The following is a 57671-nucleotide window of genomic DNA, read 5'->3' as shown; positions in this document are numbered from 1 at the left end:
ATGCGCACGAGGTCAAGGCGCTGATCGAACAGGAGGGCCGCAAGGCCGTGCTGGTCGCGGGCGACTTGCGCAACCCTGAGCACTGCCGCTCCGTCATCAAGCAGGCAGTCGAGGCATTGGGGGCGTCGATATCCTGGTCAACAACGCAGCCCATCAGGCCACCTTCAAGGACATCGATGACATCAGCGATGAGGAATGGCAGTTGACGTTTGAGGTAAACATCCACGCGATGTTCTACCTCACCAAGGCCGCTGTCCCTCACATGAAGCCAAGCAGCGTGGTCATCAACACGGCGTCGGTCAATTCCGATATGCCAAATCCGATTCTGCTGGCTTACGCGACGACAAAGGGCGCTATCCAGAACTTCACCGGCGGACTGGCTCGCGCCAAACGCTCTGGCGCCAGGCCCGATCTGGACGCCATTAATTCCTTCGACAATGCCCGAGGATGCGGTCAGGAATTTCGGCAAGCAGGTGCTTTGCAGCGTGCCGGTCAGCCGGCTGAATTGGCTACGGCCTATGTGATGTTGGCCGATCCGGCATCGAGCTACACATCCGGCACCACCGTTGCCGTCACCGGCGGCAAGCCATTCATCTAAGCCAAGCACGCGCCTCGGGCAGAACGGTCTCCAAAACCTGTCGCCCCCCTGAAGGGCATTATGTTCAATGCAGTCGCGGGAATGAACTCATCAGTCCCATTCCGGGGCGGCGCGTCCGCCATTAAGGATCTCCATGGTTGTAGGGATAACAGCTTCGCGGATATTAGTCCCCCTTCTCCGTATCTGGGCGGACGCTATGCGGGCGCTTGGCTCGACGCTTTCACCAGCTTCGGGTTGCCGAAAGTGCCGACCGTCGACGAATAGGGAGTTTTGAGTGCCGGTTTCGAGGTAGCACGACTGATTAAGCGTATCGGGGTTGAAGATACCCTTCGCAAATGACCGTTTGGCAAGTTGGTCCAGCAATTGAGGAACTGCATGCACCGCAAGTATTTATCATGCGATCTTGCACTTCTGCCAAGCGCTTAGCTCTTTTGCCGGCCGTCTGGATCAAAAAGGACTCTCTCAATGCAATCCGATGTGCTCATTGTCGGCGGTGGACCCGCCGGCCAAGCCAGGAAGGCCAACGTGGTAAATATGATGGCCGCTCGTCAGGGAGTTTAGAGGTCGGAGTAGTCACGAGACGATCGCAGGCACCCTGATCTTCGACTGACATAACGCTGCGGCTGTTTCTAATTCCTTGCCAGTTGTACTTCAGGGCGTGGCGAGCCGGTACTCAACTTGAACCAGTTCGAATATCGCTGCGCAGTGGCAGGCGGCCGCGAACAGCAACAATGTGAAATCTCGGTGGAAGGGAACACCTGCCGCACGGAGCAGCCAAGTTTGCAGTCCCGGGTCGGAGCGGGTGGTCAGCGGAACGAGCTCCCATCGGCTTCACTCCAGAGTACGAGCGCTGGGAACGAATATCACAGTTCAGAATTGGTCTCCAGAATCCGTGAAGGGAATAGTATGATAGATTTCCCGCAGAGCGAAGAAGGCACCCGCAAGGTCCTGAACCGCGCCGCCGTTGTGGCCGTCATACTGGTGGTTGCTGCTTGGTTCGCCTTTTCTTGGTTCCAGGGCAGCAAAGAGCATTTAGCAACACCTTCCACCGGCTTAGACGCCCCAGCAACTGGCAATGCCGTTCCGGCGCAGAGCCAATCCACGAGCATCGCCGCCAAGCAAAATCTCGGGGGCGGGGAAGCCGCGAAGAAAAATCCCGTTGCCCCGGAAGTGGTGAAGCAAAATGCGGGAGGCGAGGAAGTGGCGAAGCAAAATCCTGCGGGCGGGGAGGCCGCGAAGCAAAATCCCGGAATTGAGGAACATGCATCCGGTGGCCCCAGCGCTATCAAAACCTCTAAGCCGATCAACATAGATGACGCGCAACGTGCGACGCTGCGCGCGATTTTTGCCAGTGGCCATCCGCCAACGGTCGAGCGCCCAAACTTCGAGTTGATGATAGGCGCCTCAGTGGCAGAACAGACTCCGCTGGCGGATCTACCGCCTGAAGTGTTCAAAGCATTGAATGGATTTTCGGGAGATAAGTATGTTATTGCCGGTGACGAACTCGTCATCGTGGATCAGCATTCCCGGCGCGTCGCTGCCATCATCGGCGGCGTCAAATGATAGAGATTCCTTATTTGGGCCGCTCATCATTCCGTTCTACCGGGGAGCGGCGGGGGCTCGATACCCTACGCATTGCCGACAGGTCAGTCGCCTCGTCACGTGAGGGGAGCACTCTCAACGACCTCTCACTCCTGCAACTTTCGTCGCCAGTCCCTGTCGCAAACTCAATCCGGCTGGCGGTTGATCGAGAATCGGGCGATGCTGCTGCTCGATGTTGGATTTGTGCAGACTGATCTTTGGAATGGTGATCGACCTGCTGCGGTCACGAGTTGCGCTTGAGGCAGAAATTCTGATCTTGCGGCAGCAAATCAATGTGTTGCGGCGAACCCGTCCCAAAAGACCTCCCTTCATCTCGATTGACCGACTGAGTTTAGGAGGTGTCTGCCCGACTGTCTCCCAAGATGTATGATGCACTGGCAATCGTCCGACCGGACACCCGTGATGTGGGCCTTCATGCCAAAGTACCACTGGTTGCCCTTCTTCGATGAGCGCATCTCGGGGGCGCGCTTCTGTGCCTTGTTCTTCGTCGATGGCGATGCCGCGATCAGCGTCGCGTCGATGATGGTGCCACCACGCAGCAGAGCACCGCGAGTCTCCAGAAACTCTGCAATCGCGACGAATATCTCCTTCGTCAACTCGTGACGCTCCAGCAGATGCCGGAAGCTCAAGATGGTCGTCTCATCGGGAATTGTGTCGCGTCCGAGCTCCAGACCCGCGAACGTGCGCATCGAGCAAATATCGTAAAGGACTTCTTCCGCGCCGGGATCAGAGAGGTTGTACCACTGCTGCAAGCAATAAATCCGTAGCATCACGGCCAATGGAATGGTCGCCGACCGCCACTTGGACCAGCCTTGGGATAATGCGGCTCGATCAAAGCTTCGAGCGCGACCAAGGCACCACGGCTGCCATCTCAGCTGCCAAAAACACATCTCCTTCGTGCGCTTCTTCTTGGTCGCAGAATCGAGCGACGCGAAACTTAGCTGGTCCATCCTGTCCGTCGTCAGGTAATTTGAGACTGATCAGGCATTTCGAGAAGCGAGGCTCTGGCTCATCAGGGGTTAGAGTTTAAGCTGCCTGCAGTCGGTGCTGCAAGCGACGGTTTGCGATGGTAGCAAGCTTGATGCGGTGTCGTTCGGCGAGGATCGTTTCGGCTCTGCCGAAGTAAACATCAGCCGGCGCGAGGTTTTTGATGCTCTCATGATAGCGAACGTGATTGTAGTGCTCGACGAAGGCGCCGATTTGTCGTTCGAGATCGCCGGGTAGATAATAGTTTTCGAGCAGAATGCGGTTCTTCAGGGCCGCGCACGTGCTGCATGCCCTTGTCTTCGAGCCAATCGACCAGATCGCCTGCTTGCAGGTCAACGACGGATCGGAACACGCCTCGCTTGAGGCGACGGCGCGTGAGCTTAGCGAAGAAGCCTTCAACCGCATTGAGCCAGGATGCGGAGGTCGGGGGTGAAGTGGAATGTCCGGCGGGGGTGCCGGGCCAGCCATTGGTGGACCCTCGGATGCTTGTGGGTCGCATAGTTGTCGACGATGGCGTGGATTACTTTCCCTGCCGGACCTGCTCCTCGATCGTGTTGAGGAAGCGAATGAACTCCTGGTGGCGATGGCGCTGCATGTTGCGGCCGTTCTTATGCGCCCTTAGTTTTCCAAGGGCTTGACCATACCGGACCTTCCTTACATTCGAGGCGAAATCGATCGCATGCGCCGCCGGATCAACCGGCAACGTAATGACATCAAGAATCTCGAGCGGGCGGGCATCCCCACGAAGTCTGCGGAAGGCTACTGGAGCGGATGTTGGACAACAGAACCCTCCACCCTCCAGATTCAATAATTTTTGGGTAATCGTCGGATGCTTACAACAAGGTCATTCATCGGCGCGAGCCGTGGCCAAGCTTTCGAGGCCGTTGACGTCGCGATGTTGACTGGGCTCATTGGTTCAACAATCGCCGCCTGCTGAAGCCCGATTAGCAACATCCCGCCGGCCGGAGCCGAGGAGCGCTATTACGCCGTGATCGAAGAGCTGGCCATGGCTTGTAGGCCGCGGCTGCTCTGGCGTGGGTTCTCTCAGCGCGGCTCCGGTGTCGGCGGCCGTGCGAGCCACAGTGCGAACCGCATCCCGTCACAATGTCGGTGCAGCATTCAAATTCGCTGTTCACATGAAATCGGATAGACCCTTCTAATGCGGACGCACAAAAGGGTAGTATTCATCGACAGCCTTGCTGCGGGCTGGATCCGACCAGCTCCAATTACTTTCGGCCTCAGAGCCCATCCGGAGAGTTCTTGAATCGGATGAATCACATGTGATTCAAGAGAGGCGGTCTGATTCTGGAAGGGATCGCCGATGTGGACGACGGAAAATCGCGGGCGCTACAACCGAAGCAAGCTTCGCTACCCCAGCGATCTGACGGATGAGGAATGGAAGCTCGTCGAGCCCTTGATCCCGCCGGGCAAGCGCGGCGGCGGTAAGCGCACGGTTATCATGCGCGAGGTCGTCAACGGGCTGATGTATATTTTGAGCACGGGTTGCCAATGGAGCGCGATTCCGAAGGACCTTCCGCCGAAAAGCACGGTGTACGATTATTTCGACCTGTGGAGTTGGGATGGCACGCTCAATCGTGTGCATGAGGTTCTCTACGTGGAGTGCCGGGAACGGGCCTCGCGCGAGGCCAGCCCCACCGCCGCGATCATCGACAGCCAGAGCGTTAAAAGCGCTGAAAAAGGGGGTCCTACGATCCGCCTGGCTATGATGCCGGCAAGAGTGCGCCCTCGAAGGCGCGCATCATCTATGGAGGAAGGTTCCATCCGGAGAGTTGTCGATTGATCCGGAAGCTGACGAGCGGCGCGGCCGGGCAACTGGCCTCGTCGAAGCCTCGTGACAAAGGCCGCCTTGGGCGGCCGAGCGATCCAACGGGCCGTAACGTGAGTGAAGTTCGAGCAGGCCTCGAAAGAGTCGATGCAGACGCCGACCCGCCTTTTGCTCGGGGAAGGCCGCGCAGACAGGGAAGCAATCGACAAACGCACCTGTCTGGTCTGCCGGGGTATTGGACACAGCACGTTGGAATGGTGATGCGGGTAATCGAGGGAGACCCATCCGGGTCGGAGGTCGCGGCTTCAACACCGCTTCGGAGCGGTGGACCGGACGGGTGTCGGACAGGGTCGTATGACCGTCGAAGCCGGGTAACGCCGGCAGAGGAAAGGACCCTGACTTCTGGTGCGCTTTCGAAGTTGGCGAAGTGGGGGTGATTGGCGATGAGCCTCGAAACACCCGATAAGATCAGGAGCCTTCAGAGAAAGCTGTACCGCAAGGCGAAGGCTGAGCCTGCTTTCCGCTTTTACATTCTCTACGACAAAATCTGTCGTGAGGACGTCCTTCTGCGTGCCTATACGCTTGCCCGCGCCAATGCGGGTGCGCCAGGCGTGGACGGGATGACCTTCGGACAGATCGAGGGGGCGGGTGTAGACGCGTGGCTGGCGGGCTTGCGCGAGGACCTCGTCTCGAAGACCTACCAGCCTGATCCAGTGCGGCGGGTGATGATCCCAAAGCCTGGCGGCGGCGAACGTCCGCTCGGCATCCCGACGATCCGGGACCGGGTGGTTCAGGCCGCAGCCAAGATCGTGCTGGAGCCAATCTTCGAGGCGGGCTTCGAGGACGGTGCCTACGGCTATCGGCCGCGTCGGAGCGCGATCGATGCCGTCAAGGAAACGCACCGGCTGCTATGCCGGGGCTACACCGACGTAGTCGATGCCGACTTGTCGAAGTATTTCGACACGATCCCGCATGCGGACCTCCTCCGATCGGTGGCCCGCCGCGTCCTCGACCGGAATGTGCTGCGGCTGATCAAGCTGTGGCTGCAAGTGCCGGTCGAGGAACGGGATGGCGACGGGAAACGGCACATGAGCGGCGGCAAGAGCAGCACTCGCGGCACCCCCCAGGGTGGGGTCGTCAGTCCGTTGCTCTCCGTCATCTACATGAACCGATTCCTGAAGCATTGGCGGTTGACAGGGCGCGGCGAGGTGTTCCACGCACATGTCATCTCCTATGCCGACGACTTCGTCATCCTCAGCCGCGGACACGCGGAAGAGGCTCTGACCTGGACGAGGGCGGTGATGACGAAACTCGGGCTGACACTCAACGAGGCGAAAACCTCGGTGAAGAATGCCCGGCGTGAAGGCTTCGACTTCCTTGGCTACACACTGGGACCGCGCCACCTTCCCAATGGAGGTCGCTGGTACTTGGGGGCGAGCCCGTCCAAGAAGAGCATGCAGCGGGTCAAGGTGAAGATTGGCGAACTGCTGGTGCCCGGCAACAAGGGCGCTTGGGACGAAGTGCGAGCACGGTTGAACCGCGTTCTGCGCGGTTGGTCGGCCTACTTCTCCTACGGCGCCCTCGCGTCGGCATACGAGGCCGTCGATCAGCATGTCTATGACCGAACGCGGCACTTCCTCCGTCAACGACACAAAGTGCAGGGGCGTGGAGCGGACCAGTTCTCCCGAGAACATGTCTATGGGGAATTGGCCGTCCGATGCCTTCGACGCGAGCGCAGTCGGTCGTCGCCGTGGGCCTTGCGGTGAAGCCAGTCGGAAAGCCGGATGCGGGAAATCCGCACGTCCGGTTTGATGAGCGGGGACGGGAAACGGGGCAATGCCACCGCGCCCGTCCTCGACTCTACAGATCAAAGGCAAGAAACGTCACATCCTCGTCGATACGCAAGGCTTGCTGATGCACGCCGTCGTGCATGCCGCCGATCTGCAGGATCGCGATGGCGGGGCCCTTGTCATGGCGACCCTGTTCGGTCTGTATCCGTTCCTGTTGAAGCTCTATGCCGATGGCGGTTATCAGGGCCCGATATTCCGGCGCGCCATGAAGAAGATCATGTCGCGAGTGAACATAGAGATCGTCAAGCGCTCCGATACGGCGAAGAAGTTCGTCGTGTTGCCGAAGCGATGGATCGTCGAGCGCACATTCGCGTGGCTGGGACGATGCCGTAGGCTCGCCAGGGATTGGGAGAATTTCAATCAGAAAGCGCTCGCGTTCCTGCGTCTCGGCGACTAGCGTCGCAAACGTTCCAGCACGAGAACGCTACGCACCTCAGATTGTCCAACCGACGTCCAGCGGTATCGTTCCGGAGACTTGGACGGGGCCGAGAAAGACAATTAACCGACCGCGGTTCAGCGAACCGAGGACAGCTGGCGGCTTTTCTGTGCCTTTGCTACAGAGCCGCAGTTGCCTTCAGGATCGTCTTCGGCATGGGCTGAGAGGACGCGGCAGGACGCCGACGAGCTGGAACCTGGGCCCGTAGACCCTTTGCTGAAAAAGTCACGCGGGCGGAAACTTAATTCAACCAAAGATGTTGGCTGCATCGGTGCTCGGTCAACATGGAGGCTTTTGATGTGCGATTACAGCTTCTGCAGCACGTTACGTCCCGTCCCGCCGCCGCCGACCATGGCGGTCCGCTCGAGTGACGCTCACGACAATGCCGGCCGATATTCCACGACGTTTCAACAGGTCTCGCAACTCGGCGACCGTGATATCCGGCTTCGCTGTCACCGCGTCCAAAAACCCTGAGCGTTGATCTTGCCGCGCTCAAGCTTAAGCAACTTTTGCGGGCCTGGCCTAACAGTCCGCGGTCGGAACTCAAGGGTAACGCCGGCGTTTACAAGGTGTTTGGGGCGATGACTTTCGATCCGGAGACACCATGCGCGCAGAAGCGAGCCGTGATCAAGCGCCACCAGCCAATCCACGAATTATGTCTGTTGAGTTAGGACGGACTAGAATTTGGATCAAAGAACTACCCTATAGTCTCGTTCTGCTACTAACGATAATCGGCGTTGCCTATACGAGCATCTTGAAACAACCGATTGTCCTCTATTGGGAGATTCTGGCGGTGGTGATTGGAGCCATCTGTATCCGTACCGGATGGCAGAGCACAGACGACAAAGACACGCGATGGCGGTTGGTTAAGACGCAGGTACTGCATTGGTGCGCATTTTTGCTCGTGATGAACATGATACTGTTGCCAAGCGTGCAGAGGATCCTGAATGCCAATGTGACTGGGCTTGCCATTTTCACGTTGCTGGCACTTGGCACGTTTACCGCTGGCATCCATGTCGGCGCGCGCGCGCTCTTGGAAGGTCTGCCTTCTCGGACTCGTCATGGCCCTGAGCATTCCGGCGATTGCCTGGATTGAGAATTCGGCATTGATTGTGGTTCTAGTTGTGTCCCTGGCGCTTGGAGTTAGCGCCGTGCTTTGGTGGCATTGGCATAGAAAGAAGCCATCCCGGATTGACATAGCGTTTCATCAAGACAAGCAAGCGGCCCCGCTTACACTCGATCATGAAAATGCCGATCCCGCAGCCACTTGTCCATAACATGCCGATAGAAGGCCGATTGAACTGCCCAGGTCTGTGAGGCCCCATCAATTTCCTGAGAAGGCGGAGCCGATTATTACGAACAGATTCTGCGAGCTTTTGGACTATGCTGCCACAACCATGAGCGAGCGAAAGTTCTCACCGCGCAAGGCGATGCGTGCCACCTTGAGGGAGCTGGCAAGTGATCGCAAGCAGCGCTGCGTTCGCTGATCACGCTAATGGCGCTGACCTTTTCACCGACCGGCGGGATCGTAGCGGCACCGACGACCTCGTTGCCAGAAAAGATCGGCGGCAGCCGCAACTGGGCTCGGGATATTTGGAGGAGGCCAGCGCCTATTCTCATGCGTGTGAATGAGGGGATACCTGAGGCGCCTCCTGCCTGTCCGTTGAGGTAGTCCGAGCCGGCTTCAACGACGCTTCTTTGTCCCATCACTCGTTGTAATGATGGCTACGACGTCGGCGGCCATCGTTTCGAGCAATGCGACCTCATTGTCTTCCAGGGTGCGGGGTTTCGAGTCGAGAATGCACAACGCTCCGATTATCAGACCGTCGGTTGCGCGTAGCGGCGAACCGGCGTAGAAGCGGACGTTCCATTGAGCGATCGTCTGGTTATCGGCAAAGCGCGGGTCGCGCTCGATGTCCGAAACGACTAGCGTCCCGTCGTTGGCTATTACGTAGTTGGAGATCGAGCGGTCGCGGTCCATCGGCAGCAGCGTGCCTGCATTATCGGTGATGGCGTCTGGCAATTTGCCACTTTGTCCGACAAAGTATTCGCGACCCTTACCGATAGTGGTGATCACGGCAACGCTGGCATTGAATACGTCGGCCGCACGCTTGGCGAGGGCATCCAGAACTTCACGTTTGTCACCCTCCAAGACCCCGGTCGCTTTTAGCGCGTCGACACGCTCTGCGTCGTTGTCAGGCACGGTGGCGTTTTGGGCTGTCCTGGCTTCTTCGGGGGCGATGATGCGGTGAATACGACGAACCGCCTCCTCAACCGAAGTCACGACAGTATCGGCTTTGAGCGCTGAAAGGGATTCGTCGGTCAGCAGTTCCGGCGGCGCGTTCCATAGCGCTAGGACGATGCGCAGATTTGGCCATCGTCTCCGCAGACGCCGGCAGGCGTGGCGAGCGGGGACAGCTGGATGCGGCGTAAGGTAGCTAAGGCAGACAATGTTCGCGCCCTTCAGGTCGAGCTTGGCCAGATAGTCGGCATTGACGCCAGCAGCCGATTGGGAAGCCGCGGCGACCCCTTCGGAAGCGAGCGCATGGGCGAGCATCTCGCCGGCGAAGGCATCAATCTCCCATTTTCCTCCGATGCATAGGACCCTGGGCCTTGCCTCCGGACTCTGGGAGGAGGGGTATTGATCGTTCAGGTCGTCGAGCAGTGTATCCATCCCGCTTGCCAGATGCAGGCGGTGCTCGGCGCTTGCGTCCTGGAGATAGTCGTCGCTTGCCAGCCGAAGGACTTCAATGCCGATTGCGTCGTAGAATGATATGATCGAAGACTTTTCGATCTCGGTGCTTGCGATCTCAAAAGCCTCGTCGGCATCATTTGCAATCAGCCGCTGATAGATGCGGGTCGGAATATCCAGTGCAGGTGTCGAGCCGAGCATGGTATCGAGGAAGCGCAGCTGCGGCAGATTGCGCCCGAGAACCAGCAAACAGACCGTAAGGGGGGTGGAGAGGATGAGCCCCAGGGGCCCCCAGAGCACTGTCCATAGTGTCGCCGCGGCGATCAGCGATATGGCCGACAGGCCTGTACTGGAACCATAAAGCAACGGCTCGACAATATTGCTGCTTATCAACTCGAGCATGACGATCAGCGCAACGGACCAGAGCAGCATGCTCCATCCGCTGTCGACAGCAAACGCGAGTGTGATTGGAAAAATCGCAGCAATCAGCGGGCCGATGTAGGGGACGAAGCGCATGATCGCGCCCACAGCGCCCCACAGCAGGGCGCCTGGTACAGCGATGATCCAGAGGCCGGTAGCCAGCAGGACGCCATAACTGATGTTTACAAGCAACTGCATCAGAAGGTATCTGCTAATACGCGCGCCAGCCTCCTGAATCGCATCGGTCGAGCGATGGAAGTTCCCTCCCAATAGGCGCAGAAACCGATCGCGAAGGTCGGCGAAATCAAGCAGCGCCAGAAAGACGAAGATCAAGATGATGCCGGAGGTGGCTAGAGGCTCCGCTGATCGCATAAGCCAGGCAAATGCCTGCTCGAACGGCGTTTGCGGTTCGGGGACGATTTCCACTCGCTGTGGGAGGGAGCCTTCCGCAGGTCTGTTGTCTTTTAACTCGACCTCTTTCTGGACGCGTTCAAAGATTTTCAGGACGCGGTCGAACAAGCCCGGCGCTTTGAGGTTTTGGCGCAGATCCGCCAATTTTGTCAGTACCGTCGATTGATACGCTGGCAATTCAACCGCGATCGAACGGACTTGTGTGCCTAGGATGGTCCCTAGTCCAACCAGAGTGCAAACGACCGTCACCATGACGAGGCTCGTCGCGAGCAGTCTCGGCAGGCCGAGCCGGGCGAGCCATGTGACCGGCGGGTTCAGAGCGAACGTGATCAGGAACGCGATCGCGAGCGGTATGAGTATTTGGCGGCCGTAATACAGGCCGCCAAGCAGGACCCCGCCCGACACTAGGGCGGCCGCAACTTTCACGATGTCCAATTCGCGAGGCGGGACCGAAGCCCCAAGGGATCGGCCTGATGATAGACGCCCGGGGCCTGTCGGCGCGTTAGGCATTTTGTTCCGCCTCACACGAAACGCGGAGCTCACGTTTCCTGCGGCGCCCGTTCGCGCGTCGTGTTGCGAAACGGCTTCCACATATCCATCACCGCTAGGCGAATGCCGCGGCTCTTCTTCGGGCCGAGCCAGTTGTAGAACTGCGCCATGCTCGCCTCCGAGCGATCCTTCCCGCCGAACCAGCCGCCGGCGGATCAAATTGCTCCGGACCCGCACCTACAATTAACGCGTCCGCTCTCTGCGCGAAATCGTTCGGATGAAAAACGTGCGGCATAGCGACTCAAATTGTTCTACGCCTGCCGGCGACGAACCCGTACACGAGCAATACAATGACGGCACCGACGATCGCGCCGACCAGACCGGCACCCTCGCCGATGCGGTACCATCCGAGCGACTGCCCGAGATAGGTTGCGACGAAGGCCCCCACAATGCCTAAGATCGTGGTGAGGATGAATCCCGAGGGCTCGTTGTCGCCAGGCATGACGAACTTGGCAATGACCCCCGCTATAAAGCCAATGATGATCGTCCATATCACACTCATCTTGGGCTTCTCCCGTTCCTAGAAGGTTAGGCATTCCGATCCGGCAGACGGCCGCCCGGCGTATACTTGTCCACGGCCGTCGGAAGCTCACGCGAAAGCCGCGCAATCAGTTCGTCCTGCGAAAGGCCGGTCTGCTGCTCCAACGCAGCCAAGATATCCGGCCCAATCGATTGCTTGAGCTGCGGCGGCGAGATGTCCTTATTGGGGCCGTCATTGACCCAGGATTGGGCGGCATCCCCTTGGCCATTCTGCTTGAAGCGTTCGAGCAGCTCTCCGAGACCGTCGTTGAGAAGACCGCCCACGCCGGCGCCGCCGATCATGCCCGATAGGTTGCCGAGAAGGCCACCGGACCCGGCTTGCCGCTGTCCACCCGTAGGGTTGCCGGATCCGGTTCCGCTGAGCATTTCCGCCAGCTTGTCCCTGTTCTGATAGCCCGCAATTGCAAGCAGTCCGAGCAGAGCAGTCAGCGATGGCATTCCTCGGTTCATGGCTTCCTCCGTTATAAGATTGACTTCAGTTCCCTGGTCAACGGTGCGAGGACGCCGCGCTTCGGCATGCTCTCCGGTCGAGGTGGTTCGCAGTTACGCGCTCGCCTTTCCACGGGCTGCATTCACCGCGTTGCGGCCGGTCTCGTGCAGCCGATCCACGGCTTCAGATCCGATGTCACTAAGTTCGGCCTTTAGCGTGTCGGAAGCCTCTCGTGCGCTGTGCGAGACGGCTCCGGCACGCGCCTTCAGGTCCTCTTTGACGCGGTCACTGACTTCACCGACCCATTCATTTTCGAGATCCGACGCCGTGAACGCACTTGCGATGGCAACCCCGACCGCCAAACCTATGACGCCGAGCACCAGCGGCTGTCTCTCGAGCAGATCGGAAAGGGAGGATTGGACTTTCGCCATGGTCTCCTTCGGGGGAAGCGCCTCGGTCGCTTTGCTGAAACTCTCTCGCGCGTAAGTGATCCCTTCTCCCAACCGATCTTTGATCGCGTTTGCGGCGCCGGATGTAGCCTCTGAAGCCGCGCTCGTGGCCTCGCGCAACCTATGGCCGCCAGGCTGCAATTCGTGGTCGATTTCCGGAGCGGTCGGCGGACTGTTCGTGATTTTGGTCTCGCTCGACCGCAGATTGGCACCAATATCGGCGAGCGGTGCGGGTGCCGCGCTCGTCGAAGCTGCCGCGTTCTTCAACCTCTCGTCACCAATCAAGAGCCATAACGCGCCGCCGCCGATCAGCGCGGCAGAAAGCGGATTTTCGCGAACCGCTTCCTTCAGATTGTCCAGAAAATTACTCATCGCACCATGTCCTTCACGGTGACCTTGTCCTTCTCGAGCTGACGCATCGTTTTACGAGGCGCCAAGTTGCGCGCGTCCAGCCGGTTCCAGCCAACGGCAAACAACACGCCGGCAACCGCGGCGGCGACGACCGCGGAGACAAGGTATGAAATCGGCTGCGACCAGCCGGATTCCATCAAGGCGGCCGAGAGCGCAAACAGGGCCATGACGAGCGCTGGGATAACAAGGACAGCGGCCGCTGCTAACCAGCCAACTGCCCAAGCGACTTGCTGGACCTTCTCGCCGAGCTCGGCCCTGGCGAGATCGACCTCGTTCTGGAAAAGCTTGGCGAACTGCGAAAGCGCATCGCCGAGGAGATTTGAGATCGTCCCAAGATCGGATTGGGTGCTCATCGCGCGTCCTCCTCTTGCGAGGATGTGGTGTGTTTCCCCGAAGCTTTAAAAAAACGCAATGCGGCGAAGCCGGCGAGCACCGACAGTCCCAGAAAAGCAGCCGGCTGCCGCTTCGCGAAGTCGGAGGCCCCGTCAACGAGATCGCGGAAGGTCCCGTTGCGAATCTTCTCGGCAGTGTCTTCCACGTAGTCAGCGCCGGAATTGATGCCGCGCGCGGCAAACGGCGCGTCGTTGTCGAAGGCATGGGCGGCTTGCCGAATGTTGCCAGCAAGCCGGGCTATGAAGTCCGCTCCGGAGCGCTGCCGCTCCTCGGCCTTGTCCTGTAAGCGATCCGCGGCTCCCTCCGCCACCTCCGTGGCAGCGTCGGAGGCCTCCTTGAATTTGTCGCGCGCGACATCCGTTGACGCCCGCAGCGCATCGCCCGCGCGTTGCCTGACATCGGCGCCTGCATCAGCGATTTGGTCCCGCAGGCTTTGGGAAGACGGCGAGTCGGGCGGCCGAGAAGCGGCTTGCCGGATATCAAATTCGCTCATGAGGGTTTCTCTTCGGTTTGAGAAGGATTGAACGCCGCGGACACGATGTCGTCGGCTGCTTCCTTCAATCTTTCGGACACATCCCGCGTCATGTGGCTGGCGGATTTGCCGAGATCGGCCTGGGACACGCTCTTTGCGGCGGCATCGGCTGCCGACAGCACCGCATCCTTGGCCGCCTCGAATCCGGATTGGACGGCCTTGCCAGCCGCGCGCTTCACGCCCCCACTCGCCTTGCCGATGGCGGCGGCCTCCGCCGGGGTGGCGGGAAGGGAAGCCGCAATGATCGCGCCGATCGCAACTCCCAGGCCGGCGATCAGGGCGGCATTGTCACCGATCATCTGCCGGGCGGTTTCCGGGGCCGCAGTAGCCTTGTCGCGTATGGTCGAACCAACCTGCTCGATTTTGGCTTTCGCGGTTTCCGAGGCGGCATCCAGGCCCGCCTTCACTCTGTCGGTGGTCCGCGCCGCCCGGTCAGTCAGGTCGTCGGCCATTCCGGCCGCCCAAGATTGAGCCTCGCTTATCCTGTCAGTGGCCCGGCGCCCTGTCTGGGAGGCCGCGTCAACCGCATCCTCGCCGAACGATTGAACGCGTTCGGCGGCCTCACCTGCCATTTCCTTGACCTTTTCCACCGCCGGAGCGGCCGCGTCCGCTACGCGGGCGCGCATCGACTTCGAAGTCAGGGCAAGGCCTGCGCCCATCATCAGGAGAGGAAGCGGAAATCCCCGTGCCAGCCGCAAGGCTGGCACCGCAACCGCGGTCCCGGCCGCGATCGCCTGCATCGGATTTTCCATGATCTGCTGCTTGAGCGCATCAAGCCAACTGTGGGTTTGGCGGCTGACGAACTCGGAGACCTCCGACTTGATCCCTTGCGGGGAGACTTTGTAGCGCAGGTCTTCTGCCGTGTCGGTGATCTGCTCTCTCAGCCGATCGACCGTCGCCGCGAGCTGGGCCCGGTTAAGCTCGGACTCGCGTCTCAGTTCCTCAACGGATCGTGTCATGGCCGTCACCGCCTTTATCGTTTGTTTGAAAGCGAACTCCCGCTCTGGTGAATCGTTCCTCCGCGGGCCTGGCGGTTGGGGAACGCGCTCGCCCGCGATGACCTTGGGGAGCTCGGCGGTATCGCGTATCGAGTCCCGGTGAACAGCAGCGTGAAGATGTGGTCACGCGACGGGGTCGAAAACGGCCAGCAGGATCTTGCCGACGAAAAGTTCCTGGAAAGACGGCCAGCCAGGAACGCATCACTCCGCCACCCTGTCGGTTCCGGTCTGCGACCGCACCGCTCCATCCCCTGATGGTGTTAAACAAACGCCCGAAAAAGGATCCGCCCAGCCAGTGTCTAAGCGGCCGGCATCGAACGGCTTGTTCTGATTTGTTTGGAAACAGTGAACCAAAAAGCGAATACAGAGCGCTGCTTCATGAACCATAGTTTCAGGCCGGCCAGCACGGCGACGATCAGTCCCATGATGACGCCGACGCTGCAAAGGATGCCACCTCGCGCACCATCTGGGCGCCCATGTTCACTCCGCGGCTTCCTCGATGCGATCTGAATCCACCATTTTCTGCTCCTCATTCGATAACCGGAACGGAGGGCGGATGTTCCGAGCTCGGCAAGCAATTCGAGGAAACGGCCATTCGTTCCTCAAAGCCAGCCGCGATTGCGGCCTTCATTTATCAACCCACCAACCACGCGCGACCGCGCATGAACCGGCGCGCGCCCGGATGTACACGCAGCGTTCACTGCATACTAAGAGAAACCCCGAGCGTCTGCGCCTTCGCGGCTGTGGCTGCTGGTGTGCGCTTTAGTTGTTTTGCGATTTTCGTGACGCCGGCTTTTTGCTTAGCCAGTGATTTTAGTTCTCTCACGTCAGAGAGAGGCCATTCACGGCGAACAGCTGTTTTCTTCTTGGCCAACTTACGCTCCTAAAATTGTTCGTGACGTCCCTGCGGCGATCAGTTCACACCCCACTGATATCATCGGGCACTTCGCCGAACGCCTTCAGCACCACAGCGTCGGTGAATTTGTTGGATTGCGGCTGATCACTCCAACGGCTGGTCGTCATCAGTCGAGGCTTCCTGTCTCGGCGAAACGATATTGCCGTCTTCTGACGCGGCTTGATCGTTATGCATGGCAATCGCATCCGCCGCCGACAACATTGTTTCCCGTAGCTTGTCTGAATTTCGTAAAGTTGGCGCGTAGGCTCGGGCTTGCTCAACAGCCGGCGCACGCAATCACCTAGCGAGGCTTGCACAATCGTTTAGGGAGCCGCGCCGTCTTGCGCACTTATGCGTTCGCCTTTGAGCGAAGGCCACTTCATCAGCTTCGCAGCGGCGTCGTAGTCGATAGCGTTCATTGCCGTGCACCTCTACTTGAGTCTCACGCCTGGATCACCATTAATCAAGCACCAGTAATCAATTGGCTATTCGTGACGGGCTACGGGTGGCCTCGGCGGTGCCTCATCAATCACGGCGCATTTCGGCTAACTCGTGTATTCTCAACTTATCGCCTGCGCCTTCGATTTACCTCGACATCGATCGGGAGAAGGCTCAGGCGTTGGGTCTGAGCATCAGCGATGTCTTCACCACGTTGCAGGCTACGTTCGGTAGTTATTTTATCAATAATTTCAATCTCTCCGGGCGAACATGGCAGGTTAATCTACAGGCGATAGCGGAGGACCGCCGCGATATTTCCGATCTCAATGACATCTTTATCCGTAACAAAAACGGCACAGTAGTCCCTTTGCAGTCCATCGCATCGGTGCGAACCATTGTTGGGCCGCAGGTGAACATTCGGGGCTGCAGCAGTTCTGGGATGGCGCCTTCGCCGGTGAACGTGAGTACGCCAGTCTTCTTTGGCATGATCGCTGCCACATGCGTCGGCATTTTTCTCATTCCAATAGGCCTCATGGCGTTCTTCCTGGAATCCACCTTTCTGAGTGTTCTGTTGTTCGATCGACGATTGGTCCCAACCTGGGTGCACTTCTTTGCAGCCCTTATGGTCGCGTTTGGAACGCTGCTCTCGTCGTTCTGGATTCTGTCGACGAATTCCTGGATTTCATGGGCCATCATTGGCGAGAGCACGTCGGCGGTTGCATTGGTTATGCCGGGCGATCTGTGAGCCTGGCGTGTCGGTATCGAGGCTTGCGCTCGAACATGGGGTCAATGCGAACCTTCTTCGGAAGTGAATAAAGAAACGCACGGAGACCCAGTCCCTTCCACCGTCCTCATCACCGGCGTTTACCCCGGTTCAGATTGAAAGCACGTCCGATCGGGCCTTGCTGCGGCAGAGCAGCATGCGATGGATTTGCCGGGAGCTTGCGATGGAGTGCGTGGGTCGGCATCGAAAAGGGCTGCGCCTTTTTCCTCTCCAGCGAAGGTGAGCGCGTCACTGCCGAACGGCGTGAAGTTGACGCTGGAGTGCGGTGATGTGGATGCATTGACGGCGATCATCGGAGCGCTGGGTCATGTTCAGGCGGCGGGAAAGAAGCGCGGCCGCAAGGCCTTGCCGGAAAACCTGTCGCGAGCGCGTCGAGTATGACCTTGCCGACGACGAGAAGGCTTTTCCTTGCTGCCGTCACCAGATGCATCGCACCGGATGAGGCCGTCAGGGCGGTTAAGGAGGTGCTTGAAACCGTGGGAGATACCTGTCCGGGGTGCTGATTCTGCCGCCAAAAGGGAACCCCGGACCGGTTGGCCGATTGAGTCACCGTCTATTGTAGGGGAGTTCGCGAGATGGCGCCGCGGGCAAATTGGAAGGGCTTTCTGAAGCTGTCGTTGGTGACCTGTCCGGTGGCGCTTTTTCCGGCGACGTCGGAGACCGAAAAGGTCACTTTCAACCAAATCAACAAGCAGACCGGCCATCGCATCAAGTACACCAAGGTCGACGCCGAGACCGGTGACGAGGTGGCCTCCGAAGACATCATCAAGGGCTACAAGGTCGACATCGACACCTACGTCACCGTCGACAAGGACGAGCTCGAGAACCTCGCACTCGAAAGCACCCGGACCATCGACATCGACGAATTCGTTCCGCGGTCCGAAATCGATGAGCTTTACCTGGTGCGGCCTTATTACATCGTGCCGGACGGCAAGGTCGGCCACGACGCCTACGCGGTCATCCGCGAAACCATTCGGACGATGGACAAGGTCGCGATCGCACGCGTCGTCCTGACCAACCGCGAGCACATCATCGCGCTCGAGGCGCGGGGGAAGGGCCTCGTCGGCATGCTTTTGCGATACCCCTACGAGATTCGCGACGAGAACGAATACTTCGACGACATCCAGGACGTGAAGGTCACGAAGGAAATGCTCGACCTGGCCAGGCACATCGTGGAGACCAAGTCCGCCGATTTCGAACCCGAAAAGTTCGAGGACCGCTACGAAAACGCGCTCGTCGAACTGCTGAACCAGAAGCGCAAGGGCGAGCCTGTCCGCACGGCGGTCAAATCGCGCGATACCGGCAACGTCATCAATCTGATGGACGCGCTTCGCAAGAGCCTCACGACCGAAGGCAAGACATCCACGCCTTCGGCAACGAAGAAGCAATCCAAGAAACCTCCCTCCGGCCAGCGCGAGATGCTGATGGCCATCCCCGGCAAGGGCGAAGGCAAGAAGGCCGCCGCCAAAGAGCCGAAGAAATCGCGCCCGGCACGCGCCCGCAAGGCCGGATAAACCGACAGGAAGAAGTCCACATGAGCATCGATGACCGCCACCGTGACAAGAAAAACGGCGCGATCAGCCGGAAGCACGGCAACACGCTCGTCGGAACGTTGCGGAAGATCTACGGTCCGAATTTCGCCACGGGCGAGCCGGATTCCGCAAAGCTTGAGGACGTATTGGCGAAGCTGCACGAGACGTCCCTGACCCAGCTTGTCGAGGACCAGGCCGGTAGCAATCTCGAAGGCAAGGTCCGGCAAGCCGCACTGGACTGACCGATGCTGCCTGCTGTCGCCGAATCCGAACCAGAAATGTCGCTGCAAGAACCGAAATGTCGTCGGAGGACCGCGAAGCCCTTCGGAAGGCCGTCAGGTCTCTCGAACATCCAAGTCTCGCCGCCAGGCTCACCAACATCGTCGGCAAAGCCCGTCGAGCTGATCGGCTACGCGCTGCCTTCCTTTGCATCCAATGCGATCACATCGGCGACTTCCAAGGGACTTGAGGGGGCGCTCAGCGTGGCGCTGCGAACGCTGCCGCGATCATCGCGGCCCGGTTCGCAGTTGCTGCATCGGGCGCTCGCCACGGCGTCGGGTGCTGCGGGCGGGACGTTCGGGCTGGCGGCGCTTCCCGTCGAATTGCCGGTGTCCACCGTCATCATGCTGCGGTCGATCGCAGACATCGCACAGAGCGAAGGTGAGAACCTGTCGGATCCGGAGACAGCGCTCTCGTGCGTGGAGGTCTTTGCGCTCGGCGGTCGAGTCGGATCGGCCGACGCATCGGAGAGCGGGTACTTCGCCGTCCGCGGCATGCTCGCCAAGGCGGTCACGGAAGCCGCACGCTTTGTCGCCGAGCGAGGCGTCATCAAGGAGGGCGCGCCCATCCTTCTGAAATTCGTCACCCAGGTCGCTGCGCGATTCGGACTTGTCGTCACACAGAAGGTCGAGCGCAGGCCCTCCCGGTGGTCGGCGCGCTCGGTGGTGGCGCGGTGAACTACGCCTTCATCGATCATTTCCAGGATGTCGCGCGCGGCCACTTCACGGTCCGTCGGCTCGAACGACTATATGGCAAGGAAAAAATCCGTTCCGAATATGACCTGATCGCCAAGGAGCCTTGAAAGAGAGGCATGGATCGGCAGATTTGCAGCCGTCAGCCTCGCCCGATCCGGCGGCATGACATCGGCCGGCCCGCGCTTCAATTCCCCAGCACGTGCCGCCCCGACCGTCTGACTCGGCAACCTTGCAAGTCGCCTGAGACCATCCATATACCATCCACACAGATGGTCTATGGATGGGAAATATGCCAACAAATGTCCACGAACTGAGGCCGAATCTTCCGGAAACCGAGAAGATCACCATCAATCTTGGCTATGTCGACTTGGGCCACGTCGATCTCATGGTGCAGGACGGATTTTATTCGAACCGCACGGATTTCATCCGAACGGCCATCCGCAATCAGCTCGAACGCCACGCAGACGTGGTCAAGCAGTCCACGGCCCGCAAAGGCCTTGACCTCGGTCTGCGGAACTACACCCGCGCGGATCTCGAAGCGGCGCAACAAGCCGGCGAGATGCTGCACATCAACGTCCTCGGCCTTGCCAGCATCGCGCAGGATGTCACGACCGATCTTGCCCGCGCCACCATTGCCTCGGTTTCCGTGCTTGGAGCCCTGCATGCCACTCCCGCGGTCAAGGCCGCTCTTGCCGACAGGACGAGGTGAACGATGCTGAACCAAGACACACTCCGCGAAGCCACGCGGTTGACCCGGGCCGGGCAACTGACCGAAGCAACGGCGCTGCTGCAGAGGATGTTCCGTGGCGAGCGCGCGCCTGCGGCGCAATCGGCCGCTCCATGGCGCATCCGTCTGCCGGACCGCACGCCGCCCACCATCGATCTCGAGGCCAACGACGTCGGCGAGATCGACCGCCGCGCGTCCGAGGCACCGACCGCCACGCCACGCCGGCACCGGCCGTTGTTCGACCGCGCCAAGGACGGCACATGGCTCGGTCTGCGGGGCGTCAAGCACGCGCCTACTATAATGACCGACATCGTGCCGGAAGGAGCCAAGTTCATCGAAGGCACCTACAGCAATCCGGCCGGAAGCCGAAGCTACAAGCTCTTCGTCCCCACCGGCTATCGGGGGCAACCGCTTCCGCTGATCGTCATGCTTCACGGCTGCACCCAGTCGCCTGACGATTTCGCCCTCGGCACCAGAATGAACTTCATCGCGGAGGAACAGACCTGCCTCGTGGTCTATCCGGCGCAACGTAGCGACGCCAACCCGTCGAAATGCTGGAACTGGTTCCGTAGCGCCGACCAGCAGCGCGATGCGGGCGAACCCTCGCTGATCGCCGGCATCACTCGCCAGGTCATGCAGGACTATTCTGTGGATCCCACGCGCGTCTATGTCGCCGGCCTTTCGGCCGGAGGCGCCGCTGCGGCCATCATGGGCACCACTTACGGCGATCTGTACGCCGCGGTCGGAATCCATTCCGGCCTCGCTTACGGAGCCGCCAGCGACATGCCCTCGGCGTTCGCCGCCATGCGTCACGGGAGCGGTGCCGGTCGCCACGGTGTCCCGCGCGGGCCGACGGTCCCATCCATCATCTTCCACGGCGATCGCGACAGCACCGTCCATCCCGACAACGGCACTCAGGCCCTCGAACAAGCTATTGGCGCGACCAGGACGCAGACCAAGGTACACCGCGGGCAAATACCCGGCGGACACGGCTATACGCGCACGACGCACGCCGATGGCGAACGTGACATCCTCGAGCATTGGAATATCCATGGAGCCGGCCACGCCTGGTCGGGAGGCAGCTCCGCGGGCTCCTACACGGATCCGCAGGGGCCGGACGCAACGAAGGAAATGCTCCGCTTCTTTCTCGAGAATCCGCGCCCTCCGCAGCCCCAAGGTCATCGGGATGCCGGCCAGTGAACGCTTACCGTCTAGGCTTTAATGGCCATCGACGCGGGCAGGAGGCGGCGGAGCTGGATGCGGCCGGTGCTGCGCTGGGCGCGCTAGGAATGTTGGCCTTCGCGCTTGTCTTCTTTATCGTCGTCATATGTGGACGCCCCCTATGGCAAGGGCTTTTTGTCGGGATGGGTGTGATCGGTTGCTTTCATATGTCCGGCCTGTTTATGCGGCGCTGTGATTGCCGCTGGCCTTGATGGAAATCCGCCGGTGAGGTCCCTTATCAAGATGCCGCGCTTATGAAGCGCATTGAATCACACGGGTTGGTCTCACCATTGGCTCGATCGTTACACATCATCGACTGCCGTTACCAATTAGGGTTGCCTGGGGCCTGTGCTCAGGCTGTCAGTTCATAGGGCCGATAGGCTTCCTTTCGCGTCAGTACGACCCATGCGATCCGGGCGAGCTTATTGGCCAGCGCAACGGAGACGAGCCTGAACGGCTTCTTCTCCATGAGCTTTCTGATCCAATTAGCCATGGGCGTTGGCTTGTCCTTTGTGTGGGATCACGGCGGTGGCGCCGACGACGAGCAAGCGGCGCAAGTATCGGTCTCCCTGCTTGGAGATACCGCCGAGCCGGGTCTTGCCGCCGGTGGAATGCTGCTGCGGCGTTAGACCGAGCCAGGCGGCGAACTGTCTGCCCGAGCGAAACTGATCGGGATCGGTGACGGTGGCAGCAAGAGCCGTGGCCGTGATCACGCCGAGGCCGGGGATCCCGGCGAGTCGGCGACTGGTCTCGCTCTCGGTGTGCCAGGCCCTGAGTTGCTGATCCAGCACCGCGATCTCATCGTTGAGCACCATGATATGGCGGACAAGAATCCCCAAAGAAGTGCGAGCATAGGCTGGCAAAGTGTTTTCGTCGGACAGTGCCTGTTCAGCCAGCTTCGCCAGATTGGCGATGCCGGGATTTGCGACAAGGCCGAGTTCGGCCAGATGCGCGCGCAAGGCATTGGCGATCATGGTGCGTTGGCGCACCAGCAAGGCTCTGGCGCGATGGGTCATGAGAACGCTCTGCTGCTCGACCGTTTTTACCGGCACAAACCGCATCGTCGGGCGCTGTACGGCTTCGCAGATCGCTTCGGCATCGAGTGCATCGCTCTTGCCGCGCTTGACGTAGGCCTTCACGTAAGACGGTGGAATGAGCCGAACCTCGTGCCCCATGGTGGTGAGGGTGCGCGCCCAGTAATGCGCCGTTCCGCACGCCTCCACTCCTATAAGACAGGGCGGAAGTTTCGAGAAGAACAGCAGCATCTGTTTGCGGTGCAGACGCTTTACCAAAATCGTCGCGCCGTTCTCATCAACGCCGTGCGCTTGAAACACGCTCTTCGCCAAATCCAGCCCAATCGTCGTAATCGTCATCGTAAACGCTCCTCTTCCTGCTTCGGTGTCCGGTCAACACCATAGAGGCTGCCGCGGGTGCGGGGGCGTCCACATCATCAAGATCGGAATGATCCCCGAAGCAAGAGAAGTTCGCCTTTCGAGGAAAGATCGCAATGTGCTTGAGGCGTGTGAGAGCGGCGGTGCAAAATTAGTCCACGGTAGCGGCGGGATGGTCCCGCTTCGGGCGGCGTAAAAGCCGGCCACCTATTTTCCTTCTGCGACGCATGCAGGGGGATGGGGATCTATACCGTGGAATTATATCTGAAGGTTCGTCTGGCCTGTTCTGAAGGAATGAGCCGGCGTCAGGCTGCAAAGCATTTCAACATATCGCGCGATAGCGTGGCCAAGATGATGTCGTATTCGACGCCGCCGGGCTATCAGCGTCAGTCACCGATCCGGCGGCCTAAGCTGGATGCGTTTGTTTCGAGGATCGATCACTGCGGAAGGCGCACTTCTTCGTGTTGGATCTGCCGCATAGCGACGGCTGCTATGTACGGGCCTATCCGGCGGCAGTGTCGGAGGCCTGGGTCGATGGCCACATCCATGCGTTCGCCTTCTTCGGGGCCGTGCCGCAGTCGATCGTCTACGACAACGACCGGTGCCTTGTGGCAAAGATCCTGGCTGACGGCACGCGCAAGCGGGCGACGCTGTTCAGCGGGTTTCTGTCCCACTACCTGATCCGGGACCGCTATGGCCGTCCGGGGAAAGGCAACGACAAGGGGAACGTTGAGGGGCTTGTTGGCTATGCCCGTCGCAACTTCATGGTGCCTATCCCGCAGTTTGCGACATGGGATGCGTTCAACACCTGGCTGGAGGAGCAACGCCGCAATCGTCAGCGCGACAGGCTGCGGGGCGAGAACGAGACGATCGGAGAACGGCTGCAGCGCGATCTGGCGGTCATGCGTTCCTTGCCGCCGTCGCCTTTCGACGCGTGTGACCAGACCTGCGCACGTGTCACGGCGCAGTCGTTGGTGCGCTACAAGACCAACGATTATTCGGTCCCGGTCGCCTGGGGTCATCAGGACGTTTGGGTCAGGGGCTATGTCGACGAAGTGGTTACTGACACCGACGCGCCCGGCGCAAAAGTCGCCGCGACGATCTCCCGCTTCAGCGCCTCCGGCCACGAATGGATACGCCGCCGCCCAGTCGCAGTTATGCCCATAACCGACCTTGTGGACCTCACAACCCCACCAATCACATCAGGCTCGGCGAAATGCAGCGAGAAAGGAAGGCGGTACTCGGCGGAGGGATACGCCGGGGGCTGTGTAGGCGAAGGACAGCGAACGTTCTTGGTTGCATGTTGCGTCACTCTCGCAGTGAACGGAACTGCACGGCACATAAAGGTCACACGATCACTCCCGTGCCATTGATATTGTTAATTAATTTGCTGAATACTTGGAGCCTCATAACCTGAAGGTCATAGGTTCAAATCCTATCCCCGCAACCAGTACCCCCCTAGACTCTAGGGGATCGGCCGCCGCCCTCTCAGAAATCCTGAGCAGGGCGGCGAGTTGGCCGTAAATCTCGATCTCCACGGGCTTGTATGGTCCGCGTGGATGAATAACGACTTTCTCCACAATTTCGCGAATCGCCTCATGGGCCGCCGCACGGCTGTCCTCGTCGGACTCGGCCAGAGCCCTTTTCAGGTGCCGAACCTTGTCACGGTAGGCGTTCGCCGCGTTCGGATGGAATTCGACGGCCGGCGGGGCCAGCGCGGCGATCTCTGCCTCGATCTCATCGCGCTCCGCCTCCAGGGCCGCCAAGCGGTCGCGCAGGGCGCGACTTGGCGCTTCAGCCAACAGAACATCCACCGCCTTTGAAATCGCGCCGTTGACGTTCCCAAGCCGCTTTTCGAGGTCGCGGTGGCGGTGTGCCGTAGAGCTGTGCAATTCGCGGGACATTCGATGATATTCACGGACGTATTCTGCGATCAGTTCCGGCGCAGCCAGGTTTTCCTCTATCCCTTTCAACACCAGCGCTTCGATCTTCTCGCGCGGCACGGTTCGCCGGTTTTCACAAAGGCCGGTTTCCTTCATACGCGTACAGACTAGGAGGGAGCCGCGCTTGTCGTTACCGCCGACGATGTAGCCTGACCCGCAGCACCCACACTTAACCAGTCCGGAAAGCAGATGTTTCGGCCGGGTAGCATAGGCCCCTTTCGGGCCTCCGCGATCCTCTCGCCGTTTGCGGACCCTGACCCAGGTATCGGCATCGATGATACGCAGGTGTTCCGCGTCGGCGCTCATCCACTGCTCCCGCGGATTTTCGCGGCTGATGCGCTTGCCGGTCTCCGGGTCTTTGATGAATGTCTGTCGGTTCCAAACGATCCGGCCAACGTACAGTTCGTTCTGCAGAATGCCATTCAAGCGCTTGCGGCTGCCAGCGATGGTCGAAGCATTCCACACGCCACCGCGCGGCCCCGGTACACCTTTCTTGTTCAGGGCGGCGGCGATGTCTCGTGGTGATCTTGCGTCCAGGTAGTCGGCGAAGATCTGGCGGACGGTCGCCGCCTCTGCTTCATCAATTTCAAGCTCTCCGCGCTTTCCCGGTATCGGGCGATAACCGTAACTGCGCCCTCCGTTGTGGCGCCCATCGCGAATAACGCCGGCCTGTCCTCGTCGCGTTTTCTGGGCGAGGTCCTTGAGATAAAGCGAGCCGAGCAGGCCCTTCACACCGATATGAATGTCACCCGCGATGCCGTCCTGGGCGGTACGGATTTCAATGCCGGCGAAGCGGAGCCGCTTATGAATGCCAGCCAAGTCTTCCTGATCGCGGGAAATGCGATCCAGTGCTTCAGCAACAAGAACGTCAAACTTGCCGGCTTTGGCGTCACGCATGAGGCGCTGCCAGCCCAGCCGGTTCAACGTACTTGCGCCGGAAATGGCGCGGTCATCGTAGACGGCGACGACGATCAATCCTTCCCGTTCGCAAATGGCGCGGCAGAGTGCGACCTGATCCTCAATGGACCGGTCGGTTTGTTTGTCTGAGCTAAACCTTGCGTAGATCGCAGCTTTCATTGTCGCTCATCGCGTCTGATAGGCGGTGGTGTTGATTATAATCCGCGATAGCCGCTGCGCGCGCAAGGACGCGAACCAGCCTTAGCATCGCCTCGCTGGGGCTGCTTTCGGCTGCCACCGCCGCGACACGCGTCATCGCTTCGTCGTCCCCACACTGGATTGGTGAGGGCCGAAGCTCGATGCGGCAAAGCTTATCCCGTCCGCGACCAGCCAAGCTGATCACTCCCATCAAAGCACAGTCGCACGCGTTCCCGACCATGGCCCTTGTCAGCGCCATGGCATGCACCCTGCTTTCACGGGCGCATCCGCTCGGAAACACGCCGCGGAATGTTCAGCGGCTATGGCTTGGGAAAATGCTGCTCTGGCGGGCTGGGTCGGCTTTTAGAAGCTTTTACTGGCCTGGGATGAGGTGATTTACACCGAGTGGCCGAGAATGATTTTAATGCGCTTCTGGATGCCCAAGCAATCGAACTCTATCGCAAGAGGCCTCTACTTTCAAGATCACCCATTAAAAAGCAGATGTCCGTAGCCGACCCGCAGGCTAAAAACGCGAGCATTCAGAGTCTCAGCACTGGCTCAGGCTGTGGTGAACCTCCGTTCCTTCGATCGATCCACTTGCACACCGTTGGCTGGGGGTCTCAGCGCGGGGGCAACCGGCCCCTTCCCTTAGGGCCGGTTTGCACCACGCGCAGCGCAAGGCGCGGATAAAGGATATCTAAGGATATAAGGATAGAACTGCATGAATTTTTGTACTTCAATTGGTTAGCCGACTTTCTGGTGATGTCTGGCGCAGCGCTGGGTGATGTCTGGCGCAGTACAGGGTGATGTCTGGCGCAGCGTTGGGTGATGTCTGGCGCAGTTCAGGGTGATGTCTGGCGCAGTGGTCGCCGTTTTGATTTCATCCAGTTAGCCGCGTGCGCGGTGATGTCTGGCGCAGTGTATACGATAGGCAGGGACGCTTGGACCGTGAATGAATCACTCGACTTGCAAGGGGCGCCACGCGCGCAGTGCTCGGTCGTCGCCTTTGCCTATCAACTCAAGCCGAAACTCTAGCAGCCGGCCATCTGGGCAGCCCGCCACGGCTTTCTTTAAGTCGCGATTGAAATACTTTTGCTGCTGCTTGGCTTGAAACCGCTCTGCCAATTCGACCAGCGACAGGCTGTAGGGTGTGCCGTCCTTCGGCACCTTCAACGACAAAAAGCGATACAGCGCACGATGCAGCGGCTGCGAGAGGATCATGTAATCGCGGTTGAAGGTTTTCAGCATGGGCACGGCGCGCTCGACAATGCCCGCGTAAATCCAGTCTGGCACCGCAACGCGGATTCGCGTGGCTGCGCCGGTGTTGGTTTCCGCCAATTTCTCGTAGGCACTGCCTACCAGCCGGAATTTGCCACCGCGATACTTCGTTCCCTTCATCGGGTCGACCACCACCTCTGCATTCCAAAGCCGGTCGAGGCTTCCCAAGATATCCTCGCTGATCGCGCCGCCCCACTTGCGTCGTTTGAACTTCACCACCTCGCTGATACTGATGTCGAACATGCGCGGCGGCGCGGTTGGCGTTGCTGGAGAACGCCCGGCCTTCTTCTCCGCCTCGTAACGTTCAAGCTGGCTGCGGTATTGGTTGGCCAAATCGGCCAGCCAGGTCTGCATCATCAGCACCAGGTCGTAGTCATCGATTGTCGGCAGGGAGTGATCGCCGATCGCCTTGACGCGAATGGTCACGCCCTGCCGCGTGGTATAGACCAGCTCAGTCCTCACTTCCTTACGCCGGTCGAGTGTGAACGGCGTCATCTCCATAAGGTGCACATCGTCCTTGAGCGCCAATTCCGATAATTCCGGAATGAAAAAATCGCGCTGCGCGTCATCGGGCGCGACCGCGCGCAGGATTTTCTCAATCGGCGCGACATCGATGGGAGCTTTCTGCCCATGTGCGACAACAGCGACCGATACCGGTGCGCCAGCGATATGCGACGCGGCCGCCTTCACATCATCCGCATAGTTTCTGGTGATGATGTTGGCGGCGAGCTGGGTGCTGACCGTCACGGTTACCCTAGCATCGGTGAGTTCGATGTTAGCGGTTTGGAACCAAGCTGAAAAAGCGTCGGCACCAAGCTGAGCCTTGAGGCGTTCAGCAATCAGTTGGCCACGCTCTGTCATCGCAATTGCAAGTTATCGTATTTACGATTCTACGACGTGGCCGGAAACTCGGCTTCCAACAAGCGCCGGATTTCATCGGCCATGAACTTACCCCGTTGGGCGCAGATCATCTTGGCGCGCGCGTGCAACTCGACCGGCACGTCGATTGTGAACCGCTTCATGGCTATCGGCGCGGGTGCAGCCACTGCCTGTTCAATCTCAGTCAGTTTCAAATGCGGCTCGACGCCCTCACCAACCCAAGCGTCGGCCGCTTGCGATTTCGCTGCGGGCATTCTGAAGGGTACGGTTTTGCTCATGCTGCTGCTTTCTCCGTGGTCATATTCGACAGGCTGCGTGCTAGGCCAGTGATCTCCCTTGTCGCTGCACTGTTGGGTTCGGCCTCGATCACGGCGAGACCGCGCGCCGCGCTTTCGGCATAGATCACGCGCTGGCTCAGCGCACGATCGCAAACAGGCAGATCGAAATTCGCGAGCGCCTTGGTGACGTCGCGGCCAATTGCCGTATTTACGATTTTGCGATTAATCACAAATACGGCCTGCAAATTCGCTTTGAATTGCTGGGCTTCCTTGATCAGCTTCACGGTATCTGCCGAGGCCCACACATCATAAGGCGACGGCTGCACCGGGATCACCACCATGTCGCTTGCCATGATCGCGGCACGGCCCAGCTCGCTCACCCGCGGCGATCCGTCGATGATCACCACGTCATAATCACTGGCGATGCTTGGCATATCCTTATGAAGCGTCGGCTTGGGCATGCCGACGACTGTAAACAGCGGCTTGCCCTCCCGCGCTGACGACCAGGAGAGCGAACTGCCCTGGGGGTCGGCATCCACCAGCAGCACGCGCTGGCCAGCCTTGGCGTACACCGCAGCCAGGTTGACGGCGATTGTGGTTTTGCCCACGCCGCCCTTTTGATTCAGCACGCCAATAATCATGTCTCGCAATCGTTTTTACGATTGCACGATGACACGATGACACGATTTTGCACTCAGTATGCCGAAGAAGTAGGCAGCGACTGTGGCTAGTCGTCGTAAAATCGTATTTACGGGCTGGCTGACGCTACGATGCCCCAATCTGTCGTGAACCGTATTCACGACGTTACGACGATACGATTTCACGACGCTCGCGAAGGATCAGGGCTTTTCCAGGAAATCTCAACGTCAAAGCCGGAGGCTTGCCGTCCGTCCTCAACGGTGGCCACGCGGCTATACCATTCGACAACGAGTCCATTCTCCTTGGCCCATTGCATGAAAATCTCAGCGCCGTCGGTGCTCCTCAAGTCAATTCCGTTCGGCAAGGATATGCGCAATGCCTGGTGGCCATTCTTCGCCGCACCGTGCAGTGCCATCTTGATTTTATCACTATGTAGATGCTTCGCAGCCAAATCCTCCAGGGCATGTCGATAGGATCTATGAAGTTCAGGCAGCAGCTTCGAGAGAGGGGACTTCATGCAAATGATTCTGCGCCTTTGCGAAGCGACTGCCAAGATAGGTGTCCGTCACCGCAAGACGTCCATGTCCCAGCTCGTTTGAAATCTGCATGCGTGCCCGAAAATCAGTGGCCTTCTCAACGCGGTTCATGCGTTCATAGGTGGGGCCACCGGCGGCGGGGCAGGGGTGGCCGGTCAAGGTCTGGTATCGCCACTGTGCGTACCAATGCCGGTGGCCGTGCAGGTTGCGAATGCCGGCGCCCCACGTCACATGTTCGACCTCTTTCCGAAACCCGATGTAACGTTGGCCCTCAGGAATGAGCGAGCCGTCGCCGCAGGCCTCGCGAAGTTCGTCGAGCAGCGCACGCTGGCGCGGATGGATTACGGGAATCTCACGGGCGCGCCCGCCTTTGCACCAACTGGATTGCATCGCTAGTCGGTCACCCTTGTCGGCCTGGCGGACCCGGAACTTAAGGCTTTCCTCCAGCCGCATGCCAAATGCCATCTGCAGGCGCAGCGCCAGCTGCACGCGATAGGGCAGGGCGGCGAGCTTATTGACGTGGGTGATGTGGGCGCGGTTGCCGTTGAAGCCGGAGCGCTTCTCAATCCCGGCGCTGTCATTATCTTGCGGGACGACGTTCGGCTTGCGAACTCTCCCGGCCCACCAGCGCAGCCAGCCCATGCGGTTTTTCATGGTGCCAGCAGAGAGGCCAGAACTTCGCCAATAGCCAATCAACGCTTCGACATGGCGCGGTTTCAGCGACGATGCGGCCGGGAGCTTGAAGCCAAGCGCGCGCAGATCGCGTGCCATCTGCTGCAAGCCCCGGTGCCGTTGGTGGCGCGTGAGAAACGACCCTACGCCATCGCTCAGGGCGATGTTTTTCAGGTCATATGCGAGCGCGTCCATCGTGGTTGCCTTCGTTAGTGTTTATGACCGCCGCGAAAGCCTTGGCATAACGCGGCCCGCCGAGATTGGCGGAGTGGTCCATTCAACGCGGCGAGCGACGCCGCATTGTCTTGCTCTGGTCTGTAATTGGTTCGCTACCAGGAATGTGGCCAGCTCCTTCCATGCTGTGCCTCGGCATTGCCGAATCTATAGCGTTTCCTTGTCATTACTCTCCTCATATCGGATTCGCTGCCGGCATTGCCCGTGGGGTTGCACTGGCGGCGGGATCGCTGGATAGCGCCCAGCTCGCTTACGTTTGGTCGACATGTTGATCTCCATTGAAAAGGTCGTGGCCTGACGGCCGGGCATGTTTCAGTGGGTCGTACGGCCTGGCAGAATGCTTCTGGCACTCGCCGGCACTCATTCCGTGCAGAGACCGTGCCTATCCGGCACGGTGTGCATAATGCGCAGGCATCTCTGCTGGAAATCTGTCCGACAATCTCTCGGGGTGCCCCTGCGGCACGCGTCCTCACTACCTGCGCTCCGCTCGTAGTGAGGGCGCTTTCTGCGCTGTTGCTGGCGTGCGCCAGCAGCGGGCAGGGGGCCTTCCGCACCCTTCCCATGGCTGCTTAGGGCTCACGCCTTCCAGCAGCCAGCGGAGGCCGTTGCGCACGCCTCCACGCCACCCGGCGGCCGGGGACGCCCCGGCACCCCGCTGTCAGCGCGTGCTATCGTCGCCCCGCATCTGTCAGCATGCCGTCACGACCACGCCAGCCGATTGCGCCCGCCGTGCGGCGCGGCAAGGTGCTGACGTTGTGCATGCCCATCGAGCGCGCGTTGCCGGTGTCTATGGATGAGCCGTTCTATTCGGCCTTCGTTCGCGCTGTCGCTTTGAATTGATGGCGTGCCTTCACAGGACGGGCTTTAAACTGCGTTCGGAGCTGCTGCGCTATCTCCGCCCATGCGGGTGACAATCCCTCACGCAGCCCGCTCACGCGCTGGCGTTCAAGCCCTGCCTGCGGCTCCAGGTGTTCGCCTCGGCACCACAAGGGCAGGGGGCTTGAGCGCGCGCCTGGCGCGGGCAAGCGGCCGGCCATGGCCCTAAGTCGGAATCCGGCCTCGGCGCGGAATTTTCAACTTGACCTTGTCTGGAACTGGCGGACAATGGTAGGTGACCTATTCTTAAATTTCTCGTCTGATTGTTTTTCCGGTTCCTAAAAATAAAGTGGCGATCATGAATTTGCATCATAGGTACGTCATTAGCCTATCGTTGATTTTAGGCCTCGTCATCCTGTCCGGGTGCAAGAAAGACTCCCCACCACCACCACGGAACTGCGGCACGGCCGAAGAATGTTTCTCGATATTGCGGGACACATTGGGAGCGTGTGCGTTTGCCGGTGCCGGCGATCTACCAAACCGGACCGCATTCTGGAACGCATACAACTTTCACAAAGTCCGCAATATTCTGGCTGTCGTTCAAGTACGCGTTGTACATCTCAATACAGGGCTCCCGGATTCGATCTCACAAAAGCCTGTCCGGGTTATCCCTCTTCCGAAGGGCACCATTCGAGGGGGCCCCGATGGCATCGACTACAACGGACCGCCGGAAGGCCTTGGCTGCCAGTACGTAAAGGTCAATAATCTCGTCGATCAATATTCTTATAGTTTGATCAGCGCGTGCTTTGAGGGTGATTCTGCCTGTGTCAGCTCACCTGTAGCGCAACCAACTGGGGATGAGATCGCACGCTGTGACGTAGAATGCTCGAAAATTGGAGGCAATTGTACGCGTGCGGATATCGGTTATTCGCCAGGCTTGTCTAGTCTCGCTACTGCGCTGATCTCCGCACCGCTGCCAACTCGGCACGATCTGCAATCACTACTGCAGCTCAGCGGAGCGCCTTCGCCACATTGCAAGTATCCGGGCTTGATCGAGCTTGCTTCAGATGGATCGTTTAAAACTGTAAGTGATGGATGTATCGCTCCGATCCCTCTAGAGGATGATGCGCCGTGGTCTGCCGCGTTCCTAAACTCACCCGCGTTTACAAGTGGGAAAATAACTAGGGCGACCCCTTCCGAAGCGTTACTGACCTGGGATACGCAGCCATCAATGACAATCCGTAGCTACGCGACAGCGAGCGCCGCTCCTGTAAATCAGTCGCTATGGTTTCTCCGAGTGCGATCGAACGAACTGTTATTCGCTTCCGAGAAACGCCCGGCAGGTGAGCAATTCTGCGCCAAAATCGCGTACAAACAGGGCTAGATCCATCGAAAGCTGTCAGGCCAAGCGGCTTGCTGGCCGATATTTCTTTCGCCGCTGCGCCTGGCGCGGGCAAGTGGCTGGCCATGGCCCTAAGCCGGAATCCGGCCGGGCCGTTTCTTTACAACATCACGGGGTGACTGCGTTTTAAGCAGCACGGTTGCCGCTGCGGAATCACCGGCGGATAGTGAGCGTGGGGTTTCGTAACCCCGCAGAAGATGGCAGGCACCGCCAGTAAGGTGCTGTTTGTGTATGGACACACAGACGCTCGGCATAGGGCCGGGTGGCGGTGTCCTGTCCAGGGCGTAAGCCTAAAGGCACTGCGCCGTTTCTTCTGACGGTTACGAACACCCGGCCACCTCAACAGGGGTGGCCAACGGCGATGGAAGAACTGGGTGTGCGACGTATCTTTTTAGGAATTGCGCTGCTGCTGCCGCTGGCGGCATGGGCCGGAGAGCCCGCGCAGCGAGTGGCGATTATCCCCGACCAGCAAAAGGGTGAAGTCCGGGTTGTTATTGACGGTCGGTCTGTGCTGCGCGTGACCAGCCAGAGCGTCATTGTGTCGGGTGACCTGATTTATCGCGGCGTGCTGCAAGACATAGGCAACGACCGTTGATGCGTTTGAGGCGCCTGCTTGGGCTTGCAGCTCTGGCGACCCTCGCGCCCGCTGCCGCCTTCGCGCAATTCAATCAAACGTCCATCATCAGCACCAGCATGGGCGGGATCGTCAGTGGCACTTACGGGTATTTCAAATATGTGTCCGCCACCTACGGCCTTGGCACCGGCGCAAGCAAGCTGGCCAGTCTTACCGATGTCGATGTCAGCGGCAAAGTCAGCGGCAGCGTGCTGGTCTACACCGGCGCCACCACCAGCTGGACGGCCCTGCCCATCCAGAACGTCATGAGCACCACCACCATCCTCACCAACTGGCCTGACGCGATTGGCTGCCTCCTTTCCACGGGAACGTATTATATTTACTTGGCTACAGCGCTGCCTGCCAATGGCAGTAGTCTCTACCTCTATCGCCCCATCCGTAACGCCGGAGGCGATACGTATGCGGAATTCAATTCTGATGGGACGTATAACAGCGCCTCCAGCACCAGCGACACCAATGCCTCGGATTGCAATGGCCAAAGCGTCTCGCAACTTTACGCCAGCGGCCGGGCTTTCAACTTCATCGGCAACTCTGGCAGCGGCAGCGGCGACCGCATCACCAGTGGCACCACCAGCATGGTGGCCAACAGCGCCACCAGCATCATCAGCATTACCAATGCAGGGGTAACGGCGGGCTATTTCAACAGCAACGGCGTGCTGACCGTGCCGGGTATCAGCGCCACGTCCAACCTCACCAGCGTCACTTCGCTTTATGCCAGCGGCAACGTGGGGATTGGGACGACGAGCCCAACTACAAAGCTTGATATTGCCGGCACCGGATTGCACCTGGGTAGCACGACCAATGCCTTTTTGTATCCCGACTCGGGTGCTGCTTATAACTCTGGGATTGATATATACAAAACCGGTGCCCGCAAATGGGTGCTGTATAACCAAGGCAACAACGATAATTTTTACATACTGGGCAGCGACGGTTCGTCTGGCGTCTACCTGAGCCAGGGGGCCACCAGTTGGAGTGCTTCATCGGATATCCGTCTGAAAAAGAATATTGAAACCCTGCGCGTACTTGACCGGCTAGATGGCTACCGGGCCGTACAATTTAACTGGAAGCAGAGTGGCAAGCATGACCTGGGGGTCATTGCCCAGGAGCTTTACAAAATATTCCCCGAAGTGGTGAACAAGGGCAGCGATAGCGGCACCGTTGAAAAAATGAACGATAAGGGTGTGTGGAGCGTTCAATACGACAAGCTTGGTGCGCTGGCATTAGAGGCCGTCAAGGAACTCAAAGCCGACAACGATAACCTGCGCAGCGCGAATGGTTCACTACAGCGTCAGGTGAACGACCTCCGCGCTGCCGTCGAGTCGTTGCAGCGTCAGACACATCGCTAAACCGCCTTTGCCGCAGAACGGATCAAAAATTTACGATCGAAAAGCCCGCGTATGCCGCTTGGTGTTCAAGGGTGACACGCGGACAAAGACGGCGCACAAATGAGAGATGGCGCTGCCTTTCTACACGATCGGTCATTCCACCCGGACAATAGAGGCGTTCGTTGATTTGCTGCGGGCAGGCCGGGTGACCATTGTCGCTGACATTCGCTCAGTGCCGAGGTCGCGGACAAATCCGCAGTTCAATACCGACACGTTACCCAGGGCTTTGGCTGAGTTCCAGATCGGCTACGAACATATCGCTGAATTGGGCGGCTTGCGCGGTAAAGCGAAGGCGATCGAGCCAGACATCAATGGTTTCTGGGAGAACCGCAGTTTTCACAATTATGCCGACTATGCTCTTACCAGCGCATTCAGTAACGGCCTTGATCGTCTCATCGCGCTGGGGCGCGAACAGCGATGCGCGATGATGTGCTCCGAGACGGTGTGGTGGCGGTGCCACCGTCGGCTCGTTACGGACAACCTCATAGCACGCGGCGAGAACGTCTTTCATCTGATGGGCAAAGATAAAGTGGAGACGGCAAAAATGACCGCAGGCGCGCGTGTTCAGAAAAACGGAACGGTGACCTACCCGTTGGAATCATGACCGCTAAATGAGAACAGATCAGCTGGCTGTAGGCTGCCAGCATCCTAGAAGGGGGCAGCACTCGGCCGTTTGTAGGCGTAGATCGCACGCAACGCGGCTTGGTAAGCGGGAAAGGTTCGACCCTATTGTGAAGTCCTAAGTTTACCGCGAGGTTCGAGCTGTCGTCAGCGCGGTGCGAACCCTGCCAGTCCAGAAGCGTCTTTACCACCTGCACACTTTGTCGCATTCAGTTGAATTCGGCGGTCCTGTCCTTAGATAGAAGACATGCTCTAGCAATAAGATTTTCAAGTTTGACGTGACCGCTCCTTCGCTTGCGAAGGCATAGAGCAGACCCTCCCGTTTCCAGAAACGTAACCCGCTACGCTAGCACCGGTCAGTGCCAGCGCGGCGCAAGATTGCGCGAGGTGTGCAGATGATGCTGATAAGTATTGGTGGTGTGCTTCTGGCTTGGGCGGCCTTCATTTGGCTCTACGATCCAGATGGCCTTCGAGAACCTTTACGTCCGACGCTGCGCGTATGCCGCAATGAGATATTAGCAGGAGATTGATCGTGATTACGGGTTCACAGTGCCGTGCTGCTCGCGCACTCGTTGAGATTTCGAGGCCGATGCTGGCGCGACGCTCGGAAGTCAGCGTGGACGCCATCGAGCGGTTCGAGAATGTCTCCGGATCGCTGAAGCGCACCGAAATCCAGGCAATACAAGACACCTTGGAAGAACTCGGAGCGGTTTTCATCCCAGAAAACGGGTCGGGTTATGGAGTGCGCTTGAAATTCAATAACCTGGAGGCCGCAGAAATCGCGCGCTTCGAGTGCGAAGGTGGATTGGTCGCGGATGACCGAGTTCCATAATGCGTATATCGCCTTTCACCAACCGATGCGGCAGATCACGGATGTACTGACTGTCGCCCAGCCCCGCTAGAGATAGCGGGGCTCATCGGCGGCGGGGTCATGCCAGCGTCGCTCAAATCTGTCCCGAAGCCCTGACTCGCGTCGCGAACCGCAATTCGGCGGGACGCGTTCCGTGCGCGGGTCGTTTAACCAGGAAAGGAGAAGCTAATGGCTGTGAAGAGAAAAACTTCGCACCTGCGCCCTAGTAGGAAACTGTCTGGAAAGGCTGTCTATGGGGCCAAGGGGAAGAAGATTGGTTCAATCAAGCACGTGTTGGTTGACGAGAAGAAGGGAGAGATTGCCCACGCCGTACTGGGTATCGGCGGATTCTTTGGCAGCGACGCTCACTACATGGTGCCTTGGAACGTGCTGAGATACGATGCCGATCTTGGCGCGTACAGCTCCGACATCAGTGAGAGCCGGTTGAAAGGCCGCCCGAAGCACGGCATGGAGACCATCTTTGACTTGAACGCTCGATATGCCACGCTCCACCCCCGCAATAACGAGTTCGTGGTACATCCAGGCTAAGCACTGATTATTGGTACCCGCCGGGAGATCCCGGCGGGTTTTTGCTGACCCACTGTCATTCTGACCTTCTATAATATCGCGGTATCCTCGTATGTCGAACGGTGGACATCAGGGCGCTCAACATCGATATGCCGCATCATCGCGCGGCAGCCGCGCAGGCTACTGGCGTTCAAGCTCTGCCTACGGCTTCAAGTGTTCGCCTCGGCGGGGGCTTGAGCGCGCGCCTTGCGCGGGCAAGAGGCTGGCCATGGCCCTAAGCCGGAATCCGGCCGGGCCGAGTCTTACAAATTGGCACCAAAGTCCGCCTACCGCGTTGCTGTGCATCAGTTCATCGTGGCGTGATGGTAGAGCGTACAAAATCGCGGGCGAAGCAGCGCACCGGTGGCACCAGGCCCACGGCGATGCCGGGATTCATCAAGCCGCAGCTGGCGACGTTGCGCACAAATGCGCCGCGACAAAGTGGCTATCTCCATGAAATCAAATACGACGGCTACCGCGTGCAGCTGCACCTCGACCAGGGCAGGGGCAAGGCCTACACTCGCAATGGGCTCGACTGGACGAAGCGCTTTTCAGAGATTGTCGCCGCGTTCGACATCCCCGGTCAGGCCATCGTGGATGGGGAGGTCGTGGTTGTCCATGAAGGCCGCACGAATTTCTCCGAGCTGCAGGCAGACCTCGCCAGAGGCGACCAGAGCCGTTTGCTGTATTACGCCTTTGACCTGCTGTGGCTGGATGGCCGAGACCTACGCAACACGCCGCAGGTTGAGCGCAAGGCGCTGCTCAAGGAGCTGTTCGACACTTACGCGCTCAAGGCCCCCGCGCTCTACAGCGAGCATCTGGAAGGGGACGGCCAGGCATTATTCGAGCACGCCGCAAAGCTCAACTACGAGGGCATAGTCTCGAAGAAGGCCGCCGCGCCATATCGCTCCGGCCGCAACGACAACTGGCTCAAGGTCAAAACCGTTCAGCGCGGCAAATTTCCCGTGGTGGGATTCATCAAAGACCCCAGCGGCATTGCCGCGTTGTATCTCGGCAGGCGCGAGGGCAAACAACTCGTTTACATGGGCAAGGTCGGCACGGGCTGGAGCCGCACGACATCAAGCAGCATCAGGAAGGCCCTCGACCAGGTCGTGAGCCCGAAAAGCAAGCTGAGCAAACCGCTCAGGAAACCCAAGGCGACGTGGGTTGAACCTGTTTTCACGGCAGAGGTTGAGTACCGTGACATCACCTCCGAGGGCCTGCTGCGCGCCAGCTCGTTCAAGGGGCTGACGAGGCAGAGCAAGAGCTGAAGCGGTTAGGATCAGGCGCGGAATCCGACCGGACCGTTTCTTTACGACACCACGGGTGGTTGGCTCAGATATGCGGCGCGTTGTCGGCCGATCGAGTTTTGAGCCTTTAACAGCAACGCCACACCGTCCCAACCGCCTCAAGGCCGAGCCCTTCGGGCGCTACGCGGCCTTGACCCGGCCGTGCCGGCGTGGCGAGGGGCCTGCATCGCTTTAAGCCGAAATGCGGCTTAAGCCGAGACACAAGACGGTCACACACCTGACGCTGCATTAGGCGCCCACCAAGACATTCCAATTACCTGGCGCTAGGGTTTGCCCATGCGCTCGCTTGTGCTCGCAGGAATGCTTGGCCTTATGGCCAGCATTGCCGTGGATGCCTGGGCGGCGTGCAGCAGCCCCGCCGCGAATGCCGGGGATCAATCCTTCGACAGCACACAGAGCGTGATGGTGTACTGCGACGGCAGCAACTGGATTTCGATGGCCGGTGGCGTCAGCGTGACGATCGGCGGCACCACCAACGTGCCCGGCGGTTCGGGGGGCCAGGTACAGTACAACAACGGCAGCGGCGGCTTTGCAGGCGACAGCGGCCTGACCTATTCAAGCGGCTTGCTGACCGTCACCAACGTTTCGGCCACCAACATGAGTGCCGGCGGCAATGTGACCGCTGGAGCATTCTACGGCGACGGCAGCCACCTGACCGGCGTCGGCGCTGGCGACCGGATTGTAAGCGGCAGCGTCAGCGCGATTGCACAGCAATCGACGGGCATGGTGAGTGTCAGCGGCACGCTGGCGCTCAACAACACCGGCAGCGAAACCTGCGACGCGGCCCACGCCTATAGCCTGCGCATCAATCCGACCACCAAGATGGTGCAGATGTGCAGGCCGTAATGCGCCCTCTGGCCCTTGTATTCGTATTAGCCTTCAGTGTTATTGCCAGCGCAGCTCATGCGCAGGACTGGGGCAAGGTGGCGACGGTATCGGCCACCATGGGTGTGAGCGGCAGCCGGTTGTGCCTGGGCGAGGCGTCCCGCGGCGACATCGGTTGCCCGGCCTACGCGCCGAGCGTGACCACGGCGGGCGACCTGGGCGTCAGCGGCACGGTGACGGCCAACAAGTTTATCGGCGACGGCAGCGGGCTGCTGAACCTGTCGGCCAGCGGCGACCGGATTGTGAGCGGCACGCTGAGCATGCTGGCGATTTCCAATACCGGCTACATCAGCCTGACCACGGGCGCGACCAACTGGGGCTATTTGAGCAGCGGCGTGAACTACCTGCCGAATCTTAAGACGACGACGCTCTCCGCCACCACGGCTATCCAGGTGGGGAGCAACAGCCTCACCTGCGGCACCACCATTTCCGGCACCATGCGCTACAGCGCCATCTCTTCCACCATGGAATACTGCAACGGCAGCGCCTGGACCAGCATGGGGCCGAGTGCCACCTCACCAGTAAGTTTCATGGTGAAGCGGAGCGCCAATCAAACGGTTGCTTCCTACGTGGAGACAAAGATTCAGTTCGACCAGGAAGTGTTCGATACAAATAACAACTTCAATACATCTACCAACCGTTTCACACCGACCGTGCCCGGAAAATACCTCATCACTCTCTCCACCTACTGCGCCGATGCGACGACGCAATGTAATGCCTTGATTTATAAAAATAGCAGTTCAGCATATGCATCGTTTGCCTACACTGGCACCACAGCTCCCCAGGCCACGGCCATCATTGATATGAATGGAACGACCGATTACCTGGAAGGGTATGTCTATAACGGGGGCGGAACCACTCTAGCTGGCGGAGCGACTGGTAATCACTACACGTATTTTGACGGAGTTCTACTCGCGCCCCAAGGTGGCGGCAGCGGCGGCACGGCCACACCGGCGGGCAGCACCGATGATGTCCAATATGCCAGCGGTGGCGCCTTGGCGGCCGATACGGGCAAGTTCACCTACGCTGGCGGGCTTCTGTCGGCGCCGAACATTTCCACCACCAACATTTCGCTCAGCACCATCAACGGCGTTCTCTTTACCGGCGGGGCCAGCGGCGACCGCATCGTGAGCGGCACGCTCAGCATGCTGGCGATTTCCAGTACCGGCTACATCAGCCTGACCACGGGCGCGACCAACTGGGGTTACCTGAGCAGCCTTGCGAGCTTCATTCCGGTGCTAGGCGCGAACACGATCAGCAGCACCAACATCAGTGTTACGCTTAGCCACTATACGCCACGTGCGATTACGTCGTTTGCGGGCGCCGGCGGCAACTACATCGTCAGTAGCACGTCGAGCGTGTCGGCCAGCAGCGCGGGCAGCGTGAAAATCGCCGCCGGTGGCAAGCTGGCCATGACTATTGTGTCGAGCGGCAACGTGGGGATTGGGACAACTGCGCCGAGCACTCCGCTAACGTTAGGAAACGCAAAGGCGCTGGGTTTTAACAGTACAACGGGCTACAACAGCGGCTCGCTTGGTGCGGCCATATATAAGTGGACTGATAACAGTCTTTTTATCGACAACTTTGACGGAAGTGTTGTCTTCCGGCGCGCTTCATTTCTGCCCTCGATGGTTATTGACCCTTCTGGCAACGTGGGGATTGGGACGACGGCACCAGCAAAAACTTTGGATGTTAACGGCGGGGCTAGCATTGGCACTACTGCAGGTTCCCGGGTTCAGCTTGGCACTAACGGCAGCGTCAATTTCATTCAATCCATCACAACTGGGAATGCGGCGTTTCCATTGAGTTTTTACCAAGGGCCGGGTGAGGCCATGCGCATTGATACAAACGGCAACGTGGGGATTGGGACAACAGCCCCCTCGTATATGCTGCACGTCAATGGTTCGGTTGCCGGGGTAGGCGCCTACAATGCGCTTTCCGACCGCCGATTTAAGAAGAATATCCATCCCGCCGATTACGGGTTGGCAGCGATTGAGAAGCTGCGCCCGGTCACGTTTGACTGGATAAGCCCGACCAGCCCGCAATTGCATAACCGTCAGTTGGGCCTGATTGCGCAAGAGGTGCAGCCCCTGGTGCCCGAGGCGGTGAGTGTCGCTAACGACCCCTCGCATACCATGAGTATTGCCTACAGCACGCTGGTGCCGGTGCTCATCAAGGCCGTGCAGGAGCTCAAAGCCGACAACGACAATTTGCGAGCAGAGCTGCGCACGGTGAGGGACACCGACCACGCCGCGATTGAATCTCTCCAGCGTCAGCTCAACGAGTTGAGGGCCGCGAAACGCTAGGCGGCTTCCACGTAGGACGACGTTGGCGTGGCCTTCGACCGGGCTTTAGGCTGCGCCCGGAGCCGTGCAGGGTTCTCGCACGCGAGACTCGGAGCGGTAACTGGCGGCCCCTTCGGTAATAGCGATATCTACACCGCGAGGTGTCCGTGATGATAAACGCTGGCAGGACATGCACAAGCGGGATGGCGCTAACAGCGTGCGGCGTGGTGCCGATGCATCGGCGGTTAGGCAATTTGGCGGATGGTGTCAGCAGCAACCGGTGCCCGTGCCTATAATCAGTCATGCGCAAGATATTTTCGATGACACTGGCGCTGGCATTGGCCAGCGGCTCGGCCTTGGCTCTGGAAGCCGCCACCACCGGCAGCCAGGCCACGCAGGCAACCGTGGGCGTCATCAACAGCAAGGTTGATACCAGCATCGCTGCGTTACAATCCAGGCTCGACAAGATGGAGGCATGCGAGGCGCAGCGTAAGTTCTACGCCCCGGCTGACCCCAAGAAGGATTCTAACGGCTGCGTGGGCGTGGGCGATTACGATTTGAACATGGCGAGCACCAGCAACGTCAACCTGGCCAACGGCCGGGTGTACAGCACCAACTCAGCTTCCAACAACTGGGGCGGGCTGTTCTACGGGCCTTCCAACTACGGTGGGGTTTACGGCCAAGCCGGGATTTACGGGGTATACGGCAATGCCACCGGCAACGGTTATGGCGTGATAGGTAACGCCACCGCCGACAGCGGCGGCATCGGTGGTTCATTTTACGGCGGCAACAGCGGCGTGCGCGCTTACGGGGCCGCTTACGGGGTACTCGGCAACGCAACAAATGGCTGGGCTGGTTATTTTACTGGCACTTATGGCGTGGTCGGTATCAGTAACGGCGCCGGTACTTGGGGTGTCGAATCTTATGGCTACGGCAGTGGCGCGGGTAGCGTTTATATCGGCAACGACAAGGGCGATGCCCGGCTGTGCCTGAACGGGAGTTGCACCACCAGTTTGCCTTCGGCCGGTTACTATACGCTTATATCTTCGGGTTACAGAGGCTCTATGAGCAGAACCAACTCCAGCGGCCGTGGCATGATGGTGATGGCGTCGGGGGGACTCAACTCATCCTGCGGCGGCAACTACGCCAACCCTTCCAATCTGAATGGATATGTGAATGGAAACTGGGTGACGTATTCGAATGACAATAACATTGAGATGGGAAAGGGGTCGCAACTCACGTTTTTTGTGCCGCCGGGGTCATACTACAGCGTAACGTCCTCTCCCTATGGCTGCGGCAACGGGTACTTTTACGTTTCGGAGGCTGTTATTTAGGGGCGGCCGGACTTCCAGCTCCGTATCCGCGCGCCCGGGAGAACAGCTACACCGCGCGCACATTCGCGTCGCCATCACGATGCTTACTGTCTGTCGTGCTCGTCTGCACTATGAAGGTCTCGCAATCCTCTCGCTAACTGGCGAAGGTCGTTCCTCGCTGCGCCAACGGGAAGCGCACGTGCCCGCCGAAGCGCATCGGCCGCATGCAGTATTATCGGGGCCTTGGATTTGTGATCGGTCATTTCGGCGGCTGCAATCCGGAGGACGATAGCCACAGGTCCACATTCACAGCGGTTTCTGCCTGGAAGGCTTGCTGCAAAAGGAGATTGCGAGCCATGCCATCAGGGATTTTCGTGGCCTCCTCTCTAAGGCGGCGCGCCTCCTCGATCAGCCGATCTTGAAAGGTTTTCCCATAAATGGAATGACGCTGCTGCATGGCAATGCCCCGCTGTTTGAGTAGGGCGAGAGCGCAAAAGGCGGTCTCATCACCGATGAAAGCCAAGAGCCACTCGGTGATTTGGAAAGTCTGCGCCCTATGTCGGGGAATAGCGAATCATTTATTTATTTATGACCACGGCCTCTACACACACGCTCTCATGAACGGATGGCCCTTGCGAACATCGGCCCAGAGTCTCACCGGGACGCTTGTGGCCGGTCGCGAAGTCGATGATGTGCGGCGGCGGCTGACCCGCTTGCTCTGCCTTGGTGGAACGTGAGCGAAAGGTGAGCCAAGCGGATTGAAAAGCATAACGATGGCTCGGAGCGCGTTGCGAGCCGCAACGTGAGGCCGCACGTTGGGGGGATGATCAAGAGGCTGATCCGACAGCAACGCTGCCCCATCTTTTTTGGTGGAACCGCTTGCGTAGCGTCCGGTAAAGGCGGCTACTAGTGCTGCACCAACGCGCAGACCTTTATAGGAGGTCAAGATGCAATCTTACGTGCACGACGAAAACATCAAGCTGTACGGCAAACTCATTGCGGAGAGCGAAGGTAATCCGTCACGTGATGAGGATCGGCACTCCATGCTACGGACTTTGCTTGCCGAAGAAAAGGCGAAGGCGGAGGCGAAAAACCCGACCCAAAGCTAGTCCTTATTCGACTTCCGGTCTGGCTTCTCTGCGAGCCGTGCGTCACTAAACCCGCCGCTGCCACTGAACAGGTCTTAGGTTCACGGCCGAAATCCCCATACACCGGCGCCAATAGCGGCGAGTATAATGACGAGGAAAAACCGCGATTGCCAGCGGTCCTTCGGCTTCGCCTTCGATAAGGCGAAAGATTCTCACGGTTAAACGGTGCTCGTCATTCGGCATTGGTAGCGTCCCCTGATACCGTCGTCACCTTGCGCCCAGGATGGTTGCCGCCACCACTGGCCTGCAAAGCGCTGGGCCCCGGCGGAGCCAGGTTAAGCGCGTGCGCGGGTCGTCGACCGAATGACAGGCGTGCATAATTCAAGAATTCTGAGCAGTTGGCCGGGCCATTACCCAACAATAACTTGGCCTGCTCGTAAATCAGGAGCAAATCTCGGCGCCGTTGCATAAGTCAAAATATATGCAACAGGGGTAGACATGAGAACGGGCTTGGGCCTTTGACCGTTGCGTGAGTCTGTTGCAAGTTCCAGGCAGTGAAATACGGCTATGCCCGCGTGTCGACCTCCGAGCAGGATCATGCCGGGCAAGTCGACGCCCTAAAGTCCGCGGGTGCCGTCAAGGTCTTCAGTGAAAAAATAAGTGGGGTGCTGGCAGTCCGACCACAGCTCGCCCGTGCGATCGCCGCGCTCGACCCGGGAGACGTGCTGATCGTCACCCGCATCGACCGCCTGGCGCGATCGTCGCGTGACCTCCTCAACATCGTGCACCAGATCGAGAAGAAGAAGGCAACCTTTCGGTCCCTCGCCGAGCCCTGGGCCAACACCGACACGCCACAGGCTTCGGCGATGCTCACCATCCTTGCAGCCGTTGCCCAGCTTGAACGCGCCTTCATCCTGGCGCGGACCAAGGATGGCAGAGACCGCGCCAAGACGTTGGGCCGCAAATTTGGGCCCAAATACAAGCTCAACCAGGAGCAAATCACGCACGCGATAGATTTGCAGCGCGAAGGTAGAGGTCTGCGCGAAATCGCAACGCTGCTGGGGTGCCACGCGTCGACTGTGTCGCGCACCCTGCAGCGCCATAAGCCAGAAGAGGAGGAAATCGCATGACCGCAATCATGCTCACCCGCGTCAATGACCACCGCAATATGGCGCGGTTCTATAAGCTGGACGTTCAGCCGACGCTGTTTGGCGAATGGTCATTTGTGCGGGAATGGGGCCGCATTGGGCGCGCAGGAACCGTCCGGATTGAAATTCACCGCACGCGCGGCTTGGCCGATGTGGCGATGGCATCGAATTGGGCTCGGAAGCTGAAGCGAGGCTACCGGTAGCACGAACAGATAGGGCCGGAAAATCGTGTTTACGATTTCACGTTTTTACAGGAGCATTATTGGCCCAACTCGTCGGCGAGATCGTCAGCTTATCAGTAGTGACGAGGTTCTTTAGCTTCGAGGCCGAAGGCGGGATTCCAGGGCCGACGACTTGTTTTCCGTCGGCCTCCGCAGCTACTACGGTCTCGTTCAGTTCCAGTAATGTTTCTAATACATCCGCCTTCTTAGACATGCCGTAAGCTCCGCGCACGGCCTCGTCCAGAAGCTTGTGGGCTTTCTTGAGAGCGTGTTCTCCAGGACCTTCGATTGCTCGATACAACTCCCTTAGCGACAGGTGATGTTTGACCTTCAGCTTAGACCGAAGTTGCCTAACCTCGACAGCTCGCTTCGCGACCAGGCGCACCGCATCGGCACTGGGTTCCTGGGGCCACGGAAAACTATCAAAGACAGTATCCGAAGTGTAGCGAAAGTCAGCCTTGAGGGTCGAGCATCGATTGATAAACCACTCCCAATGGATGCCCGATTGAAGGATTCCAAAGGAGTAATCATCCTCCAAGGCGAAAACGCTCAGTGCGTCATTCGGATGAATGGCTGTCGAGACGAATTCAAAGATTGGCCTGTGCGTAACGCGTGCGCAAACGATGTAGCGGCTCAAAGGAGCCAACGTCTGCATCAGGTCCTCGCGCGCGTAAGACATCAGCCACCAGCGCTTTAGAAAGTTTTCGTGGTGCTTGTTGACCTTGGCTTCCGGGTCGGCGTCCAAAGCTTCCTTGTTTCGATCCTTTTCCTTCTTTGCAGCTTCCTTTCGGGTAGGAAGGACCGTCTTTTCAAGATGCTCAAACGGTCTTTTGAACGCCTTGGCCTGGAGGAGGTCGCGGGTTTGGAAATCGATGACGTATCTGCATTCGAGTTTGTCTACCGCACCCAAGAAATCGTCGGCGATCAAAAATGGGAAGAGGACCTTAGCGTTTGCCTTGCTGGCCTTGATCATCGCCTTCGCTTCGGCCGGTTCCGGGAGAAAACCCTTATGCCCGTGTGTCTGGCCCTGATAGCAACCGCCCTTTTCAGCGTTCGCATTGATGCGTTGCGCCTGGCTCACATCCGTTGAAAACGAAAGCGAGGTGTTGATTTCGTCGAGGTCCTTGTAATCCCAGCCGCCGGCCGGATCATTGCCTGACTGAATGTACAGGCGTTTCTTGCCGTCATCCTCGCCTTTCACCCAGTTGACGATGGAAACGTGCACGACCGCGTCGCCCGACCACGGCATGGTAGAGACCGCTTCCGTAATCGTACCGTTGTGCTTGGCTATGTAATCCAGCCCGCTGATTCGGGAATAGTTTTGCCGGATCGTATTGGTGCCGACGAGACCAGCTCTTTGGCCTTGCTTCAGCTGGTCGTGCGCTTTTCTAAACCAGTAGACGCAATAATCGGCCCTTCCGTCAATCTCCGGGAAAACCGATCGAATCTTGTTCAGATAGGCACGCCCGAACTCTTGCTGTGCCTTGTTTTTGCTTTGGTACGGGGGATTTCCGATAATGGTGTCTACTTCGGGCCAGTCCGATAGGAGCGCATCGCGGCAAAGAATGTTGCCATCGAGGTTGTCCAGTGGGAGCGCCTCATCCTCCGCCAATGGCAACTCAATCTGGTCGCGCTCCAAAACATCGGCGGCCTCGTCTAGGGCCAGCTTTTTTGCCAGCATTAGGGTGACCTTGGTCAACTCGACGCCGAACGAATCCCGCTCGACACCAAAAAACTGGCGAGGGCTGATGAGCGATGTGGCCTGAGCCTGCTTTTGTACGGTCTTCCAGCTAAACTCCTTGTCCAGTCTGGCCATGAGCTTGATTTCGAGACGCACCATCTCTCTGTAGGCCACGTACAGAAAATTGCCGCTTCCGCAGGCGGGATCGAGGACGCGGAAATTGAGAAGCGCTTTGCGAATCTCCAGCAGCTCCGCCATGGTCTTCGCTGCATCGATGCGTTCGCGCCAGGGACGCACAATCGTGGGCCCGACAATCCGCTGAATGTCGGCCTCATGGGTGAAGTGCGCGCCGAACGCATGCCGCTCCCCCTTGTCCATGCTCTGTTGGAAAATGGTGCCGAAGATGGCAGGGTTGATCTTGGCCCAGTTTTGCCAAGCAGCACCTTCATCCTTCTTGCCGAGCAACTCTAGCTCGTCCGTAGTCAATTCGATCGGCTGGACCGTCGCAAATAGCCCGCCGTTAAAATAAGGAACTCCCTTGTAGCGGCCGCCCTGCGCCGCCGCCTTATTGTTCATTTGGAGAAACAGGCCACCGAACACGTCGTACGAATTTTGGCCGTGCTCCAGGCAGTCCTGCACTAGCCGCAGGGTCGTCCCGGCCGGCATCATGTCGATATCTTCAGCAAACATCGCCACCACGGCCTGCAGTACAAATCGTTGTGCCTGCTCTCGCGGAATGCCGCGAGCGACCATCGACCGAAATAACTGCGCGACCTTTGAGGCCGCTACACGCGAGACCTCTTCGCGATCGTTGCCAAACAGCGGGTCTGGATTGTCTGGAAAAAGAAAGTTTAGCGCCGTGTACCGGGCGGGCAGGTCTTGAAGCCGGACGACGTCTACTGGCTCGTTTAATTGCTTATCAAAGTCGTAAATCCAGAACTCTTTGAAATTGCAGAGCACCACATATCGCGGGCGGTTAGGGACCGCGTTCAGCCAGTAATCGAAGGCTTGCTGGTAATGAAGATGCAGCTTTTCGCTGCTTTTCTTCATTTCGATCAGAACCCGGGGTTTCCAGATCAAGTCTGCGAAGTTGACGCCCTTTCCGGACGCCTTCTTCACCCGACTCTCCAGTTCCGCGCCGGCTTCCTTATAACCTTCGTGGCCAAAAGCTTGGAAAAGGCGATCACAGAACACCTGTGCTTCGCCCTTCTCGTCACCCTTTAACGTTTTCGCATAGGCAACAAATGCCTCGATCTGCTCGACCCGTTCGCTCACGAAAGTTTGCCCCGCCCGTTTACGGGGTAAGATACCGGAGAGTCGCTGATAGACTCAAGGTTGAGTCACAGCTCCCTGCTTAACATTCAGCCAATGGCGCGCGGGGATGCTTACGCCGGCGTACTCATGGCCGTCAGGCGGCGCCGGGAGGGGTTCGCAAATGGTGTCCGTTGGACGCCGGCTCGGCGTGGTCGCGGTGCTCATCCGGCCTTTCGCTCAGGTTCAACGCCGTTCTCCAGCAACGGCACGTCCAAACTTGCAATCTCCGGCATAGCCTTGCCGGCGATGGCCTGAAGGTCTCCAACCATACCAACCGTCGAGTCGATAACGGCCAATATCTGTGTTTCTCGCTTGGCCCACTGCCGGCCCATAAACTTACGCTCTTTGTCGAGATCGTCACGCATGTCGTTGAATTTCTCGACGACGGCTTCCACGCGCTGCCTGAATTTCGTTCCCGTCAGGTAGTCGTAGACCTGCTCCATCTTGGTTCGCTGGCCTTGCTGCACTAGGCGCGACCCGGTGACATCGATAAGCGCCTGACGAAGAGCCACCGCGACGGGCAGGGCGCACCGGGGGTGTGTGACCCACACGCCGTCAATCAAGTCGAAATGCTCGACGTATTTCGGAAGCGTCTGCGATACGATGAGGGCAACGTCGGCTCCACAGCGGCGCTGATCGTCCCGGAGCTTGCCAAGCCAACCCTCGCTCCAGGCCTTCGTGCGCTTGGATTCCCAAAGGATAATTCCTGCCGGCTGGCCGATGGAGCCATTGACCTGCTGCATTACATCGGCGCCAAGCTCGCCCTTGCCGACGGGCTCTATCGAATCGGTTGGAAAACGTCCCCGCAGCAACTCCTCAAGCTCCACTTCGAGGACCTCGCCCTGCGATTGCTGAGAGCCTTGTTCGGCCTTACGCTTCAGTTCCTCGATAGTGCGGGCCATCGATTCGATCGTCTGATCTTTTTCCGCGACGCGCAATCGCGCGGCTTCGTCAGCTTCCTGCTTCGCCTTGGTTTGAATCTGTTCAACCGAAGCCTGGACGCGTTTTTCGACAGTCAGATCAAGCTCGCGCTTCTCTTCGTCGAGTGCCCGTTGCTTGCGGATAAGTTCGGCCTGAACCTGTTGCGCCTCGGCCAGCTTGGCATTGTTGGCTTCAAGAAGCTGCCGAAGCTCCGCGGCTTCTGCTGTCCGCGCCTGCAATTCAGTTGCGGCAGCGTCGCGCGCTTTCTTAGCCTCCACCGCGACAAGCTGGCTGCGCTCGGCCGCCAAGCGTCTCGCAACCTGGTCTTCGATCAGCTCGCGATCCTTTTGAAGCTGTTCGCGCTCCTGTTGCAGCGCTTCGGTCTTGCGTGCGACCTCGGCGTCTTTATTGGCCAGTTGCTCCTGGAAGCGTTGGCGTGTCTCGGCAAGGATGGGCGCCGCGAGAGATTCCGTCAGCCGAATCTGATGATTGCAATTGGGGCAGTGAAGGGTTGGTTCATGAGCGCTACTAACTGCGGTCGCATTGAATGTCATGAACCCTCCTTTCGAGCTACGGCTAGGCCGGGATAAGCGTGATTCGGCCAGCCTCGCCCCGCTTCCGATGTGGCTTTACCGTTATTTCAACATCTTGGTCGAACGCCGTAAGCATGCGGAGCAGCTTTTCCACCGAAACCAGCTTGAAATGCCCCCGGAGCAGTTTGGATAGGTCGGGTTGCTTCATGTCGACCAGTTTGGCGGCTTCGGTTTGGGTGATCTCCCGTTCGGCCATCAGCCGTTTGAGCTGAAGCACCAAGGCGGCTTTCAGATGATGCTCCTCGGCGTTTGGCAGGCCGAGATCAGCGAAAATATTGCCCGAGCCCTTGGTATGGGCGGGCAGCTTCTTCTTCGTGCTCATTATCGGTCTCCCTTCGTTGCCTTGTGGATGGTCTCGGCGTCGCTTAAGCGCTGCCGGACCAAGTCAATGTGTCGCTGCGGCGTAGCGATCCCGCTCGTCGATTTCTTTTGAAAAGCGTGCAGGACGTATAGGACGCCTTCAAAACGCGTTGTATAGACCGCGCGGTAGGTGTCGCCATCAAAGTTGTCGCGAATCTCCAGAACCCCACCAAAGCCCTTCAGAGGCTTCGCGTTACGCGGATGCTCGCCGAGCTGCGCTTCAAAAAGGGACTGGCCGATCTCGCTTCGGACGGCCGCAGGAAAAGCCCGTAGGTCCTTCTTGCTTGAGCCCACGAAAACTGTGGCTTTGATCGCGCGCAGTAGATCATTCACAGCGTTATAGTAATATACCTATAGAGGCGTTGTCAACGGCTCCCTACGAACCGCGGCTTGACAACCGAAGCGGTGCGCCTTCCATTGCTGCAATCAATGATTTTACATTGCTCGACGTGCAATTGGCCTTGGAACGCCTATGGCGAACGACAGTGATTTGTTTGATTGGTGCGCTGGGCGCCCACCCTGGCAACGGGAAGCCATACGACTCCTGATCGCCAAGCCGAGCTTAGAGCCTGAAGAACTCGACCAACTCGAAGAAGTCGTTAAGGCCGAAGCAGGGATAATCGCCGCGAAGCCACCGGACTGGCCACCGCTTACCAAAACCCATTTGAAGACCGGCAACCGATTTGCGCCGGTCACCGTTCTCGGGGCCATCGGCCCGCTGCAGAATATCGATCGGTTGGCTGCGGAACAGCCGCCCCTCAGGTTTGCAATCAACGGCGTGACGCTCATCTATGGCCCGAACGGTTCCGGCAAGAGCGGTTACTGCCGCATCGCCAAGAAAGTTTGTCATTGTCTGCATGACATAACCCTACGGGGCAATGTGTTCGAGGCAGCGTCATCGGATCCGCGGGAAGTCATCCTGACCTTCCGCGTCGATGGCGACGAAAAGCGCACCGTCGTTTGGGATGATCGAAGCGCTCCGCCACCTGAATTGGGCAGAATCTCCGTCTTCGATAGCGACGCGGCCGGGCTCTATGTAGACGCCGAGCGTAATATTGAGTTTCTCCCGTTCGAGCTTGCCCTGCTGACCAATCTCGCGGAGGTCTTGCGCATCCTGGATGGCCGCTTCAAGGCCGAAGAAGCACGGCTGAACAAAGCACACCAAGCGCCTCTGCCGCTCGGGTACGAGAAGCGCAGCAAAATTTCGGCGCTGCTCGCCAATTTAAAAGCGGACCAGCATCTCCCGACCGAACAAGCCATGCGGGCATTAGCAACCTGGACCGAATCGGACGAGGCCGATTTGCAGGCGCTCAAGTTGGAGCTGAGCAGAGACCCGGTCCTTCTAATGAAGGTGAAGGAGGCGACCAAATCGACAGTCGAGGCATTGGTTGCCGATGCAAACGCGATTTTCGGCCTGATCGGCAATGCCGGTCTCGCGAAGCTAAAGGAGGCCCAAGAGAAGGCCGCGGCAACTCGCGAAGCGGCCAAGGCAGCCGCTTCCGCTTTGGCTGCGGATGCCGCGGTTCCGCAACTCGGCAGTGAGACCTGGCGCCAGATGTTGATGTACGCGCGGGACTTTGCGGCCGAAGCATACCCGGCTCTTGAACCGCCGCAGCTGGCGACGGCCGACACATGTGTGCTCTGTCATCAGCCGCTCGACGCCCAGGCGCGCACGCGGTTGACTGCTTTTGACGAGTACATCGAAGGCCGTGCCAATGCGGATGCTGAGACCGCGAAGAACCATTTTACAGAAGTCGCGCGAGCGATTCTCGACCTGAAGGTCTCCACCAGCCAGGAAATCAAGGCCAAGCTGGTCAATTTCGTGGAGGGGTCGGCCTCGCGCCAGGCACTGGCAGACAGGATTGAGCAGTTTTACGCGGCAAGCCAGGAACGTCACGCTCTGATTATCGCAGCCATCAAGGCGCTCGATTACGCAAGTCTCGACAATCTCGTCGATCTCGACCGGTCAATGGTCGACGAGCTGCTGGCCGAAGTGACGGTCCTTGCGACGGAGATCAAGGGGCTGAAACCAACGGTGGACCAGACCGCCAAGCGGCTGAAGCGCCAGCAAGAGTTCGACGAACTGGAGGCGCGGAAGAAATTCTCGGCCGATATCGAGACGTTCGTGGCGCGGCGGCATTCGCTTGATCTGCTTTTAAAGACTAAGGGATGCATCACGGCCTGTTCCGTCGCCGGCATCACGTCCCATATCACGCGGATAAGAAGGAAGGTTCTGACGGCTTCCCTCCAAACCAGCCTGGAAGACGAGATTACCGCCCTCGACCTTCAGCATCTCCCGCTGAAGCTTGCCGATCGAGGGGAGGTCGGTAAAAGCAAGGTCCATATCGGCCTGGAGGCCCAACAAAAGGTCGGCAAAAACAGCGACATCCTGAGCGAAGGAGAGAAGCGGGCGCTCGCCTTGGCAGGCTTCCTCGCCGAACTGAAGGAGGTGGGCGCCAGGCACGGCATTGTGGTCGACGATCCGGTCTCATCGCTGGATCATGCCCGGATGGAGGCGGTTGCGAAGCGCCTGGTGAAGGAGGCTGCCGCCGGGCGGCAAGTCATTATCTTCACGCACAATCTATTCTTTCACTACGCCGTACTTGAGGCCGCCCAAGATTTGAAGGTCCCTCTGCGGCAGGAATGGATTGCCAAGCACGGTGATGGGCGATTCGGCATCATCGACAACAACCAGCAACCGTGGATTTCCATGGGGGTCACCAAACGGCTGGCCATTATTGGCGAGCTGCTTCAAAAGAAGAAAATAACGTATTCGGAAGTCAACGAAGCCGAGCGCTCGTTTGTGACGGATGCGTACACCAAAATGCGCGAAACCTGGGAGCATGCGGTCGAAGAGATTCTCTTCGCTGGGGTTGTTTGTCGTTTCCGGCCAAATGTCGCCACCCTGAAACTGAGGGCCGCCCACGTCGACAAAGCGGACTACGAGGCAGTGTACGCCGGAATGACGCGATGCTCCAAGTTCTCTGGCCACGACCAATCAGCGGGCGTGCCGGCCGATCTTCCTAAATTCACGGAGATCGAGGCCGATCTTGGGAAGCTAAACTCCTTCGTTACAGCCGCAAACGTCCGACGGAAGGCACTTGAAAAAGAAGGGCAGCTCTATGAACAGGGTCCTATGGCCGCCGACATCCTTGGCTAGTTGGACCGCCACGCGCTTTTGCTGAAATTGCGCTTACACGTCTCGCAACGGTGTGGGTATGGCGCATAAGGCGCTTGGTCTTGGTCTTGGCGGCTCTGATCGAGGCGATCATGGTCTCAATGCCATCGGCGATGAGCGGCGATAGCTCATCCTTTGCGGCCTCGCTGGTGGCCGCCACGTTTTCGAGAAACTCGATGATCAGGCCTTGGCTCAATATCCCCTTCTGATCGAGAAACTTGATCGGTCCCACCAGGGTAATTTTCTCCACGAGCAGCAGCGCGAACATTTCGCTGTCCATATCCCTTTCTAAGGACATACATTGTTTTGACTCCATAGCCTTCCGTCACGCCGGAAGGCATGCGGAACGAATGAAACGGTATGCGTGATGGAAGCATTGTGGAGCAGGAGGAGGGGATTTCAATCTCCTGCGCAAAACAAAGAGGCCCTACATCAATGTGGAGGCTGACGTCAGTGCTTTCGCCTCTAGCAATCTCGTTGCAGCCCCACGCGAGCCTCGGCGGAAAAGAAAAACCCCGCTTGTAGGCGGGGCTGCTGGTTCTGTCACAACTCAAAACCAGATCACAGCATAGGCCGTTTTGCCGAGCTGGCAAGACCGCTGCCCGCGCCGACATCGAGTGAAATGCCGCGAGCGTGCGTGCGCTTACGCGCCCGCCCACCCGCCGGCTTGACCTCGCAAAGATAAAACCAACGAAAGCAGACGCGCCATGACTCACAACACATGGACGACCCGCCTGACCCTGACCGCCGATGAACAAACCTTCGCGGACGTCCGGGACTGGCTTAAAGAACACGATACCGGGAATATTCCGCCACGCCGCAACGATGATGCACTGGCGAAGTATCTGCGGCTTGTTCTCATCAGCAACAGCGAATGGGACAAGGTCGGGGTCGGCATCAGGCTGGACCGTCCCCATCCTTTGCGCTTGCCCTGGCAGCAGGGCTACGAAGGGGACGCGCCTCCAACGCCCGCGGCTGTCCGCGAAGACCGTGCCGCTGCACGCCGCCGACAATTCGCGGCAGATTGCTTCGCGCTCGTAATGTTGCTCATTGTCGGGGCTTCCGCCGTTGTTGCCCGCTCTGTGCACAACCGCCACCACCCGCTGTCGCTTTCGGGCTACACTGCCAGCCACGATGTCACGGCATCGCCTCAGGCGGCGCTTGCAGGAGTCGCGAAGTGACCCGCTGCTTCTATACATCAAGGAGAATGGCTCGCCGCTGCGCGCGGCCGCTGCGCGGCCGTGCTCACGGCTTCGCCGATTACTCATGATCATCATCCTCGGCCAGTTCGAGCCCCGGCTTGATCTGCCCCTGGAGGTGCTCGATCTCACCCCGGCTGGAGTCGTAGTAGTAGAAGCGGCCAGGCGGCATGTCGGAAGGGCGCACTCCGGTCTCAATGCTGTCCAGCACCGACGATGCCATGGCATTCGTCATGCGGAAGCACAGCCGCAAATTGAGGTTGGCGCGTACAGCTGACGACATGGCGTCCAGAGTCGGTTTTTGGAGGGAGCACACCAAAACCACGCCCAATGCCCTGGCGCGTCGTGCAATGGCTTCCAAATTGGCCGAGAGCCGCTCGGCGACGGGTTTGTCCTCTTTGCTCCTGGCAGTGTCGATCTTGCTCTGCAACTCGGCATATTCATCGATGACCACGAAAATCCTGCCGAGCCGCCAGTTCTTCCAGCGTTTTTCCAGCATCACGCGCTGACGCTCTTCAAGGACGACCATGACGCGGTCAATAAGTGCCACGACCGCGCTGTACTCGCTGATGATCTCCGCCTTCGGGCAATCGATGTAGTCGATGAACTCGACGCCACCTTTCAGGTCGACCAGGAACAGCTTTTCAACACCTGGCAGCCGCTCCAATTGCCAGAGCAGGGAATGAAGCATGACGCTCTTGCCGCTTCCGTTGACGCCGGCCACAAGCGTGTGCTGCAGGTTCCGCAGCGGAATGACGAAATCGAAGCCGTCCCGCACGCGTGTACCCATCACCAGCATGTTCTCCCCGGCGGGAGGTGCTAGAGGAATTCGCCCTTCCAGCCTGCTCATTCGCGCTTTTTCCTGCGCCTCCTGTTTCGCCCACTCCGCTTTCTGTTTCGCACGCTCGAGCGCGCGCCTCGCATCTTCTTCGGCCTCGAGCGTTTTCTTTCGTGCGTGTTCAGCTTCTTGCGCCGCGCGTTGCGCCGCTCTTTCAGCGACCTTCCGCGCTTGGGTCTCGGCCTGGAGAACTTTCTCCCCGGCAGCCCGCAAGCCGATCTGGGCGTGTTGGGCGACGCGCTCGGCTAGTTGGGGCGGGAGCTGGTTGGGCCATCCCGTCGCGCCTAGCGCCGCAAGGATCCGCGGAGCAGGCTTCATCTCGTTCAGCCAATCACGCAGCTGCGCATGCCGCCCGGCCTTGAATTCGGCGATGACCTTGTTGGTATCGGCCTCCACCGCGGCCCGGAATGCGGCGGAAAACTTCTCCAACTCGCGGGCGGCCCAATACCGCGTGATGGCTGCCGCGATCTGGTGAGCGAACCTTTGGGCCGGGATCTTGCTTGCCGCGGCGAAGATCGCGTGGCGTTCAGCCTCGCTCTCGTGGCCCGTGGCACCATGGTTGACGGTCAGAATGACAGTGGCCGAGCCCAGTGGCAGGTAGCACCGGAACTGGAGCGGCTTGCGCGATCCGTCCTCCGGCCAGTCAAAATAGGCTTGAAAGGACACGGCCGCCGGCTCTGGCGCAAAGTCGGGAGACCAGTACTGGTCCATGGAAAGAGCGCTCCCCGGCAGAGGCGGCGCCGGCACGGGTCCGTCGATTGCGTCCAGGGTCTGGCCGGCGTCATGCACCTTTTGCTGCCAGGACAGGATCGCCGCGACCGTCTGCTTTTCATATCGCGCCCGCGCGAAGCGTTGCGCTTCCCGTGCGAGGGCCTGGATAGCCACCGTACCTGTGAATTGGCCGCCGCCACCGACGCGGACAACCGATGGACGATGTTTCAAGAAGGGCAGGCAGTAAAGGAAATCGATCTTGCTGTAACCGGACCCTATTGAAAAGTAGTCCTTGAACTCGTGATTTTCCCATTCGTTGGGCGCATTGCCACCTTGATCCCAATAGGCATGAGGCAGGAGAGGGTGATACCCTGCCTCTTTGCAAATGGTGCCGGCAATCCAATCGCGGAAAGCCTTCAGCATGTCGGCCCTCAGCGCCGGATGTTGTTGAATATCTCAAGCAAGCGGGGCGTCAGTTTGAGATCGCTGTCGTAGTGGGGGGCTGTGCCGAGCGGCTGCGGCTTCAGCTTGCTGATCTCGGCGTCAGACAGGCGCACTTTGACGCCGGGCTCGTACTCGACGTACTGCTCGGTAGTCTCCAGCATGCCGCGATGGAGGTGCTTGTAAAGCCAGGGTTCACGATTGGCGAAGTTGGTCGCCTTGGGCTCGTGGATCTCGCCGACCTCCTCCAATTGAAAAATAGTCTTGCGGACGAGGCGGCCGACTTTCATTTTCGGGATCGGTGCTGGCTCGCCAAGCGCGCGGTAGTAGTCAACAACGCACTCATGGTCGAACAGCCCTTGGTCCTTTAGCCTATAGCCGATCGGGTGCTCGGTGTGGGCATTGGCGCGGTGAACGTCACGCATGTACTCTTTCCGCGAGATCTCGCCGCTGCTGACTTTTTTCATGTATTCGCTGAAGTCACCCATGGGGTTCTCCATTCGGTGGAAGGGCGGGCCGGGCTTCATTGCCCGGCCGTAACAGCTGGGGCGCGAGAACGGCTCAAGCCTTGCTGGCGGACCGCAGCGCCTCGTCAGCCTGGGAACGCTGCTGGGCGGCGGTAGGGCCGGTTGCTGCCACCGGAACGGCCTCGCGGTAGTAAATCCGCTTGCCGTCCTTGGAGGCCCCGACCCGGACCGGCATCTTCACTTTCGTCCCGATGGCATAGCGCTTGATGTCAAAGCCGGTCGCGAGGCTGACTTCGTACATCTTTGCCGAGGTGCCATCGCGGCCGGTGAGTTGGATGAAGCCATACGGCTCCTCCTTGCCAGTATCAGCGGCCTTGAAAACACCAGAGCGAACCCCGGCGATGGTGCCGTCCAAATAGAGTTCAGCATCGTACATATCGATCTCCATAAAGGCTGTTGGGATGAGGTTGGGAAAAAGTGAAGCAAAATCCCCGCGTTTGCGCGGCCATTAGTCGGGTAACGTGCTGGTCATGACCGCCTCCATGGTTGCCGATGGTTGGCTCCAGGGCCGAAACTCGACGAGCACGTAGCGGCTCTGCGCCGGCGTCGCTCCCTGTCGCCAATGATAGATTTCGCGGCCTTCCAGCACGGCGCCCTCGGGCAGCCGGCCGTTAACTGGAATGAAGTCATCGGGAGCCTCCTGGGGCAGGCTCTGCTCATCCATGATCCGTTGCAGGTTGGCGGACATGCCAATGAGGCGGCGGCCATGCAGGGCTTCATGGAGTTCGAGGAGGGGAAAGCCCTCAAGGTCCTCGCCCTCGAAAAACATCCCGGGCTCGCAAA

The 57671-nt window shown here is 59.1% G+C and carries 48 protein-coding genes and 13 pseudogenes (2 of these 61 running past the window's edge); 30 read left to right on the top strand and 31 right to left on the bottom strand.

Features of this window, described 5'->3' with window-relative positions; genetic code table 11:
• Both NHAM_RS29405 and NHAM_RS24195 read left to right on the top strand, forming a co-directional pair.
• Positions 1–598 (top strand): annotated as a pseudogene (locus NHAM_RS29405) (SDR family oxidoreductase); it begins 235 nt to the left of the window's first position.
• A gap of 906 nt (positions 599–1504) precedes the next feature.
• On the top strand, positions 1505–2161 hold the full coding sequence (locus NHAM_RS24195) for a DUF1236 domain-containing protein (RefSeq protein WP_049769389.1): 657 nt from the start codon (positions 1505–1507) through the stop codon (positions 2159–2161).
• A gap of 440 nt (positions 2162–2601) precedes the next feature.
• On the opposite strand, the pseudogene NHAM_RS19935 reads toward NHAM_RS24195, so the two are convergent.
• The 3 genes and pseudogenes from NHAM_RS19935 to NHAM_RS29395 form a co-directional block, all read right to left on the bottom strand.
• Positions 2602–3073 (bottom strand): annotated as a pseudogene (locus tag NHAM_RS19935) (IS5 family transposase); the annotation flags it as partial.
• A 153-nt stretch (positions 3074–3226) separates the two neighbouring features.
• A pseudogene (locus NHAM_RS29400) lies at positions 3227–3512 on the bottom strand (IS3 family transposase); the annotation flags it as partial.
• Between the two features lie 195 nt (positions 3513–3707).
• Positions 3708–3890 carry a hypothetical protein gene (locus tag NHAM_RS29395; RefSeq protein WP_049769388.1) on the bottom strand — a complete coding sequence of 61 codons (183 nt, stop codon included), beginning with the start codon at positions 3888–3890 and terminating at the stop codon, positions 3708–3710.
• 137 nt (positions 3891–4027) lie between these two features.
• On the opposite strand from NHAM_RS29395, the pseudogene NHAM_RS28465 reads away from it, so the two are divergent.
• The 5 genes and pseudogenes from NHAM_RS28465 to NHAM_RS19905 all read left to right on the top strand — a co-directional run.
• Positions 4028–4199: pseudogene (locus NHAM_RS28465) on the top strand (IS3 family transposase); the annotation flags it as partial.
• 309 nt (positions 4200–4508) lie between these two features.
• Positions 4509–4951: pseudogene (locus NHAM_RS19920) on the top strand (IS5 family transposase); the annotation flags it as partial.
• 465 nt (positions 4952–5416) lie between these two features.
• Positions 5417–6739 (top strand): group II intron reverse transcriptase/maturase, encoded by a 1323-nt coding sequence (ltrA, locus tag NHAM_RS19915; RefSeq protein WP_011512213.1) that lies wholly within the window; start codon positions 5417–5419, stop codon positions 6737–6739.
• Positions 6740–6836: 97 nt separating this feature from the next.
• Positions 6837–7220: pseudogene (locus NHAM_RS19910) on the top strand (transposase); the annotation flags it as partial.
• 643 nt (positions 7221–7863) lie between these two features.
• Positions 7864–8355 carry a hypothetical protein gene (locus NHAM_RS19905; RefSeq protein WP_245269954.1) on the top strand — a complete coding sequence of 164 codons (492 nt, stop codon included), beginning with the start codon at positions 7864–7866 and terminating at the stop codon, positions 8353–8355.
• A 588-nt stretch (positions 8356–8943) separates the two neighbouring features.
• Here NHAM_RS19905 and NHAM_RS19900 read toward each other — a convergent pair.
• The 10 genes and pseudogenes from NHAM_RS19900 to NHAM_RS27690 all read right to left on the bottom strand — a co-directional run bounded on the left by NHAM_RS19900 (position 8944) and on the right by NHAM_RS27690 (position 15958).
• Positions 8944–11208, bottom strand: a complete 2265-nt coding sequence (locus NHAM_RS19900) for an AI-2E family transporter (RefSeq protein WP_198136967.1) — start codon at positions 11206–11208, stop codon at positions 8944–8946.
• Between the two features lie 113 nt (positions 11209–11321).
• Positions 11322–11453 (bottom strand): annotated as a pseudogene (locus tag NHAM_RS26975) (transposase); the annotation flags it as partial.
• A gap of 119 nt (positions 11454–11572) precedes the next feature.
• Entirely contained in the window at positions 11573–11833 is a 261-nt protein-coding gene (locus tag NHAM_RS19895; protein WP_011512211.1) for a GlsB/YeaQ/YmgE family stress response membrane protein, read from the bottom strand.
• A 26-nt stretch (positions 11834–11859) separates the two neighbouring features.
• Positions 11860–12321, bottom strand: a complete 462-nt coding sequence (locus tag NHAM_RS19890) for a YidB family protein (RefSeq protein ID WP_011512210.1) — start codon at positions 12319–12321, stop codon at positions 11860–11862.
• A gap of 93 nt (positions 12322–12414) precedes the next feature.
• A complete protein-coding gene (locus tag NHAM_RS19885) occupies positions 12415–13122 on the bottom strand; it encodes a hypothetical protein (RefSeq protein ID WP_011512209.1) in 708 nt (235 codons plus the stop codon).
• Positions 13119–13514: a phage holin family protein gene (locus tag NHAM_RS19880; protein ID WP_011512208.1), complete on the bottom strand. Its 396-nt coding sequence runs from the start codon at positions 13512–13514 to the stop codon at positions 13119–13121. Before NHAM_RS19880 ends, NHAM_RS19885 begins: the two co-directional genes overlap by 4 nt.
• Entirely contained in the window at positions 13511–14047 is a 537-nt protein-coding gene (locus NHAM_RS19875) for a hypothetical protein (RefSeq protein ID WP_011512207.1), read from the bottom strand. Before NHAM_RS19875 ends, NHAM_RS19880 begins: the two co-directional genes overlap by 4 nt.
• Positions 14044–15045, bottom strand: coding sequence for a hypothetical protein (locus NHAM_RS19870; protein ID WP_011512206.1), 1002 nt, complete (start codon positions 15043–15045; stop codon positions 14044–14046). The genes NHAM_RS19875 and NHAM_RS19870 overlap by 4 nt, the downstream gene beginning before the upstream one ends.
• Positions 15046–15383: 338 nt before the next feature.
• Positions 15384–15509 carry a hypothetical protein gene (locus NHAM_RS28945; RefSeq protein ID WP_283805355.1) on the bottom strand — a complete coding sequence of 42 codons (126 nt, stop codon included), beginning with the start codon at positions 15507–15509 and terminating at the stop codon, positions 15384–15386.
• A 272-nt stretch (positions 15510–15781) separates the two neighbouring features.
• Positions 15782–15958 (bottom strand): hypothetical protein, encoded by a 177-nt coding sequence (locus NHAM_RS27690; RefSeq protein ID WP_011512204.1) that lies wholly within the window; start codon positions 15956–15958, stop codon positions 15782–15784.
• Between the two features lie 563 nt (positions 15959–16521).
• Here NHAM_RS27690 and NHAM_RS29390 point away from each other — a divergent pair.
• The 8 genes and pseudogenes from NHAM_RS29390 to NHAM_RS19835 form a co-directional block, all read left to right on the top strand.
• Positions 16522–16871: pseudogene (locus tag NHAM_RS29390) on the top strand (efflux RND transporter permease subunit); the annotation flags it as partial.
• The gene (locus NHAM_RS29385; RefSeq protein WP_430707710.1) at positions 16857–17162 is read left to right on the top strand and encodes a cytochrome ubiquinol oxidase subunit I; all 306 of its coding nucleotides are present in this window, start codon (positions 16857–16859) and stop codon (positions 17160–17162) included. The pseudogene NHAM_RS29390 and the gene NHAM_RS29385, both read left to right, overlap by 15 nt.
• Positions 17089–17516: pseudogene (locus tag NHAM_RS29380) on the top strand (transposase); the annotation flags it as partial. The gene NHAM_RS29385 and the pseudogene NHAM_RS29380, both read left to right, overlap by 74 nt.
• Positions 17517–17776: 260 nt before the next feature.
• Positions 17777–18715 carry a Ku protein gene (locus tag NHAM_RS19855; protein WP_011512203.1) on the top strand — a complete coding sequence of 313 codons (939 nt, stop codon included), beginning with the start codon at positions 17777–17779 and terminating at the stop codon, positions 18713–18715.
• Between the two features lie 20 nt (positions 18716–18735).
• The gene (locus NHAM_RS19850) at positions 18736–18975 is read left to right on the top strand and encodes a hypothetical protein (protein WP_011512202.1); all 240 of its coding nucleotides are present in this window, start codon (positions 18736–18738) and stop codon (positions 18973–18975) included.
• Between the two features lie 56 nt (positions 18976–19031).
• Positions 19032–19814: pseudogene (locus tag NHAM_RS29375) on the top strand (EcsC family protein).
• 182 nt (positions 19815–19996) lie between these two features.
• The gene (locus tag NHAM_RS19840) at positions 19997–20416 is read left to right on the top strand and encodes a CopG family transcriptional regulator (RefSeq protein ID WP_041359286.1); all 420 of its coding nucleotides are present in this window, start codon (positions 19997–19999) and stop codon (positions 20414–20416) included.
• Between the two features lie 3 nt (positions 20417–20419).
• Complete coding sequence (locus NHAM_RS19835; protein WP_011512200.1) at positions 20420–21634, top strand: extracellular catalytic domain type 1 short-chain-length polyhydroxyalkanoate depolymerase; 1215 nt, start codon at positions 20420–20422, stop codon at positions 21632–21634.
• A gap of 373 nt (positions 21635–22007) precedes the next feature.
• On the opposite strand, the pseudogene NHAM_RS19825 reads toward NHAM_RS19835, so the two are convergent.
• Positions 22008–23028: pseudogene (locus tag NHAM_RS19825) on the bottom strand (IS110 family transposase).
• Between the two features lie 270 nt (positions 23029–23298).
• On the opposite strand from NHAM_RS19825, the pseudogene NHAM_RS19820 reads away from it, so the two are divergent.
• Positions 23299–24107 (top strand): annotated as a pseudogene (locus tag NHAM_RS19820) (Mu transposase domain-containing protein); the annotation flags it as partial.
• 345 nt (positions 24108–24452) lie between these two features.
• On the opposite strand, the gene NHAM_RS19815 reads toward NHAM_RS19820, so the two are convergent.
• The 7 genes and pseudogenes from NHAM_RS19815 to NHAM_RS19785 all read right to left on the bottom strand — a co-directional run bounded on the left by NHAM_RS19815 (position 24453) and on the right by NHAM_RS19785 (position 30561).
• Positions 24453–26066 (bottom strand): recombinase family protein, encoded by a 1614-nt coding sequence (locus tag NHAM_RS19815; protein WP_011512199.1) that lies wholly within the window; start codon positions 26064–26066, stop codon positions 24453–24455.
• 975 nt (positions 26067–27041) lie between these two features.
• Positions 27042–27890 (bottom strand): replication initiator protein A, encoded by an 849-nt coding sequence (locus tag NHAM_RS19805; protein ID WP_245269953.1) that lies wholly within the window; start codon positions 27888–27890, stop codon positions 27042–27044.
• 156 nt (positions 27891–28046) lie between these two features.
• A pseudogene (locus NHAM_RS29370) lies at positions 28047–28223 on the bottom strand (DnaA N-terminal domain-containing protein); the annotation flags it as partial.
• A gap of 29 nt (positions 28224–28252) precedes the next feature.
• Complete coding sequence (locus tag NHAM_RS19800) at positions 28253–28519, bottom strand: hypothetical protein (RefSeq protein WP_011512197.1); 267 nt, start codon at positions 28517–28519, stop codon at positions 28253–28255.
• Positions 28516–29160: a ParA family partition ATPase gene (parA, locus tag NHAM_RS19795; protein ID WP_011512196.1), complete on the bottom strand. Its 645-nt coding sequence runs from the start codon at positions 29158–29160 to the stop codon at positions 28516–28518. The genes NHAM_RS19800 and parA overlap by 4 nt, the downstream gene beginning before the upstream one ends.
• A gap of 179 nt (positions 29161–29339) precedes the next feature.
• Complete coding sequence (locus tag NHAM_RS19790) at positions 29340–29609, bottom strand: hypothetical protein (RefSeq protein ID WP_245269952.1); 270 nt, start codon at positions 29607–29609, stop codon at positions 29340–29342.
• A 34-nt stretch (positions 29610–29643) separates the two neighbouring features.
• Positions 29644–30561: a phage integrase N-terminal domain-containing protein gene (locus tag NHAM_RS19785; protein ID WP_011512194.1), complete on the bottom strand. Its 918-nt coding sequence runs from the start codon at positions 30559–30561 to the stop codon at positions 29644–29646.
• Positions 30562–33179: 2618 nt separating this feature from the next.
• On the opposite strand from NHAM_RS19785, the gene NHAM_RS19780 reads away from it, so the two are divergent.
• From NHAM_RS19780 to NHAM_RS24185, 9 genes are all read left to right on the top strand, one after another.
• Complete coding sequence (locus tag NHAM_RS19780) at positions 33180–33413, top strand: hypothetical protein (RefSeq protein ID WP_041358436.1); 234 nt, start codon at positions 33180–33182, stop codon at positions 33411–33413.
• On the top strand, positions 33413–34798 hold the full coding sequence (locus tag NHAM_RS19775; protein ID WP_011512191.1) for a tail fiber domain-containing protein: 1386 nt from the start codon (positions 33413–33415) through the stop codon (positions 34796–34798). The genes NHAM_RS19780 and NHAM_RS19775 overlap by 1 nt, the downstream gene beginning before the upstream one ends.
• A 106-nt stretch (positions 34799–34904) precedes the next feature.
• A complete protein-coding gene (locus tag NHAM_RS19770) occupies positions 34905–35441 on the top strand; it encodes a DUF488 domain-containing protein (protein ID WP_011512190.1) in 537 nt (178 codons plus the stop codon).
• Between the two features lie 633 nt (positions 35442–36074).
• On the top strand, positions 36075–36290 hold the full coding sequence (locus NHAM_RS19765) for an XRE family transcriptional regulator (protein WP_245269951.1): 216 nt from the start codon (positions 36075–36077) through the stop codon (positions 36288–36290).
• A 207-nt stretch (positions 36291–36497) separates the two neighbouring features.
• Entirely contained in the window at positions 36498–36857 is a 360-nt protein-coding gene (locus tag NHAM_RS19760; RefSeq protein WP_011512188.1) for a PRC-barrel domain-containing protein, read from the top strand.
• Between the two features lie 341 nt (positions 36858–37198).
• The gene (ligD, locus tag NHAM_RS19755; RefSeq protein WP_011512187.1) at positions 37199–38146 is read left to right on the top strand and encodes a non-homologous end-joining DNA ligase; all 948 of its coding nucleotides are present in this window, start codon (positions 37199–37201) and stop codon (positions 38144–38146) included.
• Between the two features lie 315 nt (positions 38147–38461).
• Positions 38462–39031, top strand: coding sequence for a hypothetical protein (locus tag NHAM_RS19750; RefSeq protein ID WP_011512186.1), 570 nt, complete (start codon positions 38462–38464; stop codon positions 39029–39031).
• Positions 39031–41376, top strand: a complete 2346-nt coding sequence (locus NHAM_RS19745) for a tail fiber domain-containing protein (RefSeq protein ID WP_011512185.1) — start codon at positions 39031–39033, stop codon at positions 41374–41376. The genes NHAM_RS19750 and NHAM_RS19745 overlap by 1 nt, the downstream gene beginning before the upstream one ends.
• A gap of 299 nt (positions 41377–41675) precedes the next feature.
• A complete protein-coding gene (locus NHAM_RS24185; RefSeq protein ID WP_157043699.1) occupies positions 41676–42689 on the top strand; it encodes a hypothetical protein in 1014 nt (337 codons plus the stop codon).
• A gap of 238 nt (positions 42690–42927) precedes the next feature.
• Here the strand turns inward: NHAM_RS24185 and NHAM_RS19735 are convergent, their stop codons facing one another.
• Positions 42928–43191: a hypothetical protein gene (locus NHAM_RS19735; RefSeq protein WP_011512183.1), complete on the bottom strand. Its 264-nt coding sequence runs from the start codon at positions 43189–43191 to the stop codon at positions 42928–42930.
• A gap of 424 nt (positions 43192–43615) precedes the next feature.
• Between NHAM_RS19735 and NHAM_RS27685 the strand changes: the two genes are divergently transcribed.
• The 3 genes from NHAM_RS27685 (at position 43616) to NHAM_RS19725 (ending at position 45107) form a co-directional block, all read left to right on the top strand.
• A complete protein-coding gene (locus tag NHAM_RS27685; protein ID WP_198136963.1) occupies positions 43616–43777 on the top strand; it encodes a hypothetical protein in 162 nt (53 codons plus the stop codon).
• A 533-nt stretch (positions 43778–44310) separates the two neighbouring features.
• Positions 44311–44886, top strand: a complete 576-nt coding sequence (locus tag NHAM_RS19730; protein WP_011512182.1) for a recombinase family protein — start codon at positions 44311–44313, stop codon at positions 44884–44886.
• Entirely contained in the window at positions 44883–45107 is a 225-nt protein-coding gene (locus tag NHAM_RS19725) for a WGR domain-containing protein (protein ID WP_011512181.1), read from the top strand. Before NHAM_RS19730 ends, NHAM_RS19725 begins: the two co-directional genes overlap by 4 nt.
• Positions 45108–45144: 37 nt before the next feature.
• Here NHAM_RS19725 and NHAM_RS19720 read toward each other — a convergent pair whose 3' ends face one another.
• The 4 genes from NHAM_RS19720 to NHAM_RS19705 form a co-directional block, all read right to left on the bottom strand.
• The gene (locus tag NHAM_RS19720) at positions 45145–48081 is read right to left on the bottom strand and encodes a DNA methyltransferase (protein ID WP_011512180.1); all 2937 of its coding nucleotides are present in this window, start codon (positions 48079–48081) and stop codon (positions 45145–45147) included.
• Between the two features lie 200 nt (positions 48082–48281).
• On the bottom strand, positions 48282–49595 hold the full coding sequence (locus NHAM_RS19715; protein ID WP_011512179.1) for a DUF2130 domain-containing protein: 1314 nt from the start codon (positions 49593–49595) through the stop codon (positions 48282–48284).
• Between the two features lie 22 nt (positions 49596–49617).
• Positions 49618–49956: a helix-turn-helix domain-containing protein gene (locus tag NHAM_RS19710; RefSeq protein WP_011512178.1), complete on the bottom strand. Its 339-nt coding sequence runs from the start codon at positions 49954–49956 to the stop codon at positions 49618–49620.
• Positions 49956–50327 (bottom strand): type II toxin-antitoxin system RelE/ParE family toxin, encoded by a 372-nt coding sequence (locus NHAM_RS19705; RefSeq protein ID WP_011512177.1) that lies wholly within the window; start codon positions 50325–50327, stop codon positions 49956–49958. Before NHAM_RS19705 ends, NHAM_RS19710 begins: the two co-directional genes overlap by 1 nt.
• 139 nt (positions 50328–50466) lie before the next feature.
• On the opposite strand from NHAM_RS19705, the gene NHAM_RS19700 reads away from it, so the two are divergent.
• A complete protein-coding gene (locus tag NHAM_RS19700) occupies positions 50467–53154 on the top strand; it encodes an AAA family ATPase (RefSeq protein WP_011512176.1) in 2688 nt (895 codons plus the stop codon).
• Here the strand turns inward: NHAM_RS19700 and NHAM_RS19695 are convergent.
• Positions 53129–53440 (bottom strand): hypothetical protein, encoded by a 312-nt coding sequence (locus NHAM_RS19695; RefSeq protein ID WP_157043697.1) that lies wholly within the window; start codon positions 53438–53440, stop codon positions 53129–53131. The genes NHAM_RS19700 and NHAM_RS19695 overlap by 26 nt on opposite strands.
• 439 nt (positions 53441–53879) lie before the next feature.
• Between NHAM_RS19695 and NHAM_RS19690 the strand changes: the two genes are divergently transcribed.
• Positions 53880–54353: a hypothetical protein gene (locus tag NHAM_RS19690; protein ID WP_011512174.1), complete on the top strand. Its 474-nt coding sequence runs from the start codon at positions 53880–53882 to the stop codon at positions 54351–54353.
• Between the two features lie 79 nt (positions 54354–54432).
• On the opposite strand, the gene NHAM_RS19685 is transcribed toward NHAM_RS19690, so the two are convergent.
• From NHAM_RS19685 to NHAM_RS19670, 4 genes are all read right to left on the bottom strand, one after another.
• Complete coding sequence (locus NHAM_RS19685; protein WP_011512173.1) at positions 54433–56343, bottom strand: FtsK/SpoIIIE domain-containing protein; 1911 nt, start codon at positions 56341–56343, stop codon at positions 54433–54435.
• An 8-nt stretch (positions 56344–56351) separates the two neighbouring features.
• Complete coding sequence (locus NHAM_RS19680; RefSeq protein WP_011512172.1) at positions 56352–56849, bottom strand: hypothetical protein; 498 nt, start codon at positions 56847–56849, stop codon at positions 56352–56354.
• Positions 56850–56922: 73 nt separating this feature from the next.
• The gene (locus NHAM_RS19675) at positions 56923–57264 is read right to left on the bottom strand and encodes a hypothetical protein (RefSeq protein ID WP_011512171.1); all 342 of its coding nucleotides are present in this window, start codon (positions 57262–57264) and stop codon (positions 56923–56925) included.
• A 72-nt stretch (positions 57265–57336) separates the two neighbouring features.
• Positions 57337–57671 carry the end of a protein rep gene (locus NHAM_RS19670; RefSeq protein ID WP_011512170.1) on the bottom strand. It continues 763 nt past the right edge of the window, so only the last 335 of its 1098 coding nucleotides appear in the window; the start codon falls outside the window, past its right edge; the stop codon is at positions 57337–57339.

Origin of the sequence: Nitrobacter hamburgensis X14 (genome assembly GCF_000013885.1) — a bacterium.
Lineage (GTDB): Bacteria > Pseudomonadota > Alphaproteobacteria > Rhizobiales > Xanthobacteraceae > Nitrobacter > Nitrobacter hamburgensis.
The sequence above is the reverse complement of the archived record's forward strand: the minus strand, read 5'-3'. Positions and strand labels throughout refer to the sequence as shown.

What these genes read in the sequence shown, in the direction of transcription:
- NHAM_RS24195 (WP_049769389.1), top strand. Translation starts at nt 1,505, where the DNA reads ATGATAGATTTCCCGCAGAGCGAAGAAGGCACCCGCAAGGTCCTGAAC.
- ltrA (WP_011512213.1), top strand. Translation starts at nt 5,417, where the DNA reads ATGAGCCTCGAAACACCCGATAAGATCAGGAGCCTTCAGAGAAAGCTG.
- NHAM_RS19905 (WP_245269954.1), top strand. Translation starts at nt 7,864, where the DNA reads ATGCGCGCAGAAGCGAGCCGTGATCAAGCGCCACCAGCCAATCCACGA.
- NHAM_RS19895 (WP_011512211.1), bottom strand. Translation starts at nt 11,833, where the DNA reads ATGAGTGTGATATGGACGATCATCATTGGCTTTATAGCGGGGGTCATT.
- NHAM_RS19890 (WP_011512210.1), bottom strand. Translation starts at nt 12,321, where the DNA reads ATGAACCGAGGAATGCCATCGCTGACTGCTCTGCTCGGACTGCTTGCA.
- NHAM_RS19885 (WP_011512209.1), bottom strand. Translation starts at nt 13,122, where the DNA reads ATGAGTAATTTTCTGGACAATCTGAAGGAAGCGGTTCGCGAAAATCCG.
- NHAM_RS19880 (WP_011512208.1), bottom strand. Translation starts at nt 13,514, where the DNA reads ATGAGCACCCAATCCGATCTTGGGACGATCTCAAATCTCCTCGGCGAT.
- NHAM_RS19875 (WP_011512207.1), bottom strand. Translation starts at nt 14,047, where the DNA reads ATGAGCGAATTTGATATCCGGCAAGCCGCTTCTCGGCCGCCCGACTCG.
- NHAM_RS19870 (WP_011512206.1), bottom strand. Translation starts at nt 15,045, where the DNA reads ATGACACGATCCGTTGAGGAACTGAGACGCGAGTCCGAGCTTAACCGG.
- NHAM_RS28945 (WP_283805355.1), bottom strand. Translation starts at nt 15,509, where the DNA reads ATGGGACTGATCGTCGCCGTGCTGGCCGGCCTGAAACTATGGTTCATG.
- NHAM_RS29385 (WP_430707710.1), top strand. Translation starts at nt 16,857, where the DNA reads ATGGCGCCTTCGCCGGTGAACGTGAGTACGCCAGTCTTCTTTGGCATG.
- NHAM_RS19855 (WP_011512203.1), top strand. Translation starts at nt 17,777, where the DNA reads ATGGCGCCGCGGGCAAATTGGAAGGGCTTTCTGAAGCTGTCGTTGGTG.
- NHAM_RS19850 (WP_011512202.1), top strand. Translation starts at nt 18,736, where the DNA reads ATGAGCATCGATGACCGCCACCGTGACAAGAAAAACGGCGCGATCAGC.
- NHAM_RS19840 (WP_041359286.1), top strand. Translation starts at nt 19,997, where the DNA reads ATGCCAACAAATGTCCACGAACTGAGGCCGAATCTTCCGGAAACCGAG.
- NHAM_RS19835 (WP_011512200.1), top strand. Translation starts at nt 20,420, where the DNA reads ATGCTGAACCAAGACACACTCCGCGAAGCCACGCGGTTGACCCGGGCC.
- NHAM_RS19815 (WP_011512199.1), bottom strand. Translation starts at nt 26,066, where the DNA reads ATGAAAGCTGCGATCTACGCAAGGTTTAGCTCAGACAAACAAACCGAC.
- NHAM_RS19800 (WP_011512197.1), bottom strand. Translation starts at nt 28,519, where the DNA reads ATGAGCAAAACCGTACCCTTCAGAATGCCCGCAGCGAAATCGCAAGCG.
- parA (WP_011512196.1), bottom strand. Translation starts at nt 29,160, where the DNA reads ATGATTATTGGCGTGCTGAATCAAAAGGGCGGCGTGGGCAAAACCACA.
- NHAM_RS19785 (WP_011512194.1), bottom strand. Translation starts at nt 30,561, where the DNA reads ATGGACGCGCTCGCATATGACCTGAAAAACATCGCCCTGAGCGATGGC.
- NHAM_RS19780 (WP_041358436.1), top strand. Translation starts at nt 33,180, where the DNA reads ATGGAAGAACTGGGTGTGCGACGTATCTTTTTAGGAATTGCGCTGCTG.
- NHAM_RS19775 (WP_011512191.1), top strand. Translation starts at nt 33,413, where the DNA reads ATGCGTTTGAGGCGCCTGCTTGGGCTTGCAGCTCTGGCGACCCTCGCG.
- NHAM_RS19770 (WP_011512190.1), top strand. Translation starts at nt 34,905, where the DNA reads ATGGCGCTGCCTTTCTACACGATCGGTCATTCCACCCGGACAATAGAG.
- NHAM_RS19760 (WP_011512188.1), top strand. Translation starts at nt 36,498, where the DNA reads ATGGCTGTGAAGAGAAAAACTTCGCACCTGCGCCCTAGTAGGAAACTG.
- ligD (WP_011512187.1), top strand. Translation starts at nt 37,199, where the DNA reads ATGGTAGAGCGTACAAAATCGCGGGCGAAGCAGCGCACCGGTGGCACC.
- NHAM_RS19750 (WP_011512186.1), top strand. Translation starts at nt 38,462, where the DNA reads ATGCGCTCGCTTGTGCTCGCAGGAATGCTTGGCCTTATGGCCAGCATT.
- NHAM_RS19745 (WP_011512185.1), top strand. Translation starts at nt 39,031, where the DNA reads ATGCGCCCTCTGGCCCTTGTATTCGTATTAGCCTTCAGTGTTATTGCC.
- NHAM_RS24185 (WP_157043699.1), top strand. Translation starts at nt 41,676, where the DNA reads ATGACACTGGCGCTGGCATTGGCCAGCGGCTCGGCCTTGGCTCTGGAA.
- NHAM_RS27685 (WP_198136963.1), top strand. Translation starts at nt 43,616, where the DNA reads ATGCAATCTTACGTGCACGACGAAAACATCAAGCTGTACGGCAAACTC.
- NHAM_RS19725 (WP_011512181.1), top strand. Translation starts at nt 44,883, where the DNA reads ATGACCGCAATCATGCTCACCCGCGTCAATGACCACCGCAATATGGCG.
- NHAM_RS19715 (WP_011512179.1), bottom strand. Translation starts at nt 49,595, where the DNA reads ATGACATTCAATGCGACCGCAGTTAGTAGCGCTCATGAACCAACCCTT.
- NHAM_RS19710 (WP_011512178.1), bottom strand. Translation starts at nt 49,956, where the DNA reads ATGAGCACGAAGAAGAAGCTGCCCGCCCATACCAAGGGCTCGGGCAAT.
- NHAM_RS19700 (WP_011512176.1), top strand. Translation starts at nt 50,467, where the DNA reads ATGGCGAACGACAGTGATTTGTTTGATTGGTGCGCTGGGCGCCCACCC.
- NHAM_RS19695 (WP_157043697.1), bottom strand. Translation starts at nt 53,440, where the DNA reads ATGTTCGCGCTGCTGCTCGTGGAGAAAATTACCCTGGTGGGACCGATC.
- NHAM_RS19690 (WP_011512174.1), top strand. Translation starts at nt 53,880, where the DNA reads ATGACTCACAACACATGGACGACCCGCCTGACCCTGACCGCCGATGAA.
- NHAM_RS19685 (WP_011512173.1), bottom strand. Translation starts at nt 56,343, where the DNA reads ATGCTGAAGGCTTTCCGCGATTGGATTGCCGGCACCATTTGCAAAGAG.
- NHAM_RS19680 (WP_011512172.1), bottom strand. Translation starts at nt 56,849, where the DNA reads ATGGGTGACTTCAGCGAATACATGAAAAAAGTCAGCAGCGGCGAGATC.
- NHAM_RS19675 (WP_011512171.1), bottom strand. Translation starts at nt 57,264, where the DNA reads ATGTACGATGCTGAACTCTATTTGGACGGCACCATCGCCGGGGTTCGC.